Source organism: Micromonospora sp. L32 (assembly GCF_052068055.1).
Classification (GTDB): Bacteria; Actinomycetota; Actinomycetes; order Mycobacteriales; family Micromonosporaceae; genus Micromonospora; species Micromonospora purpureochromogenes.
Window position 1 is genome coordinate 395,273 of record NZ_JBQHDD010000004.1, and the last position, 56,145, is coordinate 451,417.

The following is a 56,145-nucleotide window of genomic DNA, read 5'->3' on the forward strand; positions in this document are numbered from 1 at the left end:
TCGGGCGACCGGGAGATCGTGCCCTGGTCGGTCATCGAGGAGGAGTTCCGGCTGGAGGAGGTCAACGCCTCCTCCGCCTTCTTCGACGAGAAGAAGCTGCGCGCGTTCAACGGCGAGTACATCCGCGCCCTGCCGGTCGACGAGTTCGTGGCCGCCTGCCAGCCCTGGCTGACCGGCACCGAGACGATCGCCCCGCCGCCGTGGCAGCCGGCCGAGTTCGACGCCGAGGCCTTCGCGGCGGTGGCGCCGCTGGCCCAGACCCGGATCGCGGTGCTCAGCGAGATCGTGCCGAACGTGGACTTCCTCTTCCTGGCCGACCCGCTGATCGACGAGGCCGCCTGGGCCAAGGCGATGAAGGAGGGCGCGGCCGAGCTGCTCGACGCGGCCATCGCCGCGTACGAGGCGTTGGAGTCGTGGGACGCCGAGTCGCTGAAGGCGACCCTGGAGGCGGTGGGCGCCGAGCGCGGCCTGAAGCTGGGCAAGGCGCAGGCGCCGGTCCGGGTGGCGGTCACCGGCCGCACCGTCGGGCTGCCGCTGTTCGAGTCGCTGGAGGTGCTCGGTCGGGAGCGCACCCTGGCCCGGCTGCGCGCCGCCCGGGTCCGCCTGGTCTGAGACGTACCCGAGAAGGGCCCGCCGGTTCCCCGGCGGGCCCTTCGTCGTAGCTGCGTCGGACCCGGTGACCGACCTCGGTCACGGCGTACGGCGGCGATCCCCGGCCGGAGACGCGCGGGACCGGTCAGGAGCGGGTGGCGCGGCGGTGCAGCAGAACGGCGCCGAGCCCGGCCACCACCAGCCCGGCGACGACCAGCCAGGGCCAGACGGGCGTGCCGTCGTCGTCGGATCGGGCAGCCGGGACAGCCGGCCCGGCCGTCGTCGCGGCGCCCGTCGGCGGCAACGCCGTCCCGACGGACGGCGACGGGGCCGCCGAGGACGGCGACGGCGAGGCCGGATCGGCCGGCGTGCCGGTGGTGAGGGTGAAGCGCACCTCCCCCCGCACCGGATGGCCGTCGCTGGACGAGAGCTGGTAGCCGACGATGTAGAGGCCGGCCTTTCCGGGCTTGAACGGCACGGCGACCCGGCTGCCGGCGAAGCGCGGCGCGGCGCCGGCGGCCGGCACGTTGTCCGGCCCGACCACTGTGATCTTCGTCGTGGCCGGGTCGACCCTGGACAGGAAACGCAGCTCGATCCGGGCGGGCGCCGCGGCGACCCGCGCGCCGTCCGCCGGGTCGCTGCCGGTCAGCGAGTTGTGCGCGGCCGCCGGCATCGCCGGCAGCAGCAACGACACACCGAGCGCCACGCCCGTAACCGCTAGCGAGGTACGCGCCATACGTGCGACCCTGCCCCCCATGAACCCCTCCGCAAAGGTACGATCCGCCCGCTGATCAACGGCTGACCATTAGTCGGGCCCGGATCGCAGATAGTTCCAGATAATGGTCCAGCAGCTGCAACCTAGCGCCGTTCTGCGGAGTCTTTGAGATGGGGAAACCCCGGCCTGCGGGCACGGTCACCGCCATCGACGACCAACGCGTGACCCTGCAGCACAGCCATCCATCGAACGGGGCGAGGAGGCGGCTATGGTCGGAAGGGTGAGGCGGCTGCTCGGCGTGGTGGTCGCGATGGCGGCAGCCGTGGTGCTCAGCGCCGGAATGGCCGCGCCCGCGCAGGCCACCGGCCCGCAACGCGCCGCCCCGAAGCCGCCCCCGGCCGGGGTGGACATCACCGGCGACGGGCTGACCGAGCCGCTGCGGCTGCGCGCCGACAGCCAGCCCGGCCACGTGCTCGCGGTGATCGACCAGGTCAACTGGTTCGGCCGCAGCGGCGCCGCCGCCGGTCCGAAGCGCGCCGACCTCGGTCCGAAGTACACGATCGTGGTGCTCGCCGGGGACGTGCCGAAGCAGACCTTCGACCTCTACCCGCTGGCCAAGGGCGGGCCCCGGGCCTACCGGCCGGCCAAGCAGCCGGACTCCCGCAAGACCAGCGCCGGCTGGTTCCTCGGCCGGCTCAACATGTCGGAGACGCTGCGTACCGCCGGGGTGCCGCTGGAGCGGCAGTTCGACACGGTCAGCGGCGGCGTCGGCGGCGGCGAGCGGGTCATCCCGGAGGACGCCCTCAACCCGGGCCGGGACATCGACGCCGCGATCAGCGAGTTGCAGCGCCTGCTGCTGCTCAACGCCGGGGTGATGCTGGTGATCACCTCCGGACTGGCCGGGATCGCGCTGCTGGTCCGCCGCCGTACCCGCTGAGCCGCCCGGGCGGCGCAGACCTCCAGCAGGCTCGGACTTCCAGCAGGCTCAGACCTCCAGCAGGCTCAGACCTCCAGCACCACCTTGCCGCGGACGTGCCCCGCCGCCACCAGGCGCTGCGCGTCCGCGGCCTGCGCCAGGGGGAACGTCCGTTCGACCTGCACGGTCAGCCGGCCGGCGTCGACCAGCCCGGCCAGCACGGTGAGGTCCTGGGTGGACGGTTTGACGAAGACGTAGCTGCCGCCGAGCCGGGTCACGTGCTCCGGGTCGGCGGTGGAGATCAGCCGGGCCGGGCGGGCGAGCAGCTCGGCGGAGACGTCCAGCGCCTCCCCGCCGAACAGGTCCAGCGCCACGTCGATCCCGTCGGGCGCGACCGCGCAGAGCCGGTCGGCCAGGCCGTCGCCGTAGCTGACCGGCTCGGCGCCGAGCGCGCGGACGAAGTCGTGGTTGGCCTCGCTCGCCGTGCCGATCACCCGGTCGGCGCCGAGCGCCCGGGCCACCTGCACGGCCAGGTGACCGACCCCGCCCGAGGCCCCGTGCACCAGCACGGTGTCCCCCGCGCCGGTGCGCGCCGCCTGCAACGCCTGGTACGCGGTGAGGCCGGCCAGCGGCAGGCCGGCGGCCTCCGCCCAGGACGCCTGCGCCGGCTTGTCGGCCAGGCAGCGCTCGGGGGCCGGGACGAGTTCGGCGTACGTGCCGTACTGGAGGTCGTCGCGGCGGACGTACCCGATCACCTCGTCGCCGACCGCGAACCCGGCCACCGCCGGCCCCACCGCGACCACCTCGCCGGCGGCGTCCCAGCCGGGCACCAGCGGGAAGTGACCGGGGATCGCGGCGGCCAGGTGGCCCTCGCGGACCTTCCAGTCGACCGGGTTCACGCCCGCCGCGCGCACCCGCACCAGCACGGTGTCGGGGCCTACCGGCGGGTCCGGCAGGTCTCGCAGGGCGAGTTGGTCGGCCGGGCCGTACGCGTCGATCGCGATCGCCTTCACCCTGCCCACGCTAGCGACCGGACGGCCGTCAGGTGGTCAGCACCAGCGGTGCGGGGGCCGCTCCCGGCGGTCGGGGCGGCGGCTGGGGCGGACCGGGCCGTGCCGGTGCGCGCCGGCCCAGCCGGCCAGGTCGCTGCGGCAGGCCCGGGGGGTGGTCGGGTCGGGCTCGCCCGACGCGGCCGGCTCGCCGGCCGGCGGACGCGGGCCCGGCTCGACGCCGAGCGGCCGGGACGGCACCGCCTCCGCAGGGGCCGGCTCGGCGGGACGCTGCCGGGGCACCGTCACCTCGTCATCGGCCCGCTCGGGCGCCCGGCCGGCCTGCTCGGTCGGGCAGGGCACCGCCGCGAGCCGGCGGTGGGGCCGCAGCGGCCCCTGCTGCTCGTGGTGGCCGAGCCGGCAGGGCTCGCCCTGGGCGCAGCCATGTTCGGCCTCCCCGTGCGCCATCCCGGTCTCCTCACGCTCGCGTCGCGCGCCGGGAGGTCGCCCCGGCGCCCACGTCACCGTACTGGCCGGCACCGACGCCGTGTGCAGCGCGTACCCGGGTGTCAGCGCTTCGGGCGGCGCGGGAAGATCGTCTCCCAGACCGGGAAGGCGACCAGCCAGATCACGATGACCACTGTGAGGCTGCGGATCCAGTTCACCAGCTCGCGGGTGCGCTCGGCGTCGTCGACGTAGAGGATCGCCGCACCGAGCAGGGCGCAGGCGATCGCCCAGCCGAGCAGCGCCTTGCCCCACTCCCGCCACTCGTGGCGGGTGCGGGCCCAGCCGTGCCGGGGCGGCCGGACCGGCGACGGCCCACCGGCGAAGCGGTGGGCGAAGCGCTGGTCGGCCCAGCGGACCAGCGAGTGGCCGAACGCCACCGAGAACCCGAGGTACGCCGCCGCCAGCCCGTGGGTGACGTTCGCGGTAGCGCCCCGGCGCAAGTCCAGCACCGTCGCCACCAGCAGCACCAGGTCGACCAGGGGCACGCAGACCAGCAGCGCCGCGCCCAGCCGTGGCCGGCGCAGCAGGTAGCGGGCGACCAGTCCGGCGCCGAGCACCACCCAGAACCCGACCTCGCACGCGGCGATCACCGCCAGCAGCATCCGTACCTCCCCGTCGTCGGTGTCCAGCGTCCCCGGGCCGGGACGGCGCCGCCTCGACGGCGGGAACGAGATGCGGGTCCATCCTTCGACGGACCTGGCGGGACGGCGCCGGCCGGGTACCTCCTTCGGCGGAGACGTCGGCGGGCGGGCTCCTCCCGCAGGCGGAGGGCGGGCGGCGCGGGGTGTGGTGGGATCGGGTCATGCGGACGCCGGCCTGGATCGACTCCGGCACGCCCGGGCGCGACCTGGCGCTGGCCGGGGCCTCGCTCGCCGGTGGCCTGGTCCTCTACGGCGTCGGGTTCCAGCCCCAGTTCCCCTGGCAGCCGCCGGTGCCGGAGGCGCTGTTCCTGGCGCCGCTGGCGGTGATCTGCGTGGCGGTCGGGCTGCGCCGGGCGGCTCCCCGGACCAGCCTGGCCCTCGGCACCGGCGCGGTGCTGGCCGACACGGCGCTCGGGGTGTCGCTGGGCACCGCCCTGATCTACACCCAGGTGCTCTACGACGCCTGCGTGTACGGCCCGCCCCGGCTGTGGCGGTGGCTGCTGGGGGCCGCGGTCGGGCTGAGCGTGGCCGGCGCGGCGGTCGGCGCGCTGCTGTGGGGTTGGCGCGGCGTCGCCGCCGGGGTGCCGTTCGTGCTGGCCGGCGTGCTGCCCGTGCTCACCGGGGTCAGCGTGCGCCAGTACCGCGACCAGGCGGCGGCCGAGCGGGCCCGGGCCGAGCAGACCGCCCGGCTGGCCGAACTGGACCGCCGGCAGGCGGTGCTCGCCGAGCGGACGCGGATGGCCCGGGAACTGCACGACGTGGTGGCCAACCACCTCAGCGCGGTGGCCCTGCACGCCACCGCGGTGCTCTCCGCGCCCGGGCTGGACTCCGACCGGGTGGACGCGGCGCTGCGGGTGATCCGGGAGAGCAGCGTGCAGGGCATGGCCGAGATGCGCCAGCTGATCGGCCTGCTGCGGGGCCCGGCCGGCGAGGACCCGGCCGAGGGCCCGACCCGGGTACGCCTCGACGAGCTGGACCGGCTGATCGAGCGGGTGGCGGGGGCCGGGCTGGCGGTGCGCGCCACCGTCACCGGGACACCCCGGCCGCTGCCGGTCGGGGTCGACCTGGCGGCGTACCGGATCGTGCAGGAGTCGTTGACCAACGCCCTACGGCACGGCGCGGGCGCGGCGGAGCTCAGCGTGGCGTACGAGCCGGCGGAGGTGGTGGTGACGGTGGAGAACCCGATCGGCGGCGGCGGGAACGGGCGGCTGCCGGGCGCGGGCGCCGGACTGGTCGGCATGCGGGAACGGGCGGCGCTGCTGGACGGGCGGTTCTCCGCCGGGCCGCACGACGGGCGGTGGCGGGTGGTGGCCGCCCTGCCCACCGGGGCGTCCGGGTGACCGCCGGGGTGCGGGTCGTGCTCGCCGACGACCAGGCGGCGGTGCGGGCCGGGCTGACGCTGATCCTGGCGAGCGCCCCGGAGATCGAGGTGGTCGGCGAGGCGGGGGACGGCGAGGAGGCGGTACGGCTCTGCCGCGACCTGCGCCCGGACGTGGCCGTGCTGGACGTCCGGATGCCCCGGCTGGACGGGATCTCCGCCACCCGGGAGATCGTCGCCGACGGGCTGGCCGACGTGCTGGTGCTCACCACCTTCGACCTCGACGAGTACGTCTTCGCCGCGCTGCGGGCCGGCGCGGCGGGCTTCCTGCTCAAGGACACCGACGCGGCGGGGCTGGTGGCGGCGGTGCGGACCGTCGCGCGGGGCGAGGGAATCATCGCCCCGGCGGTCACCCGGCGGCTGATCACGGCGTTCGCCCGGAGCGCTCCGGCCGCGCCGCCGGCCGCCCGGTCGGCGGTGGCGGCCCTGACCCCCCGGGAGCGCGACGTGCTCGCCTGCCTCGGTGCCGGGCTGTCCAACCAGCAGATCGCGCAGCGGCTGGCGATGGCGGAAAGCACCACCAAGACCCACGTGAGCCGGATCCTGGCGAAACTGGAGCTGCGCAGCCGGGTGCAGGCGGCCATCCTGGCCCAGGAGCTGGGGCTGACCGCGCCACAGTGACCGCCCGGCGTGGATGGCCAGGTCAGCACGTGTCAGGCTGGACCGGTGAGCGAGCCGGGCGGGATGGAGCTGTCGGCCACGCTCCGCCGGATCGAACGGGCGGCGGGGGCGTTGGCCACCGCCAGCGTGGCCCGGATGGACGAGAGCCTGCCCTGGTTCCGCGAGCTCCCGGCCGACCAGCGCTCCTGGGTCATGCTGGTGGCCCAGGCCGGGGCCCGGTCCCTGGTGCAGTGGCTGCGCTCGGGCGGCGGCAGCGCGGACAGCACCCAGGAGGTCTCCGACGAGGTCTTCGCCACCGCGCCGGAGGCCCTCGCGCGCTCGATCAGCCTCCAGCAGACGGTGGCGCTGATCAAGGTGACCATCGACGTCGTCGAGGAGCAGGTGTCGCACCTGGCCGCCCCGGGCGAGGAGCAGCAGCTGCGCGAGGCGGTGCTGCGGTTCTCCCGGGAGATCGCCTTCGCCGCCGCCCGGGTGTACGCCCGGGCCGCCGAGTCCCGCGGGTCGTGGGACGCCCGGCTCCAGGCGCTGCTGGTCGACGCGCTGCTGCGCGGCGACTCCCCCGACGTGCTGGCCAGCCGGGCGGCGGCGCTGGGCTGGTCGGACGCGCCGCCGGTGGCGGTGGCGGTGGGCCGCTCCCCCGGCGGGGAGGTGGCCGCCGTGCTGCACACCGTCTACCGGCAGGCCCGCCGGATCGGCGTGGAGGTGATCGGCGGCGTACACGGCGACCGGCTGGTCATCGTGCTCGGCGGGGCGGCGGACCCGGTGGCCGCCACCGAGAAGCTGCTGCCCGCGTTCGGCGAGGGGCCGGTGGTGGTGGGGCCGGCCGTACCCAGCCTGGACGAGGCGACGGAGTCGGCGCGGGCGGCGCTCGCCGGGTTCCGCGCCGCGCCGGCCTGGCCGACCGCGCCGCGCCCGGTGTCGGCGGCGGAGCTGCTGCCCGAGCGGGCCCTGGCCGGCGACGCCGAGGCCCGCCGGCGGCTGCGACACGACGTGTACGCGGCGCTGGTGCGCGCCGGCGGCGAGCTGCTGGAGACCCTGGACGCCTTCTTCACCGCGGGCGGGACGCTGGAGAGCGCGGCCCGGTCGCTGTTCGTGCACCCGAACACGGTCCGCTACCGGCTGCGCCGGATCGCCGAGGTGACCGGCTTCTCGCCGCTGTCGCCCCGGGACGCGTTCGCCCTCCAGGTGGCGCTGACCGTCGGGCGGCTCGACCCGGTCGTCCCGGCGGTCACTGCCGTCCCGACCCAGACAATGACCCCAGGGGTCAGGAAAACATCACAGACGGGTGATGACCGCCGTTGATTTTTGTAGGATCCCTCCAAAGGTTCTAGTGCGGTTTGGTCGGTGCCGACACAGCGCTACCCGGAGGTATCCAGGAGAGTCATAGACGTGCTCGCCGTACTCTCTCCCGGCCAGGGTTCCCAGAAACCCGGCTTCCTGACTCCCTGGCTCGACCTGCCCGGCACCGAGGCCCGCCTGCGGTGGTGGTCCGCGCTCGCCGGGGTCGACCTGGTGCACCTCGGCACCCAGGCCGACGCCGACGAGATCAAGGACACCGCCCGGACGCAGCCGCTGCTGGTCGCGGCGGCCCTGCTCGCCGCCGAGCAGCTGCCGATGTACGACGTCGCGGTCACCGCCGGCCACAGCGTCGGCGAGCTCGGCGCCGCCGCCCTCGCCGGGGTGCTCCCGGCCGAGGCGGCGATCACCCTCGCCGGGGTACGCGGCCGGGAGATGGCCGCCGCCTGCGCCCTGGAACCCACCGGGATGGCCGCCGTGCTCGGCGGCGACCCGGACGAGGTGCTCGCCGCGATCACGGCGCACGGGCTGCACCCGGCCAACCGCAACGGCGCCGGCCAGATCGTCGCCGCCGGGGCGCTCGACGCGCTGGACAAGCTCGCCGCCGAGCCGCCCGCGAAGGCCCGGATCACCCGACTCAAGGTCGCCGGCGCGTTCCACACCCCGTACATGGCGCCGGCCGAGGCAGCGCTGGCCGGCGTGGCCGCCGGGATCACCCCGGCCGAGCCGTCCCGGATCCTGCTGTCCAACCTCGACGGTTCGGCGGTCAACCACGGCCGGGAAATGGTGCAGCGGCTGGTCCGCCAGGTCACCGCCCCGGTCCGCTGGGACCTCTGCATGCGCACCCTGGCCGACCTCGGCGTCACCGGCGTGGTCGAGCTGCCCCCGGCCGGCACCCTGGCCGGGCTGATCAAGCGGGAGCTGAAGGCCACCGGCGGACCCGAGATCGTCACCCTCAACACCCCCGACGACCTGCCGGCCGCGCGCGACCTGATCGCCCGGCACAGCGGGCTGCGCGGCCACGAGCCGGTGGTCCAGTTCCGGGTGGTGGTCTCCCCCGCCGCCGGGACCTTCGAACCGACCGCCGACCTCGCCGAGGGCGCCGACCTGCGCACCGGCCAGGTGATCGGCCACATCGCGACCCGGCAGGGGCCGGTCGAGGTGACCGCGCACGACAGCGGCCTGCTCACCGAGTGGCTCGCCCACCACGACGACCCGGTCGCGCCGGGCCAACCCCTCGCCCGCATCGGAGGCCAGGTATGACCGGCAGTCGGATCCTCGCGATGGGCCACTACCAGCCCTCCCGCGTCGTCACCAACGACGACATCGCCCAGCTGGTGGACACCAACGACGAGTGGATCCGGGACCGGGTCGGCATCGTCACCCGGCGGATCGCCGACGGGGAGACGGTGGCCGACATGGCGACCGCCGCCGCCGGCAAGGCGCTGGCCAACTCCGGCCTCACCGCCGCCGACATCGACCTGGTCGTCGTGGCCACCTGCACGTCGGTCGACCGCAGCCCGAACGTGGCCTGCCGGGTCGCCGCCAAGCTGGGCATCGCCGCCCCGGGCGCGTACGACATCAACACCGCCTGCTCCGGCTTCGCGTACGCCCTCGGCACCGTGGACCACGCGATCCGGGCCGGGGCGGCGCGCAACGCGATCGTCGTCGGCGCGGAGAAGCTCTCCGACTTCACCGACTGGACCGACCGCTCCACCTGCATCATCTTCGGCGACGGCGCCGGGGCCGCGGTGGTCACCGCCGCCGCCGAGGGCGAGCCGGCCGGGGTCGGCCCGGTGGTCTGGGGCTCGGTGCCGGAGAAGAGCGACGCGGTACGCATCGAGGGCTGGCGCCCGTACATCGCGCAGGAGGGTCAGGCGGTCTTCCGCTGGGCCACCACCGCGCTGGCGCCGCTCGCCCTGCAGGCCTGCGAGCGGGCCGGGGTCGACCCGTCGGAGCTGGCCGCGTTCGTGCCGCACCAGGCCAACGCGCGGATCATCGACGGCATCGCGAAGCGGCTGAACATCCCGCAGGCGATCATCGCGAAGGACATCGTCGAGTCCGGCAACACCTCGGCGGCGAGCGTGCCGCTGGCCCTGTCCAAGCTGATCGAACGGCGCGAGGTGCCCTCGGGCGCCCCGGTGCTGCTGTTCGGCTTCGGCGGCGGCCTGACCTACGCCGGTCAGGTCGTCCGCTGCCCCTGAGACCCCCTCCGGCGCGCCAGCGCCGAGGAGCGGCGGTCGACACGTCGTCGGCCGCCGAGTAACCCCCGATGAGAGGAACCAACCGAAATGACCCGTGACGAGATCACCACCGGCCTCGCCGAGATCCTCGAAGAGGTTGCCGGGGTGAACCCGGACGACGTGGCCGAGGGGAAGTCCTTCACCGACGACCTCGACGTCGACTCGCTCTCCATGGTGGAGGTCGTGGTGGCGGCCGAGGAGAAGTTCGGCGTCAAGATCCCGGACAACGAGGTGCAGAACCTCAAGACCGTCGGCGACGCCGTCACCTACATCGCGGCGCAGTCCTGATCATGAGTCGCATCGACGTCGTCGTCACCGGGCTCGGCGCGACCACCCCGCTGGGCGGGGACGTCGCGTCGACCTGGGACGCCATGCTCGCCGGCCGCTCCGGGGTGAGTGCGCTCACCCAGGAGTGGGCCGGGCAGCTGCCGGTCCGGATCGCGGCCCAGCTGGCGGTCGACCCGGCCGCCCTGCTGGACCGGGTCAAGCTCCGCCGGCTCGACCGTTCCGAGGCGATCGCGATCATCGCGGCGCAGCAGGCCTGGGCGGACGCCGGCCTGGCCGACTCCGGGCCCGACCCGGACCGGCTGGGCGTCAGCGTCGGCTCCGGCATCGGCGGCGCGCTGACCCTGCTCGCCCAGGACGACATCCTGGAGGCGTCCGGCCCGCGCCGGGTCTCCCCGCACACCATCCCGATGCTGATGCCCAACGGCCCCGCCGCCTGGGTGGGGCTGGAGCTGGGCGCCCGGGCGGGCGTCCACTCGGTGGCCAGCGCCTGCGCGACCGGCGCGGAGGCCATCGCGCTCGGCATGGACATGATCCGTGCCGGCCGGGCCGACGTGGTGGTGGCCGGCGGCACCGAGGCGGTCATCCACCAGCTGCCGATCGCCGGCTTCAGCTCGATGCGGGCCATGTCGACGCGCAACGACGAGCCGGAGCAGGCCTCCCGCCCCTGGGACAAGGGCCGCGACGGGTTCGTGCTCGGCGAGGGCGCCGGCATCCTGGTGCTGGAGCGGGCCGAGCACGCGGCCGCCCGGGGCGCCCGGGTGTACGCGCGGCTGGCCGGTTCGGGCATCACCTCCGACGGCTACGACATCGTCCAGCCGCACCCGGACGGTGCGGGCGCGATCCGGGCCATCGCCAAGGCGATCGCCGACGCGGACGTGGCGAAGTCCGACATCGTGCACGTCAACGCGCACGCCACCTCGACCCCGGTCGGGGACATCGCCGAGATCAAGGCGCTGCACGAAGCGCTCGGCGACCACCCGGTGCTGACCGCCACCAAGTCCATGACCGGTCACCTGCTGGGTGCGGCGGGCGCGCTGGAGTCGATCGCCACCATCCTGGCGATCCGCGACGGTGTCGTACCCCCGACGATCAACCTCGATGACCCGGACGACGGCCTCACTCTGGAGGTGGCCGCCAACAAGGCGCGCCACATGGACATCCCCGCCGCGTTGAACAACTCGTTCGGCTTCGGCGGACACAACGTGGCTCTCGTCTTCACGCGGGCCTGAGACCACAGCCTTGGAGGCTCACGTGACCACCACCGCCGTTGGTGCGGACACATCCACCGTGGACTACCGGGATCCGGAGCTGCGCCTCCGGGCCCTGTTCGACGCCGGTTCGCTGCGCCTGCTGGCCCCCCGGGACACCTCCGGCGTCCTCTGGGCGCGGGGTGAGGTCGACGGCACGCCGGCGATCGCGTACGCCACGGACGCCACGAAGATGGGCGGCGCGATGGGCACCGAGGGGTGCCGGCACATCGTCGACGCGATCGACACCGCCGTCCGGGAGCGGGTGCCGGTGCTCGGCCTCTGGCACTCCGGCGGCGCCCGGCTGGCCGAGGGCGTGGTCGCGCTCGACGCCGTCGGGCAGGTCTTCGCCGCCATGGTGCGCGCCTCCGGCCGGGTGCCGCAGATCTCGGTGGTGCTCGGTCCGGCGGCCGGTGGCGCGGCGTACGGGCCGGCGCTGACCGACATCGTGGTGATGAGCGGCGCCGGGCGGATCTTCGTCACCGGGCCCGAGGTGGTCCGCAGCGTCACCGGCGAGCAGGTCGACATGGAGCGGCTCGGCGGCCCCGAGCCGCACGGCCGGCGCTCCGGCGTGGTGCACGTAACCTGCGCCGACGACGAGGCGGCGATGGTCGAGTCACGCAAGCTCGCCGCGCTGCTCGGCCGCCAGGGCCGGCTCTCCCCCGACGACGTGGCGACCGGCGTCGAGGACGGGCACGACCTGATGGCGAAGATGCCGGCCGAGACCAACCGGGCGTACGACGTCAAGCCGGTGGTCAAGGCGCTGCTGGACGCCCCCGGCGTGGAGCTGCACGCCAAGTGGGCGCCGAACGTGGTCACCACGCTCGGCCGGTTCGCCGGCCGGACGGTCGGCGTGATCGCCAACAACCCGCTGCGGCTGGGTGGCTGCCTCGACGCGTCCAGCGCCGAGAAGGCGGCCCGCTTCGTGCGGATGTGCGACTCGCTCGGGGTGCCGCTGATCGTGCTGGTCGACGTGCCCGGTTACCTGCCCGGCCTGGGCCAGGAGTGGGACGGCGTGGTCCGGCGCGGGGCGAAGCTGCTGCACGCCTTCGCCGAGGCGGTGGTGCCGCGGGTGACGCTGGTGACCCGCAAGGCGTACGGCGGGGCGTACATCGCGATGAACTCCCGCTCGCTCGGCGCGACCGCGGTCTTCGCCTGGCCGAACGCGGAGGTCGCGGTGATGGGCGCCAGCGCGGCGGTCAACATCCTGCACCGCAAGAAGCTCGCCGCCGCCCCGGCGGAGGAGCGCGAGACGCTGCGCGCGCAACTGATCGAGGAGCAGACCCGGGTCGCCGGCGGGGTGAACCGGGCGCTGGAGATCGGCGTGGTGGACGACGTGATCAAGCCGGAGGAGACCCGGCGCCGGATCGCCGAGGCGCTCGCCGGGGCCCCCGCCGCACGGGGCGCGCACGGCAACATCCCGCTGTAGCACCGGTCGTACCAGTCAGGGTCCGCGCCTTTCCGGGTGCGGGCCCTGACCGCCTTCAGTCCGGCTCGCGCCCCGGGTCCGGCTCGCACTCCCCTGCGTTGATCGACTCCGTGTCGCCGGACCGGCGGCATCGCCGCGAGCAGGACACCGCCATGTCGCCGGAACGGAGTCGATCACGTCACCGACCGGCCGGCAGCCATCCGGGCGGCTAGGGTGAGGGCCGCCGACCCCGCGAGGAGCACGCCGTGGAAGCGACGGAGATCCGCAAGCTCGCCGCGCTCGAGGACACCCACTGGTGGTACCGCGAGCGGCGTGCCCTGCTGGCCCGGTCGCTGCGCCGGCTGGCCGCCGCCGGGACACGCCCCGGGCGGGCGCTGGACGTCGGCGCGGCCGGCGGCGGCAACACCCGGGTGCTCCGGGCGCACGGGTGGCGCCCGCTGGCCCTGGAGTACAGCGCCGACGGCGCCGGGGTGGCCCGGGAGCGCGGGCTCGACGTGATCCGGGCCGACGCCCGGTGCCTGCCCGTCGGTTCGGCGAGCCTCGGCCTGGTGGTCGCCTTCGACATCCTCGAACACTTCGACGAGGACCACCTGGCCGCCGCCGAGATCCGCCGCACGCTGCGCCCCGGCGGGACGGCCCTGATCGCGGTGCCCTGCGACATGGCGCTCTGGTCGGCCCACGACGTGGCGGTCGGGCACGTCCGCCGCTACGACCGGGAGTCGCTGCGGGCGGTGGTGGAGAAAGCCGGCCTGGTGATCGACGAGCTGTGGAGCTGGAACGTGCTGCTCCGCCCGGTCGCCGCCTGGCGGCGCCGCACCTCCACCGGCAGCGACCTGGGCGACCTGCACCCGCTGGTCAACCTGGGGCTGCGCACGGTCGTCACCGCCGAGCGGTACCTGCCGGTGCGGTCGCTGCCCGGGGTCTCGCTGATGCTGCGCGCCCACCGCCCGGCCTGAGTCGGCGGCCCCCGCGAGCGCGTCCCGTCGGCTAGCATCTCCCGGCCGTCGCGTCGACGGCACGAGATCCGACGGGGGACGTGACAGATGATCCGACGGGTGGCCGTACTGGCCGCGCTCACCCTGACCGTGGCGACCGGCTGCGCCGAGGACGCGAAGGAGCCCGCCGTGGCGCCGTCGCCGTCGCCGTCGGCCACCCCGACCGCCTCGCCGATCGCGGCCGGTCCACCCTGGTACGACGAGGTCGCCCCGGCCGCCGCCGGCACCACGGTCGGCCCGGAGGGCAGCACCTGCCCGCTGCCGATCACCTTCTCGGTGCCGCCGAAGTGGAAGGTCAAGGCGGTCACCTCCGGCAAGGACTTCCGGATCGGACCGGCGGTGCCGCTCTGCGAGATCGACGCGAAGCCGGCCGGGCACATCGGCTTCCTGCGGGTCTGGCGGGTCGAGGGGGCGACGCCCCGGACGCCGCAGATCACCCTGGACAAGTTCATCGACGACTACGGCACGGCCGAGGAGCGGCAGTACCGGCGCACCAAGGCCGGCCCGCTGGACTCGTTCGAGGCGACCTGGACCGGTGACGACGGACGGAAGCGGGCGATCCTGGTCTCCAGCCTCTACGGCAAGATCCTTCTCACCCTCGGCGGGGCGGACGACGAGGAGTTCACCGCGATGCTGCCGGCGTACCAGCTGGCCAAGTCGAGCACCAACCTGCCGAAGTGACCGCCGGGCGCCCGGCCCGCCGGTGGCGGGCCGGGCGTCAACGCAGGCGGTAGACGGCCATCCGCGCGTTCTCGTGGCGCAGGTCGGCCAGCTCGGCCAGGTCCGGGGACTCCGGGCCGACCGTGCGGTCGACCACCAGCCAGCGCACGCCGTACCGGTCGCGCAGCTCGGCCAGGCCGGCGGCGGTGGGCGCGGTGAACGCGGCGTCGTTGGCGCGCAGCCGCTCGGCGTCCCAGAACGGGGCGTACGGGCCCTCGGGCCGGCCCACCATCCGGGGCGCGAACGCCCAGCCCTCCACCAGCACCGGCCGCTCGGCGTAGCCGCTGAGCCAGAACGAGCGGGCGTCGCACCAGCCGCTCACCACCACTCGGCAGTGCACGTTGGTGGCCAGCACGTCCTCCGGCGCGCTGTGCGCGCGCACCCAGCGGGCCGCCTGCACCCGGGAGGCCGGCATCCGCTCCACCGCGTACGCGCCGCCGTTGGTGAAGTACCGGGCGGCCGCCGCGTCGAGCACCAGGCCCGGCGCGCCGGCCACCAGCACGGCGGTGAGCAGCACCAGCGGTCCCCGGCCGGCCAGCCCGGGCCACCGGTCGGCCAGCCCCGGCCAGAGCAGGGCCACCAGGACGACCGCCCCCAGCAGGGCCGCCGCCCAGCAGAGCAGCGGCAGCACCGCGGCGTACGGCCGGTCGGGCGGCACGGTCGCCGGGAAGCGCAGCTGGTACGCGGTCAGCGCCAGCGCGAGGCCGGCCGCGCCCCCGCCGAGCAGCACCCGTCCCCGGGTCGTGAGCGCGGCCCGGTCCAGCAGCTCGACGAAGCCCCAGCCGGACAGCAGCACCCCGAAGGCGAAGCCGGTCCGGGTGAAGTACTGGTTGCTGCTGCCCGGGTGGGCGAGCAGCAGGTAGACCGCCGGACCGGCCAGCGCCCCGCCGAGCAGGAAGACCTGCGCCGGCTCCAGCCGCCACCGGCGCAGCCCCAGCAGCGGCACCACGCCGGCGAGGCGGAGCTGGAGGTTGAGCAGGAAGGCGACCAGGACCCCGGCCCAGAGCAGCGCGGTCACCGGGCCGGAGTGCCCCTCGCCGACGTACGGGCGCAGCCCGGAGAAGGGCTCCACGGTCACGCCGTGGCTCTCGAAGGCGAAGAGGACGGCGGTGGCGAACACCTGCGCCGCCAGGGCCAGCGCCGCCGCGACGAGCACCGGCCGGGGCGGCCGCCGCCGGGTCACCAGCATCACCGCGACGGTGAACGCCAGCGCGGCCAGCACCACCGGCACCGAGCTGGCCTTGGCCCCGGTGGAGGCGGCGAGCAGCAGGACCGCCAGCACCCAGGCGCCCCGGCCCACCGGCGGGACGGTGCTGCCCCGGGCCCGGCCGACGATCTCGGCCAGCACGGCGATCAGCGGCAGCAGCAGCACCCAGCTGTACGTCATCGACGGGCTGCCCCAGACGATGAAGGTGACCTGGCTGCCGAAGAGCTGCCGCAGCCCGTTCTCGAAGCCGAACTCCCCGACGGTGAACATCAGCCCCGCGGCGACCACCCCGGCGTACGGCCGGCCGGTGACCCGCCAGCCGACCACCGCGACCAGCACGGCGGCGAGCGCGCAGAGCGCCGGCACGGCGAGCCGGAAGAAGACGGTGGGCAGGTCGACGCCGCTGACCAGGCTGGCCGCCGCGAGGTGGGCGAAGCCGAACCAGTGGTAGTGCAGCGGCTCGCCGGCCACCTGGGGGACCTCCGGGGGCACCTGGTGGGTGGCCGCGCCGGCCAGCGAGAGCTGGAACGCCAGGTCGATGTACTGGGCCTGCCCCTCGTCGGTGGGCAGCACCGGGTTGACCCGCAGGAACGACTCGCTGAGGTAGAGGGTGAACCCGGCGACCACCCCGGCGAGCGACCAGGCCCAGCCGGTCGGCACCGGGGTCGTCGCACCGGCCCGCCAGTGCCGGCGCAGCCGGGGCACGGCAGCGTACGGCAGCAGCACCGCCACCGGCCAGAGCCGCAGCCAGCCCGGCAGGCCGGCGGCGGTGCAGGCGGCCCAGGCGGCCAGCTCCAGCACCAGCCCGAGAGCGCTGCCCATCGCCACGTCCTCGACCAGGGTGTGCGGCCGGCGGCGCAGCGTGCGCCAGAGCAGCGTGCCGGGCAGCGCCACGGCGAGCGCGGCGTAGAGCGTGTAGCGGATCAGGTCCGCCGCGGGAGTGCCGGCGGCGAGCAGGGTGACCGCGACGAAGGCGTACCCGGACAGGGCCGGCGCGAAGCGGGCCGGGGCCGGCCGGCGGTGCGGCGCGGCGGCGGCGCGGGCGGCGTCGCCGGTGGCGAGGGCGGTCACCGCAGGCTGTCGGCCAGCTCGCCCGCGCCCGCCGGGCCGGCGGCGGCGTCCACTTCGGCCGCCGGACCGCTGGCGCTGTCGGCGCTGTCGGCGCTGTCGGCGCTGTCGGCGCTGTCGGCGCTGTCGGCGGCGACGAAGTACGCCGGCCGGCCCTGCACGGCGGTGTAGATCCGGGCCACGTACTCGCCGAGCAGGCCGAGGCAGAGCAGCTGCACGGCACCGAGGAAGAGCACCGCCACGTAGAGCGAGGGCCAGCCGGAGACGGTGGACCCGGCCAGCCAGGCCAGGACGGCCACCACCACCAGCACCCCGCAGACCGCCACCCCGGCCAGCCCGAGCCAGGTGGCGAAGCGCAGCGGCGCGGCGGAGAAGCTGGTGACGCTCTCGGCGGCCAGCCCGGCCATCCGGGACAGCGGGTACTTCGTCCGCCCGGCGGCCCGCTCGTCGCGCTGGTAGCTGACCTCGCCGCTGGGGAAGCCGAGCCAGGGCACCACCAGCCGCAGCACCGGGCTGCGCTCGGGCAGCTCCCGCAGCGCCTCGACGGCGGCGCGGCTGAGCAGCCGGAAGTCGCCGGCCTGGGCGGGCACCTGCTTGCCGACCAGGCGGCGCATCAGCCGGTAGTAGCCGGCCGCGGTCCACCGCTTGAACGCGCTGTCGGTGCGGCGGTCGGCCCGGACGCCGTAGACGATGTCGAGGTCGTCGGCGCGAGCGAGGCGGAGCATCTCGACGATCGTCTCCGGCGGGTCCTGGAGGTCGGCGTCGATGCTGACCACGTACCGGCCGCGGGCCCGGAGCACCCCGGCGACCAGGGCCGCCTGGTGGCCGCTGTTGCGGCGCAGCCGCAGCACCCGCAGCTGGGGCCAGCCGGCGCGCAGCGCGGCCAGCCCGGCCCCGGTGCCGTCGGTGCTGCCGTCGTCGACGGCCACCACCTCGTACGCCTCGCCGAGGCCGTCGAGGACCGCGCGCAGCCGCCGGGCGAACAGCGGCAGGACGCTCACCTCGTCGAACATCGGCACCACCACCGAGAGGGCCGGCTCCGGTCGCGTCACGGCGCTCGCCCCTCCCGCGCGTCTTTCCCCTGGTGGACCACCGCACGCTATCAGCCGGACGGGGACCGTCCGGGCCGGTCGCGGGGGGACCTCAGGCCGCGCAGGTGGTGGCCGGCAGCCCCGGCACCCGCACCGGCGCCCGGCCACCCGGCCGCTGCCGGCCGGCGAGCACCTCGGCGAGGGCGGTCATCGAGGTACGGCTGGAGGAGTAGGTGGCCAGCAGGGTCGGCGACTTCGCCTTCTCCAGCACGTACGGGGTGTCCATGGCCACCGTCACCGCCGCGTCGGCGCTCAGGTCGTCCGCGCCGTCGCCGTAGCCGACCAGGTGCACCTTGGTGCCGCCGCTCGGCGCCACCGGCACCCCGGCCGCGGTGAGCGCCTCGGTCAGCGCGGCCCGGGTGTGGTCCCGGCCGGCGGAGGAGGTGACGGTCACCGGGCCGCGGACCGGGGCGCTGCAGGCGCCGCGCAGCACGGTCACCGCCGCCGCCGCGAGGTCCTGCGCCGCCTTGCGGTGCTCGGCGCTGTTCAGCGTGGACATCGCCGGGGCGGGCCGGTCGGCGAGCTGGAACTTCATGGTCAGCACCCGGGTGGCCGCCTCGACCAGCCGGGTCCGGGGCAGCGACCCGTCGCGCAGCGCGGCCAGCAGCCCGTCGTACGCCTGGCCGACGTGCGGCGTCATCAGGATCAGGTCGTTGCCGGCCAGCAGCGCCCGGACCGCGGCCTCGCCCGGCGCCCAGCGCTTGGCCGGCGCCATGTTCATCCCGTCGGTGATCACCACGCCCCGGAAGCCGAGCTGCCCGCGCAGCACGTCGGTGAGGAGCTTGCGGGAGAAGGTGGCCGGGGTGCCCGGGTCGACCGCCTTGACGTCGAGGTGGGCCGACATCACCGCCATCGCCCCGGCGTCGATGCCGGCGGTGAACGGCGGGAACGCGGTGGCGTCGAGTTCCTGGCGCGGCTGTCCGATCACCGGCAGGTCCTTGTGCGAGTCGGCGGCGCTGAGCCCGTGGCCCGGGAAGTGCTTGACGCTGGCCGCGACGCCGGCGCTCTGCAGGCCCTTCACCGCGCCGGCGACCTGGGCGGACGCCCGCTTCGGGTCGGCGCCGAAGGAGCGGGAGCCGATCACCGTGCTGCGGGTGGCCAGCACGTCGGCGACCGGGGCGAAGTCCAGGTTGATCCCCATCGCGGCCAGCTCGGCACCGGCGGCCCGCCAGGCGGCCTCGGTCAGCGCCGGGTCGTCGGCCGCCCCGGCGGCCAGCGCGCTGGGCAGGGTGGTCACCCCGTCGGTGATCCGGGTCACCACGCCGTACTCCTGGTCGGTGCCGATCAGGAAGGGCGCCGCCCCGGCGGGGAGCTTCGCCGCGGCGGCGCGCAGCCCGGTGGTGAGGTCGCGCACCTGGGCCGGGTTGTCGACGTTGGTGGTGGCCTGGTTGCCGGAGGTCGGGTCGTCGGCGCTGAAGCCGACCAGGATCACCCCGCCGAGGCGGTACTTCGCGACCATCTCGGCGGGGGTGTCGACCCCGGCGAGGGCGCGGTTGCCGGCCGCCGAGGCGGCGGTGACGTCGGTGGCGGAGCTGCCGTACGCGTAGGGCATCAGCACCTGGCCGACCAGGTCCTCGTCGGCGAGCGTGCCGACCAGCGCGGCGGCCCGGGCGGCCGGGTCGGCCGCCGGGGTGCCGGTCGGACCGGGGGCGGCGGAGGCCGACGGGCTCGGCGCCGGGCGCGGGCGTTCCGGCTCCGCCGAGCAGCCGGAGACGAGCAGCGCGGTCAGGGCGGCGAGGGCGACGCCGGCACGTCGCGGTGAGGTCGGCACGCGGCCCATCAAACCCGCTGCCGACTCGTGGCGGCAACCGGAGCCGGGCGGCCGGCCGGTGGGGTGTGCCGGTCCCCGACCGGGTGTCCGGCTGCGCCGCCGGCTCAGCCGACCCGGGTGAGCAGCGTCACCGGGGCACCGTCCCCGGCGTACCGGTAGGGCTCCAGCTCGGCGTCCCAGGCGGTGCCGAGCGCCTTGTCCAGGGCGTGCGCGAGCGCCTCCGGGGCGCGGGCGGTCGCCATGATGCTGCGCAGCCGGTCCTCGCCGAGCTGGATGTCGCCGGCCGCGCCGACGGTGGCGCGGAACAGGCCACGGCCGGGGACGTACATGAAGCGCTCGCCGTCGGCGCCCGGACTGGGCTCCTCGGTGACCTCGAAACGGATCATGGGCCACTGCCGGAGGGCAGCAGCCAGTTCGGCGCCCGTCCCCGGGCGACCGGTCCACCCGCACTCGGCCCGGCGGGCGCCGGGATCGACGGGCTGGCCCGTCCACTGCAGGTTGACCGGCGCGGCGAGGACGCGCGCGATCGCCCACTCGACGTGCGAGCACACGGCGAGCGGGGTCGAGTGGACGTATACGACGCCACGCGTTGGCACGGTGACCTCCCGGAGACCGAGGTGCGTCTTCCCCTACGACCTCGACAACCCGAGTGGTTCCTGCAACACATGATGACGCTGTGACGGATGGTGCGCCAGCGAATCGGAAAATTCGGCGGGGGGAAATACCCGGACCGGTGACCCGGTTGTGCTCTCCGGACAGGCACGGTGGCCGACCAGGCATCGTGTTCGTGTACAGTTCTCTGGGCGGTTCTGCGCCGTCGTACATCTTCGCGGGCCGAGGCTCATCCGGGCGTCTCCCGCATTCAGCCCCCGGACGTTTTCCGTCCTCCCGTACGTCTTGCAAGGAGTACCTCCGTGGCGAGCAACACCTCTAAGACCGCGCGCGCGTCAGTCCGGGCCGGCCAGGCTGGCCAGGGTGGCGCCCTCAGCGTGCTGGGCGAGTTCAAGTACCTCATCCCGCTCAACGGCGGCAAGCACGCCTACGTGCGGAACCTGACCAACGGCAAGACCGTGCACCTGCGCACCGACTCGGACGCCTTCGTCGAGGAGATCCGGGTGCTGGCCGCCGCCGGCCACGCCGCCAAGATCCGCGCCGAGATCAACAACCTCGCCGCCACCCACCCGGGCGACGGCTGGGACAAGACCGAGAAGCGCCTCGTCGAGGCCGGCGTCTTCGAGGGCTGAGCCCTCCCCCCAAGCGCCACCTGGAACCGCCCGTCGGGTCACCCCGGCGGGCGGTTCCGTCTGTCCCGGGTACGCCTCCGGCGCCGCCGCCGCCGCGGCCCCGGCCCCGGCCCTGGCCCCGGTTTGCGGCGTGTCGCGGTGTCCCGCCGCCGGGATACCGCGACCCGCCGCATTTCGCGTGGATCTTGCCGGGACCGAGGCCGGGATCGGGGCCGGGACCGAGGCCGGGATCGGGGCCGGGACCGAGGCCGGGACCGGGGCCGGGACCGGGGCCGGGACCGGGGCCGGGGCCGGGGCCGGGACCGGGGCCGGGACCGGGGCCGGGATCGGGGCCGGCGTCGGCGGGCCGGTCAGCGGTCGAGGAGGGTGACCTCGCCGGTGGCCAGGTCGTAGACCGCGCCGACCACGTCCACCCGGCCCTCGGCGACCGGCCCGGTGAGCAGGTCGTCGGCGCGCAGGGTGGCCACCGTGCGCAGCACGTGCCGGCGTACCGCCATCGGGTGTGCCCGCGGGTCGTCCGCCCCCACCTCGGTCACCGCCGGGGCGATCTGGTCCACCAGGTACGCCAGCGAGCCGCCCGGCCGCTCCCCGGTGCGCAGGGTGTCCACCGCCGAGGCGACCGCCCCGCACCGCTCGTGGCCGAGCACCATCACCAGCGGCACCCCGAGCTGGCCCACCACGTACTCGATGGAGCCGCAGACCGCCCGGTCCAGCACGTGCGCGCCGGTGCGGATCACGCAGATCGACCCGAAGGTCTGGTCGAAGATCGCCTCCAGCGGCACCCGCGAGTCGATGCAGCCGAGCAGCACCGCGTACGGCTGCTGGTCGCCGGAGGCGACGGCCGCGGCGGCGGTGACGTCGTGGCCGTGCACCGGCTGCCCGCTGACGAAGCGGCGGTTGCCGGTCAGCAGCTCGGCCAGCGCGGCCCGGGGCGTCCGCGCCGCTCCCGCGCTCGAACCGGTCATGTCCCCCAGCCTGCTCACGGATCCGGCCTCGCGGGGCGGGATGCGAATCTTCTCACCACCACGGTTGGCGTGGTGTCATGACGGGTAGCCGGTGTTACCGCCGGGTTAACCCGGTGCGAGAGGACCGGACGGCCCGGGGGAGGTCACGATGCCGGAGCAGCAGCAGGTACGGCTTCCCGACGACGTGCGCCTGCACGTGGAGGTGACCGGGCCGGCGGACGCCGAGGTCACCGTGATCATGCTGCACGGCTGGACGCTGGACGGGCGGGCCTGGCACCGGCAGGTCGCCGACCTGACGGCCCGCTTCGGCCGGCGGGTCCGGGTGGTGACCTACGACGCCCGCGGGCACGGCCGGTCCAGCTGCATGGCCCTGCGCACGGCGACCCTGGCCCAGCTCGGCGACGACCTCGCCGCGGTGGTCGACGCGGTGGCCCCGACCGGCAGGGTCGTGCTGGTCGGCCACTCGATGGGCGGGATGACGGTGATGGAGTACGCCCACCGCCACCCCGAGCACTTCGCCGCCCGGACCGCCGGGCTGGTCTTCGTCTCGACCACCGCCGAGGGGCACACGCACACGGTCTACGGGCTGTCGCCGCGCATCGCCCGGCTGATCCGGATCGCCGAGACCACCGGCGCCGGGGTGCTGGCCCGCTGCGGTTCCTGGCGCCCGCCACGGGCGCTGCTGCGCGCGCTGCGGCCGAGCATCCGCTGGATGCTCTTCGGCGACCGCTGCGACCCGTCCGACATCCGCCTGGTCACCTCGGCGGTGGCCCGCGCCTCGCTGCGCTCGATCGGCGGGTTCCGCGCCTCGATCGGCGCCCAGCACCGGCTGGAGACGCTGGCCGAGCTGGCCCACCTGCCGGCGGCGGCGCTGGTCGGCGACCGGGACCGGCTCACCCCGCCGCCCTGCGCGGAGTCGATCGCCGCCGCGCTGCCGGTGACCGAGCTGACCGTGTGCCCCGGCGCCGGGCACATGCTGATGATGGAGCGGCCGGACGAGGTGAACGCCGCGCTGGCCGGGGTGCTGGACCGGGTGCTGGCCGAGGCGCCGGAGATCGACGCGATCGAGATCGGCGCCACGGAGATCGGCCGGACCGGGCCGACGACGACGGGCGCGACGGAGCCGATTCCGGCCGGCTGAGCGGCCCGTGGAGGGTGGCGGAGGTCGCGGGACGCGGCATGGCCCCGAAGGGGGGTGGCAGGCTGCCCGTACCCTCATTCCGCCTGGCGTGCGCCCGCGCCCGGCCGCCGCCGTCGCACAGGAGCCGTCACGTTGACCGACCAGACCACCCTGGAACAGGAGATCGCCGCCGAGCAGCGGCATCTCGACCGGGTGTACGCCCGCCTGGCCGAACTGCGCCGCTCGGCGGCGCAGGCCGAGAAGGAGGGCTACCGGCTGGCCCGGGTGGGCAACTTCGGCGCGCTGGTCGAGCGGGACGCGATGGTGTTCCACGCCGCGCAGCGACGGTACGTGCTGGACGCCGAGCACGAGGGGCTGGTCTTCGGCCGGCTCGACCTGCGGACCGGCCAGGTGCTGCACGTGGGGCGGCTCGGCGTGCGGGGCGAGAACGCCGAGACGCTGGTCGTGGACTGGCGTGCCCCGGCCGCCGCCGCGTTCTACCAGGCGACCCCGGCCGAGCCGCTGGGCGTGGTGCGGCGGCGCACCATCCAGTCGTCGGCCGAGAAGGTCACCCGGATCGAGGACGACCTGCTCGACCCGGAGTCGGCGCCGGCCGAGATGACGGTGGTCGGCGACGGGGCCCTGCTGGCGACCCTGTCCCGGGCGACCGGCCGGGGGATGCGCGACATCGTGGCGACCATCCAGCGGGAGCAGGACGAGGCGATCCGCTCCCCCGGCTCCGGGGTCACCATCGTCTCCGGCGGCCCGGGCACCGGCAAGACGGCGGTCGCGCTGCACCGGGCCGCGTACCTGCTCTATTCCGACCGCAGCCGGTACGCCGGCGGCGGCATCCTGGTGGTCGGCCCGTCCTCGGTCTTCGTGGAGTACATCGCCTCGGTGCTGCCCTCGCTCGGCGAGGAGACCGCCACGCTGCACTCGCTGGGCTCGCTCTTCCCGGGCATGTCGGCGACCAGGACCGACCCGCCGGAGGTGGCGGCGGTGAAGGGCTCGCTGCGGATCCGCAAGGTGCTGGAGCGCGCGGTGCGCGACGCGGTGCCGGGCGGGCCGGACGAGCTGCGCCTGCTCTACCGGGGCGAGCTGCTCCGGCTGGAGCGCCGCGAGCTGGACGGCGTCCGGGACCGGGCGCTGTCCCGGGGCGGGCGGCGCAACGAGGTCCGGCGGGTCGCCTTCGATGCGGTCCTCGCGGCGCTGTACGCCCAGGCCCGCCGGCTGGCCGTCACCCGGCTGCCGGAGCAGCGCGCCTTCGAGGACGAGATCATCGACCGGCCGGAGTTCCGCGAGTTCCTCAAGGCGTGGTGGCCCCGGCTGCACCCGCGGCACGTGCTGGGCTGGCTGGCCCGGCCGGAGCGGCTGCGCCGCTACGCCGGCGGCATCCTGTCCCGGGCGGAGACCGCGCTGCTGGTCGAGGCGTACCGGGCGCTGGACGCGCAGGGGCTGACGGTGGCCGACATCGCCCTGCTCGACGAGCTGGACGCGCTGCTGGGCAAGCCGGTGCGGCCGGCCCGGGCCAAGCGCGACCCGTACCAGCTGGCCGGCGGCGTCCGCGAGCTGAGCACGTTCGCCGACCGGCAGCGGGCCGCCCGGGCGGCGGCCCGGGAACGTCCGGAGGACTACCGCGACTACGCGCACGTGGTGGTGGACGAGTCGCAGGACGTCTCGCCGATGCAGTGGCGGATGATCGGGCGGCGCGGCCGGCTCGCCTCCTGGACGGTGGTGGGCGACCCGGCGCAGACCGCCTGGACGGGTGACCCGCAGGAGCTGGACCGGGCGCGGGACCAGGCGCTCGGCCGGCGCCGGCGGCACCGCTTCGCGCTGACCACGAACTACCGCAACTCGGCGGAGATCTTCGCGGTGGCGGCGGCGGAGATCCGCCGGCTCTACCCCGACCTGAAGCTGCCGACGGCGGTCCGCTCCACCGGCGTGGAGCCGGTCGCGCTGACCGTCGCCGCCGACCGGCTGCCGGCGGCGACCGTGCAGGCCGTGGACGCGCTGCTCACCGAGGTGGAGGGCACCGTCGGCGTGATCACGCCGGTGCCGCGCCGCGACGAGGTGGCCGGCTGGCTGGGCGGCCGCGGCGGCTCCCGGCTCCAGGTGGTGACCAGCCTCCAGGCCAAGGGCATGGAGTACGACGGCGTCGTGCTCATCGCCCCGAGCGAGATCCGGGCCGACCCCGGCTCGGGCGTGCGCACCCTCTACGTCGCCCTCTCCCGCGCCACCCAACGCCTCACCACCATCGACCCCACCCCCTGACCCCGCCCCAGGGGTCGGGCACGTTCCGAGAATGAGTGGCTGTACCGGGCGCGGCGGCCACTCGTTCTTTGAAGGTGGGGGAAGGCGTGCGGGGTTAGTTGCATACATAGCGATGTGAGCATAGATTGGGTTCGGGCCGCCGGGGCGACGGAAGGTGTGGGCGTGGGCGCAGGTCATGACCACCACGGGTCGGTCACGAACGCGGCGCACCGCCACCGGGGGCGACTCTGGGCGGCCTTCGCGCTGCTCGCCACGCTGATGGTGGTCGAGGCCGTCGCCGCGTTCGGCACCGGCTCGCTGGCCCTGCTCTCCGACGCCGGGCACATGTTCACCGACGTGCTCGGCATCGGCATGGCGCTGGCCGCCATCACCGCCACCCGGCACGGCGACCGGGACCCGCAGCGCACCTTCGGGCTCTACCGGCTCGAGGTGCTGGCCGCGCTCGCCAACGCCGTCCTGCTCAGCGGGGTGGCCATCTACGTGCTGATCGAGGCGGTCCGCCGGTTCGGCGACCCGCCGGAGGTGCGGACCGGGCCGATGCTGGCGGTGGCGGTGCTCGGCCTGCTGGCCAACCTCGTCGCGTTCGCGCTGCTGCGTCCCGGGGCGCAGGAGAGCATCAACCTGCGCGGGGCGTACCTGGAGGTGCTCGGCGATCTGCTCGGCTCGCTGGGCGTGATCGGGGCCGCGCTGCTCATCGCCGGCACCGGCTGGTGGTGGGCCGACCCGGCGGTGGCGGTCGCGATCGGCCTGTTCATCCTCCCCCGCACCTGGCGACTCGGCCGCGCCGCGGTGCGCATCCTGGTCCAGGCCGCCCCGGAGCACCTGCAGGTGACCGCCGTGCACGACCGGCTGACCGCCGTCCCCGGCGTCGCCGAGGTGCACGACCTGCACGTCTGGACGCTCACCTCCGGCATGGAGGTCGCCTCCGCCCACCTCACCATGGTCCCCGGCGCCGAGGTCGGCACGGTGCTGGCCGCCGCCCGCACCGCCCTGCACGAGGACTTCCACATCGAGCACGCCACCCTCCAGATCGAGCCGGGGGCCGCCCCCGGCGCCTGCGGGCAGGTCGAGTGGTGACGAAATCGGACACCTATTGTCCCATTGTGTCACCTACACCAGGATTCACTCCAGTACCCTCAGTCACGAAACGGGCGGGTGTCACACCCGTACCGGTAGGCTCGGTCCCGGCCTCCGCCAGGCGGCACCCTCCGGTGCCGGCGGTGGCCGCCGCCTAATCGCCTGCCAGGGCGAGCCGGGGAACCATGTTCGTGGGGTGCATCCGCGTCAGCGGTAGGGATCTTCCGTCCCGAACCCGTCAGCTAACCCGGTCGGCGGCTGACGGAAGGACATGTGCATGCACGTACGACGTACCACCGCACGGCTGGCGGCCGCGGTCGTCGCGACGCTCGCCCTCGGGGTGTCGTCCGCGCCGGTCCCGGCGACCGCCGCTCCCCCCGCCACCCGGCTCGCCGCCCCCGGCGACCCCGAGGGCGGCACCCCCGCGCTGCGCGCCCAGCTCGACGCGGCCAGCAAGGGCTGGATCGACGCCAAGGCCGCGCTGGAACGCTCCACCAAGCGGCAGCAGGAGCTCGGCAACCAGCTCAAGACCATCGAGTCGGAGCTGACCGTCCGGCAGGGCAAGGTCGGCGAGATCGCCGGCGTGGCGTACCGGACCGGGCGGCTCGGGCCGGTGTCGGCGCTGCTGAGCAGCTCCAGCCCCGAAGGCTTCCTGGACCGGGCGGCGGCGCTGGAGACCGTCGCCTCCAACGAGGACCGGGAGCTGCGCAACCTGCTCCGGACCCGCGACGACGCCACCCGCACCCGGGCCGCGCTCGACAAGGAGATCGTCGAGGAGCGCAAGCAGGTCGCGGTGATGGCCAAGCGCAAGCAACAGGCCGAGCGGGCGCTCGCGGTGGCCGCCGCGGACAAGCCCGCCGCCAGCACCGGGGGCGGCTCCAACGCCGGCACCTCCACCGCCAACGCCCGGCCGGCGCCGCGCAACCCCGACGGGTCGTGGCCCTCGGAGTCGTGCAGCGTCAACGACCCGACCCCGGCCAACGGCTGCATCACCCCGCGCATGCTCAACGCGCTCAAGCAGAGCCAGGCGGCCGGCTTCACCCGGTACGTCTCCTGCTACCGCCCCAGCGGCTCGGGCGAGCACCCCAAGGGCCGGGCCTGCGACTTCGCCGCGCAGAAGAGCGGCTTCGGCGGCGACGCGACCGGCGGCGACCGGACGTACGGCAACAACCTGGCCGCGTACCACGTCCGCAACGCCGACCGGCTCGGGGTGCTGTACGTGATCTGGTACCGGCAGATCTGGCTGCCCAGCAGCGGGTGGAAGTCGTACAGCGGGGCCGGCGGGGACCCGTCCAGCGACCACACCAACCACGTGCACCTGTCGGTCTACTGACCGACCGGCGGCGGGGCCCGTCCGAGGCGGACGGGCCCCGCCGTACGCGCGCCGACGTACCCGGGATGTCGTCGCCCGGCCCACGACGCAGCGCAACGGCCGGGCGAGCATCGAGGCATGACCCGACTCTCCCCCGACGGCCGCAAGACCCTGCTCACCCTGCACCTGGTGACCGCGCTGGGCTGGCTCGGCGCGGACCTCGTGCTGCTCACCCTCGGCATCGCCGGGCTGCGCGGCGCCGACCCGGGCGTGGTCTACCCGGCGGCGGCGCTGGTGGCGACCTGGCTCTTCGCGCCGCTGAGCGTGCTGGTCTGGGTGGTCGGCGTGACCAGCGCGCTGCTGACCCCCTGGGGGCTGCTGCGCTGGCGCTGGGTGGTGGTCAAGCTGGTGCTCACCACGGTGATGATCGGCCTGGTGCTGTTCGCGCTGACGCCGAACCTGCGCGCCGCCGCCGGACCGGACGCCACCGCACACCAGCGCATCGACGTGGTGGTCGCCCCGGCCGTCTCCACCGGCCTGCTGGTCACCATGACCGTGATCTCCACCTGGAAGCCGTGGGGCCGCAACCGCCGGGCCGTCCGGCCGCCCCGCCGGACGGCGGCGACACCCGTCGGCCGCCGCTGAGTTGACGGGGGCGTCAGTTCGGGACCGGGCCGCCGTCGGCCTCCCGGTCCAGCACCGCGCCGAGGCGGCTGGCCAGGCCCAGGTGCGCGGCGCGGGCCTGCCGGAACGCGTACCCGAACAGCGGCGCCGGCGCGGAGAGGGTGATCTCCACGTCGATCCGCAGCACGTCGCCCTCCTCCTGGAGCCGGGTGTGGTTGCGCACCGTCGTGCCGGGCTGCTGCCGGGCCACCGTGACGATCTCGTCGTCGGTGACCACCAGCACGTCGGCCTGGTAGGTGACCGGGAACCGCAGCGGCCCCAGCTCCAGCCGGTCGGTGATGGCGTAGCTGGCCCGCGCGCCCGGACGGGTCGGCAGCTGGCGCACCCGGACGATCAGCGGATGCAGCTCCCCCTGCCGGGCCGGATCGCTCAACAGCGCCACCGCGTCCGCCCGTGAGCAGCGCGCCTGCACCGTGTAGCTGAACGACTCCCGCCGGACCACTCCGCCCTCCACCCCTCGTCGGTCGCCCGATCGTCCCGTACGACGGCCGGGCTGGCAATCGCAGGCGGCATGCGAGGCCACCGCCGTCAGCGGCGGCGCCGCGGTCTCCGCCGCCGCCCGGGTACGTGACGCGCAGCGCCACTGGGACACCGCTCGGGTACGTGACGCGGAGCGGCACTGGGACACCGCCGCGCGGGTGGCGCTGGACCTGCTGCCCCGGCTGACCGCCGGGCCGGTGGAGAGCGTGCTCAACGTCAACGCCCCGGACCTGCCGCACGGGCGGCTGCGCGGCGTGCGCCGAGGCACCCTGGCCGGCTTCGGCCAGGTGCAGATGACGGTGGCCGACCGCCGGTCCGGCGACGTGGCGCGGTCCGCGGGCGCGGGTCACCGCCACATCGGCGACATGGAGTGGATCACCAGGCCGGCGTCAGGCGCCGGGGAGGACCTCGGGGGTCGGGGCCGCGGCGCCGGCGAAGTAGGGCTCCGGCGCGCCGAAGAGGCCGAGCAGACCGGTGACCCAGAGCTGCCGGTGGACGAACCGGCTGGGCTCGGTGACCACCAGCTTGACGCCGCTGACCTCGGCCGTCTGGAACCCGGCGACCATCGCGCTGATACCGACGGAGTCGATGAAGGTGACGAGTCGCATGTTCAGCTCGATCCGGGACGGACGGCCTTTCGCGAGCACCTCGGCGATCGCCTCACGCACCTCGTACGCGGTGTCGACGTCGATCTCCCCTCGCGGAGCGATCTCCATGACACCACCAGGCAGAACCGACTTCACGATCGACAGGCTCACGCGAGCACCTCCACTCGCCCGTCCACGGGCGCCTCATCAGTACGCGGGCCGCGACCGAGAGTATTCCTCCGACGGCCTCGGTCGCCACCCCCCGGGATGAGCAATTCGCGGATCCGGAGGGACCGGACCCTTCTTCCCGAGTTTTTTCCTGGTCCCGTTCATCCCAACGAGCGACCGGGTTCGGCCGCTCCAACCGACCCAGGGTAGCGAGCCCGGTCCAGTCATTTCCGTACCCGGCCCGCCCGGCGAGCCCCGGTGCGCGCGCCGATCCCCCCGAGGTTGCCCCACCCGCCTAGGGTCGGCGGGCGAGGGTTCCACCACGACGGAAGGAACGATCGATGCTCAAGAGACTGCTCGGCCTGGCCGGTGTCGGTGCGCTGCTCGCTCTCGTACTGGCCTGCGGCTTCGGCGGCGGCGGGGACGACGACGATGACGACGACGACGATTTCGCCCGCGGCGTCGCGGTGGTCATGGTCCGCTGAGGGTCCGAACCGGGTTTGCGGCGCGTCCCGGATGGGCACTGGCGGGACAGGCGACCGTGACGCGCCGCAGACGTCGACGTCCGAAGTGGCCGCAGACTTCGGCACCCCGAGGAGGTACCCATGTTCGGCAGCAACCTGCTGGAGCGCCGCAGCAAGCCGGAGCGGATCACCGACCAGGCCTGGCAGCAGCTGGTCTCGGCGGTCGGTTCCGCCGGTGACAGCGTGCGGGACACGGCGCGGTCGGTCCGCGGCGGCACCCACCTTTCCGACGCCGGTGACCTGGTGGGCTCGGCGGCGGACGAGGCCCGGCGTCGGGCCACGCTCGCCTTCGACGCGCTCGCCGGGCGCCGTCCGGCCCTGCCGTGGACGCTGCTGATCAGCGCGGCGCTGGTCGGGGCCGCCATCGGTTGGGCCGCCGGGACCGCCGCGCGGGCCGCCGGCAGCCGGGACGGTCGGGCCGTCGACGACATCGAGTTCGTCGATGTGGACCGGCCGAACTCGCCGGTCGGCCTCGACGGCTGAGGCGACGGCACGCCGGGGACTGCCCGGCTGGATCAGAACGACGTGGCGGTGTCCGGGACTCCGGACACCGCCACGTCGCACTGCACGGTCGCTCGCGCCGGCCGGTCAGCGGCTGGTGCAGGTGACCGCGGGTACGCCGGTGCTGCCGCTCGAGCTGCCGAGGAAGCCGACGCTGGCGGCTCTGTGGAAGCGCTCCCAGTCAGCTCGCCCGGTCGAGGTGGTAGACCACCGCGTCGCCGACCCGCTCGCGGTGGATCCCCAGCCCCTCGACCGGACGGGCCGCCGCGCCCTGCCACGGCGTGCTGGTCGCGTACCGGGGCAGCAGCACCACCGTGCGCACCCCGGCCGCCCGCAGGTACGCCACCGACCCGGCGTCCGGGAAACCCTCGCCGGCCGCCCGGATCCGCTGCTGACTGTCCGGAGTGAACGAGGCCAGCCCGTTCACCGTGGACGGGAAGCCGTCGGTCGACCAGAGCATCACGTGGTAGTCGCGGATGCCGCCCAGCGGCAGCACCAGCACCGGGCCCGCGACGCCGCGCAACGCCACCGGCTGCGCCGGCACCGGCACGTGCGGGGTCCGGTTCACCCCCTCGGCCAGCACCAGCAGCGCCGGGAGCGCCAGCGCCACCCGACGCCAGTCCCCGCGACCGGCCCCGGCCGGCGGCCGCTCCCGGACCGTCAGCGCCCCGGCGGCCAGCACGCCCAGCAGCAGCGTCGTCCAGAGCACCAGCCGGCCCGGGGTGCGCAGGGCGTCCCAGCCCGGCAGGTGCCGCATCAGGGTGAGGTAGCCCGGGTCGCCGTCGCCGCCGAAGCTGGTCCCCGCCGCGAGGGCGAGGCTGACCAGCACCCCGGCGGCCAGCGCGACCCGCTGCCACACCCGCCAGGCCGAGAAGGCCAGCCCGGCCACCGCCAGCGCGATCAGCACCACGCCGGGCAGCAGGGTCATCTCCCCCGGGAAGCCGAGCGTCGCCCGCGCCGCGCCGTGCCGCTCGCCCCACAGCCACGACTCCGGCGGCGCGGTCAGGAAACCACGGGCCGGCGGGGAGAACATCGCCACCTGCGCGGCCGTCCGCCGGCCGGCCGGGTGGCGGGCCACCACCTCGAGGTACGGCGCCGCCATCAGCAGGCTCACCCCGGCGAACCCGGTGACCCCGGCCAGGTCGGCCAGGAACAGGCCGCGCGAAACGATCGGCCGGGACCGGCGCCGCCACCAGGTGACGCCGTACGCCCCGGCGACGGCGAGGCCGAGCAGACCCAGGACGTACGCGAACGGCAGGCCGATGCCGAAGCCCAGGGTGACCTGCCAGGCGGCGACCGCCCAGCCGGCTCCCGCCCAGCCGGGACGGACCCGGTCGGGCCGGTACCCGTGACGCAGCGACCAGCCGTGGCCCCGGGCCAGCATGGCCAGCGCGAGGGCCACCCCGCCGATGCTGAGCACGTGCAGGTGCCCGGCCTGGGCCAGCTTCCACGGCGCGTACGCGAACGACGCCCCGGCCACCGCCGCCCCCGCCCGCCCGGCACCCAACTGCCGCGACAGCGCGTACGCCCCGACGAAGGCGAGCGCGTGCACCAGCACGTAGAGCAGGTTGTAGCGGACGACGGCGGCCACCGGTCCCTCGCCGACCAGGGCGAACGGGGCGAAGCCCAGCAGGGTGTCGGAGTAGGCGTAGGTGTACGGCTCGGGGAAGAACGTGTTCGAGTGCCAGAGGCGGGCCGGGTCGGTGCGCAGCGCGTGCCCGCCCCAGGCGACCTGCCACGCCTGCAGGGTCGGATCGCCGGTGTCCTGCGGGAGGGTGCCGGCCGGGTCGCGCAGCGTCGGCCAGGTCAGCGCGGCGGCCAGCGGCAGTGACGCGAGCACCACGAGGGTCCACTCGTGCCGGGCCACCCGCCACAGCGCCCGCCCCGCCCGGCGCACCCCGTCCATCGCCCCGCCCCTCGCCGACCGCCAGATCGTGCCCGAGCCCACCCCGGGTTGTCGATGCCCGGGCGGGCAGCCGGTCACCCGGTGCGGGTGAGGGGGACTCATCCGGTGTGCGGGCAGGATCGCGGTTCGGCGGGCTCTGCGCCCGCCCCGTGTCCCGATCCCCGGGAGGAGTGAGCGCATGGCCAGCGCGACCATCGTCACGCGTACCGACCAGGACATCCAGACCGACGTGCTCGACGAGCTGACCTGGGAGCCCCGGGTGAGCCCGGCCGAGGTGGGGGTCACCGTCGCCGAGGGGGTGGTGACGCTGACCGGACGGGTGGACAGCTACGCCGCGAAGTGGGCCGCCGAGCGGGCCGCGCACCGGGTGGCCCGGGTCCGGGCCGTCGCCAACGACCTGGCCGTGCGGATCACCCCGTCGGCCGAGCGCACCGACACGGAGATCGCCGGGGCGGCCGAGCGGGCCCTGGAGTGGGACGCCTTCGTGCCGGTGGAGGACCTGGAGGTGACCGTCGCCGGCGCGTGGGTGACGCTGCGCGGCCGGGTGGAGTGGGAGTACCAGCGCCGGGCCGCCGAGCGGGTGGTCGGCCGGCTCACCGGCGTACGCGGGGTCAGCAACGGCATCACCGTCCGGCCGTCCACCCCGCCGACCGGCGACGAGCTGCCCGACCGGATCGTCGACGCGCTCGCCCGCAGCGGCGCCACCGAGCCGGACCGGATCAGCGTCCGGGTGTACGGCGACACCGTGGTCATCGACGGCCTGGTGCACTCCGTGCCCGAGCGCGACGAGGTGGAGCGGATCGTCTGGTCCGCCCCCGGCATCCGGGAGGTCCACAACCACGTCACGGTGGGCCGCTGAGACCACCCGGCCCGGGTGAACCGACTTCACCCGGCCGGCGGGCAACGTGGGAGTCATGACTGATTCCGACGGGCTGATCACACCCGGGAGCCCGGCGCCCGACTTCACCCTGCCGGCCACCCCGGACGGGCGGCGTACGGGCCCCGGGCAGTTCCGCGGCCGGCCGGTGGTCCTCGCCTTCTACCCCGCCGACTGGACCCCGGTCTGCGGTGACCAGATGGTGCTGTACCAGGCCGCGATGCCGGAGTTCGAGCGGTACGACGCGGTGCTGCTCGGCCTCTCCGTCGACAGCATCTGGTCGCACCAGGCCTTCGCCGAGGCCAGGGGGATCACGTTCCCGTTGCTGGCCGACTTCGAGCCCAAGGGCGAGGTGTCCCGCCGGTACGGCGCGTACACCCCGCACGGGGAGTCCGCGCGGGCGCTGGTGGTGCTCGACCCGGATCAGACGGTGGCCTGGAGCCACCTGTCGCCGCCGGAGGTGAATCCGGGCGCCGACGGCATCCTCGACGCGCTGGAGCAACTCGTCTCCGATCGGCGGGTGGTGACCCGATGACGACGCCGCTCCAGGTCACCGCCCGGCTGCGCACGCCGGTGGACGGGACCGACCACGTCCGGGGGCCGGTGGACGCACCGGTCACGATCGTCGAGTACGGGGACTTCCAGTGCCGCTTCTGCGGCGCGGCGTACCCGAACCTCGCCGAGGTGCTGCGCCAGCGCACCGCCACCGTCCGGCTGGTCTACCGGCACTTCCCGATCGCCAACGTCCACCCGTACGCGGAGAGCGCGGCGGAGGTCGCCGAGGCGGCCGCCCGGCGCGGCAGGTTCTGGGAGATGCACGACTGGCTCTACGAGCACCAGGACCAGTTGGACCCGGTGCACCTGTCCCTCGGCGTCGAACAGCTCGGACTGCCACCCGAGGAGGTGGGCGCCGAGGTCGAGCGGCAGGCGTATTCCGACCGGGTACGCCGGGACTTCGTCGGCGGGATCCGCAGCGGGGTCAACGGCACCCCCACCCTGTTCGTCAACGAGGTCCGGCACGAGGGCGGGCACGACCTGCCGGATCTGCTCGCCGCCGTGGACGCGGCGGCCGGCAGCTGACCACGCCGCGCCGACCACCGCCGGGATCGCACCGCCCGGCGGCGATCGGCCCCGCGCCTCGTCAGATCAGCCGCAGCTCGCGGGCCCGCCGCACGGCCTCCCGTCGGCGGGTCGCGTCGAGCTTGCGGTAGATGTTGCGCACGTGCGTCTTGACGGTGTTGACCGACACCGACAGTTCGCTGGCGATCTCCACGTTGGACAGGATGCTCTGCAGGTAGCGCAGGATGGTCAGCTCCCGCTCGGTCAGCGGCTCGTCCAGTGCCCGCTCCGCGCCGGCGGGTCCCCGGTCGGCGGGCTCGTCGGCGCCCCGGACCAGGTCGCTCACCGTCGGCCAGTGCGCCGTGCCGGAGTCGAGGTGGGCGGCGAGCAGGTCGCGCACCGCCGGCTCCGCCCTGGTGAACACCCGCCGGTAGCCCTCCGGGCCGGCCAGGTCGAGCACCCGTTCCAGCAGCCGACCGGCGCGCCGGTCGTCGCCGCCCCGGCGGGCGAGCACCGCCTCCAGCACGCCCGAGGCGAGGCGTACCGGCAGCGGCCAGTCCCCGGCGGCCGGGGCGTCCCAGTCCGGCAGCGCGTAACCGGCCGCCCGCACGTCACCGGCGCGCAGCTCCACCCGGGCCAGGGCCAGGGCCAGCACCGGCGCCGGTTCGGGTGCCCGCGCCCGGTCGGCGAGCAGCCCGCGCGCGGTGTCCACGTCGCCCTGCTCGCTGCGCAGGTCCGCCTCCTCGGCGAGCAGCCGGTCGGCGAGATCACCGGCGGCGGACCGGGACGCCAGCTCCTCCCGGGCCCGGGCGACCAACTGGGTCGCCGCCGCCGGCTCCGCCGCGTCGTGCAGCAACGCGCCCCGGCACAGCGCCGCCGCGGCGGCGACCGTCGCGTCCCCGCCGGCCGCGCCGGTGAGCGCCAGGTGCGCGGTGGCCTCCTCGGGCTGGTCGCGGTGCAGCGCCACCAGGGCCAGCGCCAGGTGGGCGTGGGCGCACTCGGCCCGGCTCGACCATCCCTGGCAGGACGGCATCTCCAGCGCCGCCCGGGCGGTCCGCTCCGCCGCCCGCAGCTCCCCGGCCAGTGCGTGCAGCAGCGCGCACCGCGTCGCGCAGACCAGCTCGGTGCGCGGCCGGCCGGCCCGTCGGGCGGCGTCGAGCGCCGCGCCGAAGGTCGCCGAGGCCGCCCGCAGGTCACCCTCGGCGAGGTCGACCAGGCCGAGCGCGGTGCCGGCCACCGCCCGCAGGTCGGCGTCCTCGCCGGTCCGCGGGTCGTCGGTGTCCGGGCTCTCCACCTGCGCCGGGTCGCGGGTGGCGAGCAGCCGGGCGGCGGCGTCGCGTACCTCCCGGTGGTCGCCGGCGAGCCGGGCCAGGGTGAGTTCCAGCGCGGTGGCCAGCCGGCGGAACCGGTCCCGGCGCGGCGCGGGCAGTGACCGGGCCGCCGCCACGGCCTCGCGCAGCCGGGCGGCGGCGGTCGCGTTGTCCCCCGCGTACGCCCGTTCGGCCGCGCCGGCCAGGGCCAGCTCCGGGTCCCGGCGCACCGCCTCGGCCGGCGGCGCCGGTGGCGGCGGGCCGGCGGCGGCCTCCCGGTCGTACGGGACCAGCTCCGGCCAGCCGCTGAGCAGCAGCTCACTGGCCCGCTCCCACTCCTTTGCGGCCAGCGCGTGCCGCAGCGCCTCGGCGGGCCGGTCGTGGCCGGCGTACCAGCCCGCGGCCCGCAGGTGCAGGTCACGCCGCTCGTCGTCGCCCAGCCCGTCAAGTTCCTCGCGGAGCAGGTCGGCCAGCAGCGGGTGAGCCCGGTACCAGGGCGGGTCGCTGTCGTCGCGGTGCAGGAAGCCGCCGTCGCGGGCCAGCCCGGCCAGCACCTGCCCACCGTCGCCCCGGCCGGTCAGTGCGTCGGCGAGGTCGGCGCGGACCGCCGGCGCGACCGCCGCCCGCAGCAGCAGGTCCCGCGCCGCCGGCGTCAGCCCGGACAGCACCTCCGCCCGCAGGTACGCGGCGACGTCCGGCTGGTCGCCGCCGAATCGCTCGGCCCACCGTTGCGGGTCGGGACGGTCCCGGGCCGCCAGCGCGGCGAACCGCAGTCCGGCCGGCCAGCCGCCGGTCCGCTCCCGGAGCCGGGCGACCGCCGTCGCGGGCAGCGGCGCGCCGTGCGCGACCAGCAGGTCGGCGACCTCGTCGTCGGTGAAGGCGAGTTCCTCGGGGCCGAGCTCGGTCAGCTCGCCGGCCAGCCGCAGCCGGTGCAGGGCCAGCGGCAGCTCGGTGCGGGCCCCGGCGACCAGGCGCAGCCGTCCGTCGGTGTGCCGCAGCAGGAACTCCAACCCGGTCAGCGCGGCCGGGTCGGTGACCCGGTGCAGGTCGTCCAGGACCAGCAGCAGCGGCCGGTCCCGGGCGGCCAGGGCGGCGGCGAGCAGCTCCAACTGGTCGGGGCGGGGCGGGGCCACCGGTACGGCCGGTTCCTCCTCCGCCTCCCCCACCCCGCGCAGCGCCGCCGCCAGGTACGCCCAGAGCCGCTCCCCGGTGTCCCCCTCCTCCACCTGGACCCACGCCGGCCCGGGCTCGGGCGCGCCGCGCGCCCAGGTGGCGAGCAGGGTGGTCTTGCCCCAGCCGGCCGGGGCGCGGACCAGGGTGACCGGTCCGGCGGTGCCGGCGTCCAGCCGTGCGGTCAGCCGGGGCCGCAGCAGCAGCGGCTCGGGCAGCGCGGGCGGGGTCAGCCGGGAGGCGAGCAGCGGCGGCGGGCCGGCGGACGCCTCGGCGATCCCGTTGCTGCTGACCTGCGGCTTCGGCATGCACCCACCCCCGTCGACGCGTTCCTCCCCCGGTCGGCGGCGCTTACCCGGCCGGGACGGGTTCACCCCTTCGGGGGGAGCACAGCTCACCCGGGCCGGACCGACCATCGGCGTACGCGGGCGACCGGCCGCGCGTGACCGGTCGCCCGTACCGCAACCGGCCCGGAGACCGGAGGGACAGGTGGTACGGATGGGACGGCGGGTCCTCGGCGGGCTCACCCTCGCGGCGGTCGCCGGCGGGGTGGCACTTCGTGCGCTGGTCGTACCCCGGCGGGGGCGCTGGCCCCGCGCGGCCGGGGCCGACCCGCGACCCGGCCGCTGGCAGGTGGTGACGGTGGACCGCCCGCCCGCGTCGGTGCTGCCCGGCGGACGGTGGCCGGAGCCGCTGCGCCCGCTGGACGGCGCGGTGGAGCTGCGCGTGCGCCCGGCCCCCGGCGGGCGCGGCAGCGAGCTGGCCGCCCGGCCGCTCGGCGGGGTGGCGACCCTGCCCGGAATGGCGGCGCACCTGGTCGGTGACGACCCGGGCCTGTTCCTGCGGGACGTGCTGCGCCGGGTCAAGCAGCTCACCGAGACCGGCGAGGTGCTGCGCGGGGACCGCTCGGCGGTGGACCGGCCGGCGGTGCCGGGGTGAGGGCGCTCTGCTGGGAGGGCGTCGACTCGCTGGCGGTACGCCAGGTGCCCGACCCGGAGCTGCGCAACGCGCACGACATGATCGTCCGGGTCCGGCGCAGCGCCACCTGCGGGGCGGACCTGCCGCTGCTCGGCGGCCGGCTGCCCTTCGTCGCCGCCGGGGACGTGCTGGGGCACGAGTTCGTCGGCGAGGTGGCCGAGGTCGGCCCGGAGGTGCGCCGGCACCGGGTCGGCGACCGGGTGGTGGTCAGCGCGGCGGTGGCCTGCGGCAGCTGCTGGTACTGCCGGCAGGGGCTGCACTCCTGCTGCGACAACTCAGGCACCGCCCCGGCCGTCACCGAGTCGGCGTGGGGTCAGCCCACCGCCGGCTGCTACGGCCAGCCCGGGGCGCTGGGCGGCTTCGCCGGCAGCCACGCCGAGTACGTCCGGGTGCCGTACGCCGACGTCGGCGCGTTCACCGTGCCCGACCCGGTCAGCGACGACCGGGCCGTCTTCGCCTCGGACGCGGCCCCGGCCGGCTGGATGGGTGCGGAGCTGGGCGAGGTGGGCCCCGGGGACGTCGTCGCGGTGTGGGGCGCGGGCGCGGTGGGCCAGTTGACCGCGCAGGCGGCGACGCTGCTCGGCGCGGACCGGGTGATCGTGATCGACCGGCATCCGGAGCGGCTGCAGATGGCCGAGCGGCACACCGGCGCGGAGACGCTCAACTACGACCTGACCGACGTCCCCGCGGAGCTGCGCGAACTCAGCGGCGGGCGCGGCCCGGACGTCTGCGTGGAGGCGGTCGGCGCGGCCGACGGCGGCGGGACGCCCGGGTCGCTGGCCGCCCGGCTCACCGGCCACCGGGGCGACGGTGAGGACCCGCTCGCGGTACGGGAGGCGGTACACGCCTGCCGCAAGGGCGGCACCGTCTTCGTCTCGGGCACCTTCACCGGCTTCGTCCACACCTTCCCGCTCGGCGCGGTGATGAACAAGGGGCTCACCCTGCGCAGCGCCCGCCAGCACGGGCAGCGGTGGATTCCCATGCTGCTGGACCGGATGGCCCGCGACGAGCTGCGCACGGAACACCTGGCCACCCACCGGTTCCCGCTCGAGCAGGGCCCGGCCGGGTACGCGCTGTTCCGGGACCGGGCCGACGGCTGCGTCCGGACCGTGTTCACACCGCAGGGGTGAAAAAGCCGTCCCGGATGGCAGACTCGGCGGATGCGTGACGACCGCCCGTACGACCTCGTCCTGTTCGGTGCGACCGGCTTCACCGGTGGCCTGACCGCCGAGTACCTGGCCCGGCACGCCCCCGCCGGGCTGCGCTGGGCCCTCGCCGGCCGCAACCCGGCCAAGCTGGCGGCGGTCCGCGACCGGCTGGCCGACATCGACGCGGCGCTGGCGGAGCTGCCGCTGCTCACCGCCGACGTCACCGACGCCGCCTCGCTGCGGGCGGTCGCCGAGAGCGCCCGGGTGGTGGCCAGCACCGTCGGCCCGTTCGTCCACCACGGGGAGCCATTGGTGGCCGCGTGCGCCGCCGCCGGCACCGACTACCTGGACATCACCGGCGAGCCGGAGTTCGTCGACCGGATGTACGTGCGGCACCACGCCGAGGCGGTGCGCACCGGGGCGCGGCTGGTGCACGCCTGCGGCTTCGACTCGATCCCGCACGACCTGGGCGCCTGGTACACGGTGAAGCAGCTCCCGTCGGACGCGCCGATCACGGTGGACGGCTTCGTCCGGGCGGGCGCGCGGTTCTCCGCCGGCACGTACCACTCGGCGCTGACCGCGTTCTCCCGCACCGGCGAGACGAACCGGGCGGCGAAGGAGCGCAAGGCCGTCGAGCCCCGGCCCGAGGGTCGGCGGGTCCGCGCGGTGCCGGGCCGGGTGGGCCGGTCGAAGGAGATCGGCATGTGGGCGGTGCCGCTGCCCACCATCGACCCGCAGGTGGTCCGCCGGTCCGCGGCGGCCCGCCCGGAGTACGGCCCGGACTTCCGGTACCGGCACTTCGCCGCGGTGAAGCGCCTGCCCACGGTGCTGGTCAGTGGGGTCGGGTTCGCCGGCCTGATCGGGCTGGTGAAGCTGCCGCCGACCCGGCGTTGGCTGCTCGGCCGGCTCGCCTCCGGCCAGGGGCCGACCGCCGAGCAGCGGGCGAAGTCCTGGTTCCGGGTGCGCTTCCTCGGCTCCGGCGGGGGCCGGCGGGTGCTGACCGAGGTCTCCGGCGGCGACCCCGGCTACGACGAGACGGCGAAGATGCTCGCCGAGTCGGCGCTCTGCCTGGCCTGCGACGACCTGCCGGCCACCGCCGGGCAGGTCACCCCGGTGACCGCGATGGGCGACGCGCTGCTGGACCGGCTGGTCAAGGCCGGCATCACCTTCCGGGTGCTGGACGCGCCGCGGTGAGCGCCGGCCGCCCCGCCGCTTGACCCTCGACCTGGTTGAGGCGACAGGATCTCCGTCGTGGAGAACGAGCTGCGCAGCATCGGCGAGCTGGCCCGGGCCAGCGGCCTGACGGTCAGCGCCCTGCGGTTCTACGACCGCTGCGGGGTGCTGGCCCCGGCGCGGGTGGACCCGGTGACCGGCTACCGGTGGTACACCGACGAACAGGTGGCCCCGGCCCGGCTGGTCGCCGGCCTGCGCCGGGTCGGCATGCCGGTGGCGGGCATCGCCGAGGCGCTGCGCCACCGGGCCGAGCCGGCGGTGGTCGGGCAACTGCTCGACGCGCACCTGCGCCGGCTGGAGGACGGCCTCGCCGACGCCCGCAGGGAACTCTCCCGGATCCGCGTCCTGCTCGATCCCGAGGAGACCCCGATGACCACCCGTATCGTGCTGTCCCGCGTCGACCTGGCCGCCGCCGTCGACGCCGTCCGCTTCGCCGTCGGCGCCGACCCGGAGCTGCCGGTGCTCTCCGGCGTGCTGCTCGACGTGGAGGCCGACGGCGTACGGCTGGTCGCCACCGACCGGCACCGCCTGGCGCTGGCGCGTACCCCGGGCAGGGTGGACGGCCCCGCGGTGCGCGCCCTGCTCCCGGTCGACGCGGTGGACGAGGTCCGCGCCCTGCTGGACACCGGCGCCGGGATGACCCCCGAGGCGCACCTGACCCTGGCCGGCCCCGACGTGACGGTCTCCGTGGCGGGTCGCGCGGTCACCGCGACCGCCCTGCCGTACGACTTTCCCGACTACCGCCGGCTGCTGCACCGGGCGGCCGGCGACGCCCCCGCCCGGCGGATCCCGGTGGACGTGCCCGCCCTGCGCGCGGCGCTGCGCGACGGCGACGCGCCCACCGTCACCCGCGACCACGACGGCGTGCCGCTGGCGGTGACCGTGCTCGGCCTCGACGAGTCCGACGGGCTGCGCCTGCTCGGCCCGGACGACCTCACCGCGGACTCCGGGGAGCTGCGGGTCGGCGTGAACGGCGACTACCTGCTCGACGCGCTGGACGCCGCGGGCGGTCCACAGCTGGTGCTGGAGCTGGACGGCCCGATCGCCCCGCTGGCCATCCGGCGCCTCGACGACGAGGACGCCTTCTCGATCCTGATGCCGATCCGCCTCTGACCGGACCCCGGCCGCACCACCGTCGGCGCGGTAGCGCCCGCCAGCACCGCGACCGCTGCTGCGACCCGGCACTCACGCACGGTAGCCGCCTCCCCGACCCCCACCCACCCTGCTCGCACGCTTTGCTCTGCTGCCCCGACGGCGACAGTCACGCGTCGTCGCTGTCGCCTCGGCGGCAGCAGAGCAAAGCATCCGAAGGGGGTGCCCGGCCGGACGACCGGCGTGGCGGATCAGCGCTGGTCAGGCAGGTGCGGGCGGATCCCGGGGCGGCGGTGCGGGCGCAGCGCCTCGGCGGGCATCACCGACAGTGACGCCAGCGCCCTCGTCGGTCGCCGTGACGATGAGTGAGGAGGCGCCCGGCCACCGTGCGGGGCGAGACGGGGCGGGGTGGAGACCGCGCCGTAAGGAACGACGCCGGACCGGACCCGGCAGCGGCGGCTCGTCGGGCCGTACCGGGGGCGGGAAGGCGCGACGGTAGCATCTGGGGGTCTCACCTGACATCCCGGACGGAGGCGTACGGAGCAGCATGCTCGACATGGAGTTGATCCGGAAGGATCGCGAGGCGGTGGCGACCGCGCTGGCGAAGCGACTGGATCCCGCCGAGGTCAACCGGGTCCTGGACGAGATCCAGCGGCTCGACCAGGAACGCCGCGCGCTGATCAGCGAGATCGACGCCGACCGGCAGCGCCGCAAGGCGGAGGCGCGGGCGTACGCGGCGGCGAAGCGTGCCGGCGCCGAGCCGGAGGTCTCCGCGCCGGAGTCCGGGCGCAAGCAGCTCGCGGAGCTGGAGTCCGAGCTGGACGAGGTGCAGGCCCGGCTGCGCGGCACGATGAGCGAGCTGCCCAACCTGCCCGCCGACGACGTGCTGCCCGGCGGCAAGGAAGCCAACCGGGTGGTGAAGACCTACGGCGCGCCGCCGGCCATCGAGAAGGTCCGCGACCACATCGAGCTGAGCCGGATGCTGGGCCTGGTCGACCACGAGCGTGGGGTCAAGCTCGGCGGTTCCGGCTTCTGGATGTACACCGGCATCGGCGCCCGGCTGGAGTGGGCGCTGATCAGCTGGTTCATTGACGAGCACGTCAAGGCCGGCTACGAGTTCCTGCTCCCGCCGCACCTGCTGCTGGACACCGCCGGCTTCGCCGCCGGCCAGTTCCCCAAGTTCTACGACGACGTCTACCACCTGGACCGGGAGTCGGCCCCGCGCGGGCAGTTCCTGCTGCCCACCTCGGAGACGGCGATCCTCGGGGCGTACCAGGACGAGATCCTGGACACCGGGAAGCTGCCGTTGAAGGCCTTCGCCTACACCCCGTGCTACCGGCGCGAGGCCGCCGGCTCGCACTCCGACGAGCGCGGCACCGTGCGGGGCCACCAGTTCAACAAGGTGGAGATCTTCCAGTTCTGCCTGCCGGAGCAGGCCGATACGGCGCTGGAGGAGATGCTCACCCACGCCGAGAGCCTGGTCGAGAAGCTGGGCCTGCACTACCAGCGCAGCCTGCTCTCGGCCGGTGACGCCAGCGCGGCGATGAAGAAGACCCTCGACATCGAGGTCTGGATGCCGAGCACCGGCAAGTACAAGGAGGTGTCGTCGGTCTCCTGGGCCGGCGACTACCAGGCCCGCCGGGCGGCCATCCGCTACCGCGAGCCGGGCGGCAAGCAGACCCGCTTCGTGCACACCCTCAACGGGTCGGCGCTGGCCACCAGCCGGCTCTTCCCGGCCATCCTGGAGCAGTTCCAGCAGCCCGACGGCTCGGTGCTGCTGCCCGAGGTGCTCCGCGACCGGCTCGGCACCGACCGGCTCACGCCGGTCCGCTGACCCCCTGAGCGTCGGCGGGGATCGGGTCTCCCGGTCCCCGCCGTCCGTTTTCCGCGACCGGCGCGGCGGCGGGCACCGACGACGCCACCCCGGGGCGGGCGCGGCGGCGGGACAGCACCGCCGCCGCCAGCAGGCCCACCAGCAGCGCCGCGAGCACCGCCGGGCCGACCGCGTCCAGCGCGCTGACCAGCGCCCGCTGGACCCGCGCCGCGCCCACCACCACCGGATCACCGAACGCGTCGCGCCGGCCCTGCGCCAGCCGGACCTCGTACCAGCCGTACCAGGCGACGTAGCTCCCGGCGAGGAGCAGCACCACCCCGCTGAGCCGGGGCACCCAGGCGCCGGCGGCGCGCAGCCGGGCCACCACCGCGCCGCGCAGCAGCGCCACGCCGAGCGCGGCCACCGTGGCCACCAGCCCCATCCCGACCGCGTACGCGACGAAGAGCGCCAGCCCGTGCAGCGTGGAGCCGGCCTGGAGGCTGGTCACCACGATCGCCAGGAACGGGGCGATGGTGCAGGTCAGCGAGGCCAGCGCGTACGCCATCCCGAACAGCGCCATGGACGCCCAGGAGCGGGTGAGCCGGGGTGCCCGGCCGACGCCCGCGCCCGGGGCGGGCAGCCGGCGGCCGGCGAGCAGCCAGCAGCCGAGGGCCAGCAGGCCCAGCCCGAGCGTCACCGTGAGCCAGGGCAGCCGGGGGCGCAGCCAACCGGCCAGCGGCGCCACGGCCAGCCCGAAGGCGCCGAACACCACGACGTACCCGCAGGTCAGGCCGGTGGCGGCGGTGAGCGCCCGGCGGACCGGACCGCGCCCGTCGCCCGCGCCGGCGACCAGCAGCGACAGGTACGCCGGCAGCATCGCGAAGCCGCACGGGTTGACCGCCCCGAGCATGCCGGCGGTCAGCGCGAGCAGCAGCGGCGTCTCCATCAGCCGGCCAGCGCGGCGACCCGGCGGGTCAGGTCCTCACCGTCCAGGAAGCCCTGGTGCACGACCTTCCCGTCCCGGTCGATCACCAGGAAGGTGCTCTGCTCGACCACCTCGAAGCGGCGCCACAGCGCCCCGGCCCGGTCATCGAGCTGCGGCGTGCCGGCCAGGTCGAACTCGCTGACGAAGTCCTTCATCGCCCGCTGCTCGCCCAGGCCGGCCACCCCGACGATCGGCACGGTGTCCCGGTACTTCGGGGCGATCTCGGCCACCGTCCACGCCTGGCTGGCGCAGGTGGCGCACCAGGGCGCCCAGAACCAGAGCACCACCGGCCGGCCGGCCAGCTCGGCCGCCGAGAACGCCGTACCGTCGAGGGTCTTCGCGGTGAAACGCAGCGTGTCCGGCACCCGGGCCGGGGCCGACGGACTCGCCGGGCCGGAGGCCACGGGCAGCGGCGACGCGGTGGCCGCCGGCACGGCGACCTCGGCGGGCGGTCCGGCCGGGTCCGGGCCGACCGCGCAGCCGCCGGCGGCGAGCAGCGCGCCGACCAGCACGACGCCGGCGGCGGCGAGCCGGCCCGCGGCGGGCGGTCGTCCACCCGGCCCGCTCCTGGGGTACGACCGCATGGCGCGTCTCCTCTCGGTGGTGCTGCTATTCGGCCCTGGCGAGGCGCAGCGCGAGCTCGGGGCAGACCTTGACCGCCTTCAGGGCGCCCTCCCGGAGCCAGGTCGGCACGGGGGTGGACGGGAAGGCGGGGTATCCGTTGGCGTCCAGCCGGATGAAGTCGGGCACGACGTGCGCGCAGAGCCCGTGCCCGTCGCAGCGGGACCAGTCGAGGGTCAGCTTCTGCGGGCTGGCGTCGGGCGCGCCGGGCAGCCCCATCACGCCCTTGACCCGCCGGCCGCAGCCGTCCCCGGTGGTGTGCAGGCGCAGATCCTCGGCGAAGACCTCCATCGCCGTGAGCGCGAACCGGGCCGTACCGTCGGGGTGGCTGCACGCCCCGCGGCCCTTGACGTCGCCGGCGGCGGCCCGGACGACCTCCACCGGCGCGCTGCCGGAGACCGCCAGGTCGACGGCGCGGGCCAGGTCGGGCAGCCCCATCTTGCAGGGTCCGCACTGGCCGGCGGACTCGCCGGCGAGGTAGCGGACCACCTGGGCGGCCTCGCCGAGCGGGCAGGTGTCGCTGCCCAGCGGCACGACGATGCCGGCGCCGAGGGTGCCGCCGACCTTGGTGAGCCCCCTGCGGGACACCTCCGCCCGGTCCGCGGCCTCCTGGGTGATCCACTTGCCGTGGTAGCCGCCCATCAGGATGCCCGGTGAGTCCGGCACCTCGCACAGGTCGAGGATCTCCCGCAGCGGGGTGCCGGCGGCGCACTCGACCACGGCCGGGCGCTTCGCCGCGCCGGTCACGGTGAGCAGCACCGTGCCCGGCTCGTCGTCGGTGCCGAGCGCCGCGTACTCGTACGGGCCGAGCCGGGCGGCGACCGCGAGCTGCGCGTACGTCTCGGCGTTGGAGAGCAGGGTGGGCAGGTTGTTCACCCCGGAGTCGCTGGAGCGCTTCTTGGTGCCGGGCGGGATGTGCGGCAGCCCGTTGATCCCGTTGACCAGCGCACCGCCCTCGCCCGAGATGAACCGGTGCGGCACGGTGACGATGCTGGTCGGCACCGGCATCCGGCGCTCCTGGAGGGCCTGGGTGATCGAGTCCCGACCCACCCCGTCGTCGGCCACCCCGAGCACGATCTCCTCGGCGTCCAGCGCGTACGCGGCCAGCGCGGCCCCGTCGAGGATCAGGTGCGGCGCCCGGGTGAGCAGGACCTTGTCCTTCCAGCTCGCCGGCTCGCCCTCGCTGGCGTTGACCACCACCACGGCGGGCAGGTCCTGCCGCTCGCAGGACTCCAGCACCGCCGTGAGCTTGCGGGCGAACGGGAAACCCGCGCCCCCCTTGCCCTTGAGCTGCATGCTCTCGGCCAGCCGGAGCAGGTTCGCCGGTTCCATCGGGCCGATCGGGCCGTGCACCTGCTCGTGCGCGACCAGGTCGAGCCGGCCGAACTCGGCGAACCCGGCGGTGAGCCGGGGCTCGCCGACGCACGCCACCGGCGGCACCTTGGTCCGCATCACTTCGCCTCACCCCGCAGCCCGGCCCAGTACGCCCCGTCCACCGCGTCCGCGTCGGCCCGCCGGCGGCGCCGGCGGCTGTCGCCGGTGGCCTTCAGGGCGCGCCGGGAGGCCAGGTCGACCAGCGTGGGGGTGTCGTCGACGGGCACCTCGTCCGCGACGTACCGGGCCGGCGGCCGCCAGTAGTCCGGCTCCTCCGGCACGTCGTCGTCGACGCTGTGCCGGCCGGCGCCGCTGCGCGGCATGGCGGAGATGGGCTCGGCCGACACCGGCAGCGAGTTCTCCCAGCGGCGCGGGCTGTCCCACGGCTCCTCGGGCTGCTCGCGGCGCCGGGGCGGAGCGGAGTAGCTCGCGGCCAGGTCCTCGTCGTCGCGGCGGGCCCGCCGGCCGGTGGAGACCGGCGCGACGTCCTCGGCGTCGAGCCGGGCCCGCCGCCCGGTGGAGACCGGGGCGACGTCCTCGTCCCGCCGGGCCCGCCGGCCGCCGGAGACCGGCGCGACGTCCTCGTCGGAGCGGGCGCGGCGACCGCCCGAGACCGGGGCGGTCTCCTCGTCGTACCGGGCCCGGCGGCCGCCGGAGACCGGGGCGACGTCCTCGTCGCGGCGGCGCGGGCGGTCGGCGTCCCGGCGGCGCTCGACGGGCGCGGAGTCCCGGCGGCGGGCCGCCGGCTCCAGGTCACGCTCCCGGCGCGGGGTCGGCACGTCCTCGACGTCGCGGCGGGACCGGCCGCCCCGAACGGGCTCGCGCAGCGTGCCGGGCTCGGGCACCACCGGCACGGTGAACCGGTCGGGGTCGCGACGCCGGGCGGTGCCGGTGGGCGTGGTCCACGACGCGGCGACGGTGGTCTCGGCCCAGCCGCCCCGGACGTCCTTCTCCTCGGCCTCGGCCCTGCGGCGGCCGAGCCCGGCGAGCAGGCTCCGGCCCTTGCCCTCGTCGGTCGCCCTGCCGGCCATCGCCTTGTTGATCGCGGCGGCCTGGTGCTGCTCCCGGCTGCGCTTGCCGAGGTGGACGGAGAGGCGCACCATCAGCGCCGCCACCACCAGCAGCACGCAGGCGAGGTAGCTCAGCGTCACCCAGGACGCCGCCGCCCGGCCGGCGTTGAGGCCGTGCAGCAGCGCGAACGGCCAGGCGACGTACGCCATGGAGTGCAGCGCGCGCCAGAACCACTTCGGACCGACGCCGGCGAAGCGGACCCGGATGATGCCGGTCCAGAGCACGCTCACCATCAGGAACGCGGCGACCGTGCCGAGCCCGACGTAGAGGCCCCGCCCGCCCACGAACGGCACCACGGCGTCGGTCGGCCCGGCCCGGCCGATGGCGACCTTGGTGATGACGTGGAAGACCAGCCCGGCCACGCCGAGCACGCCGGTGGCCCGGTGTGCGGACTGCAGCAACACCCGGTGCGGGATCTTCAGCACCAGCCGGTCCGTGGCGAGCAGCCCCAGCATCACGGTGAGGCTCAGCGCGACCAGGGCGACCACCCCGGCGAAGAACTCGGTGAAGAAGAAGCCGTACGAGTACATCGACCCGCCGGCGCCGCTGAGCTCCACACCGGCCCACATCAGGGCGAGCGCGGATCCGATCAGCAGTGCCATCGCGGGCTTCGACGTGGTCCGGACACCACGGCTGCTGGTGGTGGTCCGGACGGTCGTCACCTTCTGGTTCTGCTTTGCCCGGGCCATCTGCTCCTCGATCGCGACTCACGGCGGCACCACCACCGGCCGACCTGCTCCGTCATCCAGTACGGACGTCCGGCCCGTACGGATCAGTGCGGGTGGGGAATTTCTCGGGCGATCCGTCGAACCGTCCCGGCCCGCGGCGCGTGTAGCGCCCAGCGCAACGGCGCATCTCCATCCATTGACAGTTGTTGCAACACGCTTGTAACCTTTCCGAAAATTTTCAGCCTGGCTGCAAGAAGCCGTCAGGCGAACTCCTCCCCCGCGTCGCCACCACCCCCGACCCCCAGGGAGTACCGATGCATCGACGTCGATGCCGCTCGGCGATCCTCGCCCTCGGCGTGCTCGCCAGCCTGCTCGTCCCCACCACCGTGGCGGCTCCCCCGGCCGCCGCGGCGCCCTCCGGCGCCAGGAACGTCATCGTCCAACTCTTCGAGTGGAACTGGCCGTCGGTGGCCAGCGAGTGCACGAACGTGCTGGGCCCCAAGGGCTACGGCTACGTCCAGGTCTCGCCGCCCCAGGAACACGTCCGCGGCAACCAGTGGTGGCTGGCGTACCAGCCGGTCAGCTACCGGATCGAGTCGCGCAAGGGCACCCGGGCGCAGTTCCAGTCGATGGTGAACACCTGCCACGCCGCCGGCGTGAAGGTCATCGTCGACGCGGTGATCAATCACATGTCCGGCCAGGACACCCCCGGCACCGGCTGGGCCGGCTCGTCCTACAGCCACTACGACTACCCGGGCATCTACCAGACGCAGGACTTCCACCACTGCGGCCGCAACGGCGGCGACGACATCGCCAACTACAACGACCGGTACGAGGTGCAGAACTGCGAGTTGGTCAACCTCTCCGACCTGAAGACCGAGTCCGACTACGTCCGGTCGAAGATCGCGGCGTACCTGAACGACCTGCTCGCCCTCGGGGTGGACGGCTTCCGGCTGGACGCCAGCAAGCACATGCCGGCCGGCGACATCGCCGCCATCAAGGGCAAGCTGTCCCGCTCGGCGTACCTTGTGCAGGAGGTCATCTACGGCGCCGGTGAGCCGATCGGCCCGGGCGAGTACACCGGCAACGGCGACGTGCACGAGTTCCGGTACGGCAAGGACCTGGCCCGGATGTTCAACAACGAGCGGCTGGCGTACCTGCGCAACTTCGGCGAGGCGTGGGGCTACCTGCCCAGCGGCTCGGCGGAGGTGTTCGTCGACAACCACGACACCCAGCGCGACGGCAACGTGCTGACCTACCGCAACGGCGCCGCCTACGCCCTGGCCAACGCGTTCATGCTGGCCTGGCCGTACGGGGCACCGACCGTGATGTCCAGCTACACCTTCAGCTCCCGCGACCAGGGTCCACCCTCGGACGCCAACAACAAGACCTTGAACACCACCTGCTACTCCGGCTGGGAGTGCGAGCACCGCTGGCGGGTCGTCGCCAACATGGTCGGCTTCCACAACGCCACCCAGGGCGCGGCGGTCGCCAACTGGTACGACAACGGCTACCAGCACATCGCCTTCAGCCGCGCCGGCAAGGGCTACCTGACCATCAACGACGAGGGCTCGGCGATCACCGGCCGGTCCTACTACGCCGGGCTGCCCGCCGGCCGGTACTGCGACGTGATCCACGGTGACCACGCCAACGGCTCCTGCTCCGGGCCGGTGATCACGGTGGACGCCAACGGCTGGTTCGCGGCGAACATCCCGGCCCACGACGCGGTCGCCATCCACGTCGGCGCCAAGCTGTCCTGACCCGTTCCGGCAGGGCTCCCGTCCGGCGCAGTTCCGCCGGGCGGGAGCCTGCCGGCTTTATGTCCCTTAGAGTAGTTCTGTGTTCTTTGAGCGATTGACGTCCCGCTTCGGCATCGCGTGGCTGACCGCCGCGTTCGGCGTACCGGCGGTGCTCGCACTCGCGCTGCTGGTCAACTCCGCGCTGCGGCACGACCAGACGTCCGCGCCGCCGGCCCGGGTCGCACCGGCCGCCCCGACCGCCGAGCCGACCGCCGAGCCGACGGTCGAGCCGACCCCCGAGGAGTCCGTGCCAGCGGCGGCGCCCGCCCCGGCCGGTCTGCCGGTGGTCGACTACGACCCGGCGCCCACCGGCTTCCCCTCCGACCCGCGCCCGCAGGACACCACCCCACTGACCGAGGGGCTGACGCCGACCCGGCGGATCGCCGCGTACGACGCCCCGGGCGGACGCCCGCTGGCCCTGCTCGCCCCGACCATCAGCGGCGTGGAGGTGACGATGCCGGTGGTGGAGCACCGCACGGGCTGGACGGCGGTGCTGCTGCCGTCGGCGAACCGGCGGATCGCCTGGCTGCCGGCGGGCGGCTGGAGCACCGTCGCGCTGCGCGACCAGCTCGTGGTGGAGCGCCGGTCGCACCGGCTGACCTGGTACCGGGACGGCCGGGCCACCCACTCCTGGCCGGTCAGTCTCGGGATGCCGGGCCAGTCCACCCCGCTCGGACGGACCTTCGTCCTCGGCCGCACCCCGCCCCCCGAGGCGGTCTACGGCGGCGTCGACATCTTCGCCCTCGGCGCGATACCCGACGACCCGGACGCGGTGCCGACCGGGCTGCGGGGCGCGCACATCGGCCTGCACAGCTGGTACAACGACGACACGCTCGGCAAGAACGTCACCAACGGCTGCATCCGGCTGACCCGCAGCGCCCAGCGGCAACTGCTCGCCGAGGTGCGTCCCGGGACACCGCTGGTGGTGGTCGAGCGACTCGCCACCCCACCCCCCACCGCCTGACCCCGTCCCGGGCGACGGAACCACCGCCCGACGGCCCGCGTCCGACCCGCACGGACCTGCCAGAAGTCCCGCCGCCCCTCGACGGCCGGGACCAACGTCGCGACCCGGGCAGGACAAATGTCGGCCCCCGCCGGTTCCGGTGCCGTCCGGTGGGTATGCCGCCAGGTCCGCGCACACCGGGGAGGTACGCCAATGGGCACCGCGCCGACCGGACGGGTCGACACGATCGTGCTGATCCACGGCCTGTGGATGACGCCACGCAGTTGGGAGCACTGGGCGCGGCGCTACCGGGCCTTCGGCTTCCAGGTGCTCACCCCCGCCTGGCCGGGGATGGACGCGGAGGTCCAGGCGCTGCGCGACGATCCCGCCCCGATCGCCGGGCTGACCCTGGGGCAGGTCATCGACCACTACGCGGCGCTCGTCCGGGAGCTGCCGAACCCACCGCTGATCATGGGGCACTCCTTCGGCGGGCTGGTCGCCCAGGTGCTGCTCGACAAGGGGCTCGGCGCGGCCACCGTGGCTATCGCCCCGGCGGCGCCCAGGGGCGTGGTCCGGCTGCCGGTGAGCACCCTCCGGTCGGCGTACCCGGTGCTGCGCAGCCCCGGCAACCGGCACCGGGCCGTACCGATCACGCCCGACGAGTTCCGGTACGCCTTCGGCAACACCCTCACCCGCGAGGAGTCCGACCGGGCCTGGCAGCGATACGCCGTGCCGGCGGCCGGGCACGTGCTCTTCGAGGGGGCGTTCGCCAACCTGGACGCCCGCTCGGCGGCGACGGTGGACAACGGGCGCGACGACCGGGCGCCGCTGCTGCTGGTCGCCGGCGGCGCGGACCACGTGTCGCCGCCGGCCCTGGTCAAGTCGAACGCCAACCTGTACCGCAGGTCCCGGGCGGTCACCGACTACCAGGAGTTCCCTGGGCGGTCGCACTTCACGGTGGGCGAGCGGGGCTGGGAGAAGGTGGCCGACCGCGCGCTGGACTGGGCGGTGGAGATGGCCACCACCCGTTCACCGGCGATCGTCGGCGAGGCGCCCCGGTGGTGACGCCCGCCCCTGGCATGGGACGGCGTCGGCCGGGTATGACCCGGGCATGAGGGCGAGTTTCCGGCTTGGCCGGATCGCGGGGGTACCCGTCGGGGTCAACTGGAGCGTCCTGGTCATCTTCCTGCTGATCGCCTGGGGGCTGTCGGCCAACCAGTTCCCCGAGGCGTATCCGGGCCGCTCCACGGCCGCGTACGTGCTGGCCGGACTGGCCGCCGCGGTGGTCTTCTTCCTCGGCCTGCTCGCCCACGAGGTCTCCCACGCGGTCGTCGCCAAACGCAACGGCCTGCACGTCGAGGGGATCACGCTGTGGCTCTTCGGCGGCGTGGCGGAGCTGCGCGGCGAGGCGAAGGGCCCGGGCGCGGAGCTGCGCATCGCCGGGGTGGGGCCGCTGGTGAGCCTGCTGATCGGGCTCTTCTTCGGCGCCATCGCCGTGGTGCTCGCGCTGGCCGGGCAGACCGGCCTGCTGCTGGGCTCGCTGGCCTGGCTGGCCGGCATCAACGTGCTGCTGGCGATCTTCAACGTGCTGCCGGCCGCGCCGCTGGACGGTGGCCGGCTGCTGCGCGCCGCCGTCTGGAAGGCCACCGGCGACCGGACGAAGGCCTCCGTGGTGGCCGCCCGGGCCGGCTGGGTCCTCGGCGCGCTGCTGATCGGTCTGGGGCTGGTGCAGTTCCTGACCGGCTTCGGCGTGGGCGGGCTCTGGCTGGCGCTGATCGGCTGGTTCCTGATCGGCGCGGCCGGCGTGGAGGAACGCCAGGCCCGGATGGGCAGCGCGCTGCACGGGGTACGGGTCGGCGACGTGATGACCCCGCAGCCGCAGACCGCGTCGGCGGAGATGACGGTGGCCGACTTCGTCGACCACTACCTGTTCGCCTACCGGCACACGGCGCTGCCGCTGACCGAGGAGGGCCGGCCGGTCGGCCTGGTCACCCTCGACCGGGTACGCGGCATCCCGGCCGACCGCCGGGGCACCACCACCCTGGCCGAAGTCTCCTGCCGGGCCGAGGACCTGGTGCTCGCTCGGCCGGAGGAGCAGCTCAACGACCTGCTCCCCCGGCTCAGCGAATGCGCCGACGGGCGGGCGCTGGTGGTCACCGACCAGCGGCTCGTCGGCATCGTCTCGCCCAGCGACATCAGCCGCGCTGTGCAGCGCGGCAGCGTGCGCAACCAGTTGGCCGGCAGCCGGCACTAGGCCGTTGAGTCCCCGCCGTGAGTCGGGCGGGTCGGGGTGACCCCGTACACCCGCAGGACGCTCGCCCGCAGCGCGGCCTCGGCGTCGACGGCGGACATCCGGCCGGCGGCGACCTCGTTCCCAGCGGTGTGCCCGAGGGCGACGGTGGCCGCGATCAGCCAGGCCGGCGTGACGCCCGGGTCGAACTCTCCGGCGCGCTGCCCGCGCCGGATCAGCCGTTCCAGCCGCTCGAACACCGGCACGTGCAACTCTGCCGCGTCGGCCTCCGGGACGGTGATCAGCAGCGGAAAATGCGCGAAGGTACGCCAGTTGACGTCCAGCAGCCGCAGCAGCGCCTCGGCGGCCGGGCCCTGGTCGAGCTGAGCGGCGTCCAGCGCCGCCACGGCCTGCGCGGTGAGCCGGCGTGCCACGGCGCCGAGCAGCGCGTCGCGGGACGGGAAATGGGCGTAGACGGTCTGCCGGGAGACCCCGGCCCCGCTCGCCACCTCGTCCATGCTGGCCTGCGGCCGTTCGCCGAGGATGCGCACCGCCGCGTCGAGGATCGCGGCGACGCTGCGCCGCCCTTCGGCACGCATCCGTCGCGACCGCTCACCGGCATTCACCTCTGACACGCTTGTCAACGCTACACGCGACCCTTAGCCTTTACGGCATCGTCAAGGCTAAGGGGGCGACATGACAGCGCTGCCCGGCAGCGACCTCGCCGGCTACCTCCGGTCCTATGTGCAGGAGATGGCCTTCGGTCAGGAAGAGCCCGGAGTCGTACTGGACCGCTACCACACCCCGGAGGTCGTCTGGCTCAACGACGGTCTGCACCTCGACCGGCAACGGCTGATCGACCACGCCCGGCCGGCCCGCCGCACCGTGAGTGAGTGCCGGCTCGACATCCACGACACGCTGATCTGCGGTGACCGGGTCGCGGCCCGCTACACCCTGCACGCCGTCGCGCGCGGTCGTCCGGTGGTGAGCGACATCCACCTCTTCGGCCGACTCGCGCCCGACGGCCGGCTGTATCGCGTCGACCAGCTCACCCCGACCCTCCCGCCCGGGCAGACGTCGTGAACGACCACCCACGGCTGATTCCCACCGTACGCACGCTCTCGCTGCTCTTCACCGGCCTGCTCGCCGGGGCCTTCGGCTACGGCGCGGTCAACGTCGCGCAGACCTTCAAGGCCGTACCGCTGGACGTCCGGCTCACCTTCCACACCGCGCTGATGAAGATGAACGGCCCGGTCATGCAGACCACCATGGGCCTGGCGATGGTCAGCTCGCTGGCACTGGCCGTACTGCTGTGCGGCGCCGCCCGACGACTGGCCGCCGTCGCGTCCGCGCTGGTGGCGACCTCGTTCCTGGTCACCCGGTTCGGCAACGTGCCGATCAACGGCCGGATCAAGGTGTGGGCGGTCACCGCGGCCCCGCCCGACCACGCGGCGATCCTGCGCCGCTGGGAGCTGTTCAACGACGTGCGGACCGTCGCCGCCCTGGTGGCGTTCCTGCTGCTGCTCACCCTGGTGACCCCGCTGGTGCGGCCGTCACGGTGAGAACCCACCGCGCTGCCGGCCACGCCGGCAGCGCGGTGCGGGTGCACCCGTCCGACTACGACGCCGTGGTCGCCACGGCCCGCTCCACCGGGATCCACAGCTCGGCGTCCACCTGCGTGCCGTCCGCCGAGATCCGGTTCCGGGAGATCTCCGGCCCGGGCCGGCTGCGGTAGGCGTTGGACGGGAACCACTGGGTGAACACGTCCCGCCACAACTCCTGCACCGCGGCCGGGAACTCGCCGGAGGTCTCGAAGACCGCCCACGTCCCCGCCGGCACGGTCGTCGAATCCAGGTCGGCCGGGGCGTCCGCGCCGGTGACCACCCCGTGCCAGTAGTCCAGCTCGCTGCCCTCGGCCCGGTCGTCGGCCACCTTGTCGCTGACGTTGACGATCCCGGCCGGCTCCTGGTCGGACAGGGCGGCGATCCGGGCGACGGTCTCCTTCGGGATGCCCCGGATGAACTCCACGATCGCCGGGTTCATCCCCTGGTGCACCAGGGGCACCCGGGCCCGCCGGCCCACCAGCCGGAACTCCGGCTTCTCCACCACGCGGTAGCGCATGCTGCCACTCCCTTCGACGACGAGGCGGAAGGACAACCGCTGCTGGGAGCGGAGCGCCGCGCCGGTCCGCCGGGCCTCGCCGGGCCCGACCCCGTGCAGCGCGCGGAACGCCCGGGTGAACGCCTCGGTCGAGCCGTACCCGTGCCGGACCGCGATGTCGAGCAGCGTCCGCTCGCCGGCCGTGACCTCGGCCGCGGCCACCGTGAGCCGGCGGCGGCGGACGTACTCGGACAGCGGCATCCCGGCCAGCGCGGAGAACATCCGCCGGAAGTGGTACTCCGACGTGAGGGCGATCCGCGCCAGCTCGGCGACCTCGATCCGCTGGTCGAGGTGCCGCTCGATGTGGGCCATGGCCTCGTTCAGCCGCTCCAGCACCTGGTCTCCTTCCCGTTGCCCGACGCTAGGCGGCCGGCGGGCGCCGGCACCCGACATCCGGTGCCCGCTCCGGTCGGGTCCGCTCGACCTCGACCGGGCGTCCCGGCCCGGCAGCGGCACCCCCGCACCGGGTCGACGCCGGTCGCCCCGCCGGCCCGTCAGCGCGGGAAGTAGCGGTCGAGCAGGTCGGTGCGGAACTTTCCGGTCGGGTCCAGCTCGGCCAGCAGGGCGGCGAAGTCGGCGTACCGGCCGAAGGCGGCGGCCACCGAGGACCGGTCCAGCGTGAAGACCTTGCCCCAGTGTGGGCGGGGCGCGAAGGGGGCCAGCCGCTGTTCCACCTCGGCCAGCACCGGCAGCACCGCGGCCGCGTCGTCGACCCAGGTGAAGTGGATCGCCAGGCTGTCGCGCCCCTGGTTGGGGCTGAGCCAGAGGTCGTCGGCGGCGATCGTGCGCAGTTCGGAGATCTGGAGCACGGCGGCGATCCGGTCCCGCATCCCGTCCAGCGCGGCCAGCGCGCCGGCCGCCGCCGCGCGGGGCAGGTGGTACTCGGACTGGAGTTCGTCGCCGCTGCTCGGGGTGAAGCCGAGCCGGAAGTGCGGCAGCCGCTCGTGCCACGGGCCGGGCTCGCCGAGCTGGGCGGTGCAGTGCACCGGGTCCAGGCCGGGCACCGGGTGCAGCGGGGCCTCGGCGGCGGTGGTGCCGAGCCAGTCCGCCGGGGGCGGCGGC

53 protein-coding genes, 1 pseudogene and 1 riboswitch (2 of these 55 only partly in view) are annotated in these 56,145 nt (G+C 75.2%); of the genes and pseudogenes, 34 read left to right on the forward strand and 20 right to left on the reverse strand.

Annotated features, from left to right (window positions below):
- On the forward strand, nt 1-612 hold the end of the coding sequence (gene gltX, locus ACTMTB_RS13740) for a glutamate--tRNA ligase (protein ID WP_441145575.1). The gene continues 798 nt to the left of window position 1, outside the view; only the last 612 of its 1,410 coding nucleotides appear in the window; its start codon lies off the left edge, out of view; the stop codon is at nt 610-612.
- 124 nt (nt 613-736) lie between these two features.
- Here the strand turns inward: gltX and ACTMTB_RS13745 are convergent, their stop codons facing one another.
- Complete coding sequence (locus ACTMTB_RS13745; protein ID WP_441145577.1) at nt 737-1,297, reverse strand: copper resistance CopC family protein; 561 nt, start codon at nt 1,295-1,297, stop codon at nt 737-739.
- A gap of 277 nt (nt 1,298-1,574) precedes the next feature.
- Between ACTMTB_RS13745 and ACTMTB_RS13750 the strand changes: the two genes are divergently transcribed.
- On the forward strand, nt 1,575-2,243 hold the full coding sequence (locus ACTMTB_RS13750; protein WP_441145579.1) for a hypothetical protein: 669 nt from the start codon (nt 1,575-1,577) through the stop codon (nt 2,241-2,243).
- Nucleotides 2,244-2,308: 65 nt separating this feature from the next.
- Here ACTMTB_RS13750 and ACTMTB_RS13755 read toward each other — a convergent pair whose 3' ends face one another.
- The 3 genes from ACTMTB_RS13755 to ACTMTB_RS13765 all read right to left on the reverse strand — a co-directional run bounded on the left by ACTMTB_RS13755 (nt 2,309) and on the right by ACTMTB_RS13765 (nt 4,320).
- A complete protein-coding gene (locus ACTMTB_RS13755; protein ID WP_441145581.1) occupies nt 2,309-3,235 on the reverse strand; it encodes an NADP-dependent oxidoreductase in 927 nt (308 codons plus the stop codon).
- A gap of 36 nt (nt 3,236-3,271) precedes the next feature.
- Nucleotides 3,272-3,679 (reverse strand): hypothetical protein, encoded by a 408-nt coding sequence (locus ACTMTB_RS13760; protein ID WP_441145583.1) that lies wholly within the window; start codon nt 3,677-3,679, stop codon nt 3,272-3,274.
- 101 nt (nt 3,680-3,780) lie between these two features.
- Entirely contained in the window at nt 3,781-4,320 is a 540-nt protein-coding gene (locus tag ACTMTB_RS13765; RefSeq protein WP_441145585.1) for a hypothetical protein, read from the reverse strand.
- A 200-nt stretch (nt 4,321-4,520) separates the two neighbouring features.
- On the opposite strand from ACTMTB_RS13765, the gene ACTMTB_RS13770 reads away from it, so the two are divergent.
- The 10 genes from ACTMTB_RS13770 to ACTMTB_RS13815 all read left to right on the forward strand — a co-directional run bounded on the left by ACTMTB_RS13770 (nt 4,521) and on the right by ACTMTB_RS13815 (nt 14,537).
- Entirely contained in the window at nt 4,521-5,699 is a 1,179-nt protein-coding gene (locus tag ACTMTB_RS13770; RefSeq protein ID WP_441145587.1) for a sensor histidine kinase, read from the forward strand.
- The gene (locus ACTMTB_RS13775) at nt 5,696-6,358 is read left to right on the forward strand and encodes a response regulator (protein ID WP_441145589.1); all 663 of its coding nucleotides are present in this window, start codon (nt 5,696-5,698) and stop codon (nt 6,356-6,358) included. Before ACTMTB_RS13770 ends, ACTMTB_RS13775 begins: the two co-directional genes overlap by 4 nt.
- A 63-nt stretch (nt 6,359-6,421) precedes the next feature.
- Nucleotides 6,422-7,660 (forward strand): PucR family transcriptional regulator, encoded by a 1,239-nt coding sequence (locus ACTMTB_RS13780; RefSeq protein ID WP_246158556.1) that lies wholly within the window; start codon nt 6,422-6,424, stop codon nt 7,658-7,660.
- An 87-nt stretch (nt 7,661-7,747) separates the two neighbouring features.
- Nucleotides 7,748-8,917, forward strand: coding sequence for an acyltransferase domain-containing protein (locus ACTMTB_RS13785; protein WP_441145591.1), 1,170 nt, complete (start codon nt 7,748-7,750; stop codon nt 8,915-8,917).
- Nucleotides 8,914-9,858 carry a beta-ketoacyl-ACP synthase III gene (locus tag ACTMTB_RS13790; protein WP_179801228.1) on the forward strand — a complete coding sequence of 315 codons (945 nt, stop codon included), beginning with the start codon at nt 8,914-8,916 and terminating at the stop codon, nt 9,856-9,858. The genes ACTMTB_RS13785 and ACTMTB_RS13790 overlap by 4 nt, the downstream gene beginning before the upstream one ends.
- A gap of 87 nt (nt 9,859-9,945) precedes the next feature.
- Nucleotides 9,946-10,185 (forward strand): acyl carrier protein, encoded by a 240-nt coding sequence (locus ACTMTB_RS13795; RefSeq protein WP_074313380.1) that lies wholly within the window; start codon nt 9,946-9,948, stop codon nt 10,183-10,185.
- A gap of 2 nt (nt 10,186-10,187) precedes the next feature.
- Nucleotides 10,188-11,414, forward strand: coding sequence for a beta-ketoacyl-ACP synthase II (gene fabF, locus ACTMTB_RS13800; RefSeq protein ID WP_441145594.1), 1,227 nt, complete (start codon nt 10,188-10,190; stop codon nt 11,412-11,414).
- A 22-nt stretch (nt 11,415-11,436) separates the two neighbouring features.
- The gene (locus tag ACTMTB_RS13805; protein ID WP_441145596.1) at nt 11,437-12,861 is read left to right on the forward strand and encodes an acyl-CoA carboxylase subunit beta; all 1,425 of its coding nucleotides are present in this window, start codon (nt 11,437-11,439) and stop codon (nt 12,859-12,861) included.
- A gap of 245 nt (nt 12,862-13,106) precedes the next feature.
- Nucleotides 13,107-13,817: a class I SAM-dependent methyltransferase gene (locus ACTMTB_RS13810; RefSeq protein ID WP_441145598.1), complete on the forward strand. Its 711-nt coding sequence runs from the start codon at nt 13,107-13,109 to the stop codon at nt 13,815-13,817.
- An 87-nt stretch (nt 13,818-13,904) separates the two neighbouring features.
- Complete coding sequence (locus tag ACTMTB_RS13815) at nt 13,905-14,537, forward strand: lipoprotein (protein ID WP_441145600.1); 633 nt, start codon at nt 13,905-13,907, stop codon at nt 14,535-14,537.
- 37 nt (nt 14,538-14,574) lie between these two features.
- Here the strand turns inward: ACTMTB_RS13815 and ACTMTB_RS13820 are convergent, their stop codons facing one another.
- The 4 genes from ACTMTB_RS13820 to ACTMTB_RS13835 form a co-directional block, all read right to left on the reverse strand.
- Nucleotides 14,575-16,854, reverse strand: a complete 2,280-nt coding sequence (locus tag ACTMTB_RS13820) for a hypothetical protein (RefSeq protein WP_441145602.1) — start codon at nt 16,852-16,854, stop codon at nt 14,575-14,577.
- A complete protein-coding gene (locus ACTMTB_RS13825; RefSeq protein ID WP_441145604.1) occupies nt 16,851-17,903 on the reverse strand; it encodes a glycosyltransferase family 2 protein in 1,053 nt (350 codons plus the stop codon). The genes ACTMTB_RS13820 and ACTMTB_RS13825 overlap by 4 nt, the downstream gene beginning before the upstream one ends.
- A 91-nt stretch (nt 17,904-17,994) precedes the next feature.
- Complete coding sequence (locus ACTMTB_RS13830; protein WP_441145606.1) at nt 17,995-19,722, reverse strand: glycoside hydrolase family 3 protein; 1,728 nt, start codon at nt 19,720-19,722, stop codon at nt 17,995-17,997.
- Nucleotides 19,723-19,817: 95 nt separating this feature from the next.
- Nucleotides 19,818-20,309, reverse strand: a complete 492-nt coding sequence (locus tag ACTMTB_RS13835) for a DUF3145 domain-containing protein (RefSeq protein ID WP_088960915.1) — start codon at nt 20,307-20,309, stop codon at nt 19,818-19,820.
- A gap of 318 nt (nt 20,310-20,627) precedes the next feature.
- On the opposite strand from ACTMTB_RS13835, the gene ACTMTB_RS13840 reads away from it, so the two are divergent.
- Entirely contained in the window at nt 20,628-20,957 is a 330-nt protein-coding gene (locus tag ACTMTB_RS13840; RefSeq protein ID WP_441145609.1) for a hypothetical protein, read from the forward strand.
- A 350-nt stretch (nt 20,958-21,307) separates the two neighbouring features.
- Here ACTMTB_RS13840 and ACTMTB_RS13845 read toward each other — a convergent pair whose 3' ends face one another.
- On the reverse strand, nt 21,308-21,922 hold the full coding sequence (locus ACTMTB_RS13845) for a carbonic anhydrase (RefSeq protein WP_357608601.1): 615 nt from the start codon (nt 21,920-21,922) through the stop codon (nt 21,308-21,310).
- 148 nt (nt 21,923-22,070) lie between these two features.
- On the opposite strand from ACTMTB_RS13845, the gene ACTMTB_RS13850 reads away from it, so the two are divergent.
- From ACTMTB_RS13850 to ACTMTB_RS13870, 5 genes are all read left to right on the forward strand, one after another.
- Nucleotides 22,071-23,063 (forward strand): alpha/beta fold hydrolase, encoded by a 993-nt coding sequence (locus ACTMTB_RS13850; protein WP_441145611.1) that lies wholly within the window; start codon nt 22,071-22,073, stop codon nt 23,061-23,063.
- Nucleotides 23,064-23,195: 132 nt separating this feature from the next.
- Entirely contained in the window at nt 23,196-25,313 is a 2,118-nt protein-coding gene (locus tag ACTMTB_RS13855) for a HelD family protein (protein ID WP_441145613.1), read from the forward strand.
- A 162-nt stretch (nt 25,314-25,475) separates the two neighbouring features.
- On the forward strand, nt 25,476-26,390 hold the full coding sequence (locus ACTMTB_RS13860) for a cation diffusion facilitator family transporter (RefSeq protein WP_441145615.1): 915 nt from the start codon (nt 25,476-25,478) through the stop codon (nt 26,388-26,390).
- A 141-nt stretch (nt 26,391-26,531) separates the two neighbouring features.
- Nucleotides 26,532-26,663: riboswitch (cyclic di-AMP (ydaO/yuaA leader) on the forward strand.
- A gap of 4 nt (nt 26,664-26,667) precedes the next feature.
- Entirely contained in the window at nt 26,668-27,723 is a 1,056-nt protein-coding gene (locus ACTMTB_RS13865; RefSeq protein WP_441145617.1) for a coiled-coil domain-containing protein, read from the forward strand.
- Between the two features lie 117 nt (nt 27,724-27,840).
- On the forward strand, nt 27,841-28,347 hold the full coding sequence (locus tag ACTMTB_RS13870; RefSeq protein WP_441145619.1) for a hypothetical protein: 507 nt from the start codon (nt 27,841-27,843) through the stop codon (nt 28,345-28,347).
- Between the two features lie 13 nt (nt 28,348-28,360).
- On the opposite strand, the gene ACTMTB_RS13875 is transcribed toward ACTMTB_RS13870, so the two are convergent.
- On the reverse strand, nt 28,361-28,828 hold the full coding sequence (locus ACTMTB_RS13875) for an SRPBCC family protein (RefSeq protein WP_441145621.1): 468 nt from the start codon (nt 28,826-28,828) through the stop codon (nt 28,361-28,363).
- Between the two features lie 427 nt (nt 28,829-29,255).
- Complete coding sequence (locus ACTMTB_RS13880) at nt 29,256-29,624, reverse strand: STAS domain-containing protein (RefSeq protein WP_154942627.1); 369 nt, start codon at nt 29,622-29,624, stop codon at nt 29,256-29,258.
- A 338-nt stretch (nt 29,625-29,962) separates the two neighbouring features.
- On the opposite strand from ACTMTB_RS13880, the gene ACTMTB_RS13885 reads away from it, so the two are divergent.
- Together ACTMTB_RS13885 and ACTMTB_RS13890 are read left to right on the forward strand one after the other, a co-directional pair.
- On the forward strand, nt 29,963-30,106 hold the full coding sequence (locus ACTMTB_RS13885) for a hypothetical protein (RefSeq protein ID WP_280837992.1): 144 nt from the start codon (nt 29,963-29,965) through the stop codon (nt 30,104-30,106).
- A 120-nt stretch (nt 30,107-30,226) separates the two neighbouring features.
- The gene (locus ACTMTB_RS13890; protein WP_441145623.1) at nt 30,227-30,628 is read left to right on the forward strand and encodes a hypothetical protein; all 402 of its coding nucleotides are present in this window, start codon (nt 30,227-30,229) and stop codon (nt 30,626-30,628) included.
- 199 nt (nt 30,629-30,827) lie between these two features.
- On the opposite strand, the gene ACTMTB_RS13895 is transcribed toward ACTMTB_RS13890, so the two are convergent.
- Nucleotides 30,828-32,552, reverse strand: a complete 1,725-nt coding sequence (locus ACTMTB_RS13895) for a hypothetical protein (RefSeq protein WP_441145625.1) — start codon at nt 32,550-32,552, stop codon at nt 30,828-30,830.
- A 178-nt stretch (nt 32,553-32,730) separates the two neighbouring features.
- On the opposite strand from ACTMTB_RS13895, the gene ACTMTB_RS13900 reads away from it, so the two are divergent.
- The 3 genes from ACTMTB_RS13900 to ACTMTB_RS13910 are packed head-to-tail and all read left to right on the forward strand — an operon-like array spanning nt 32,731 to nt 34,509.
- On the forward strand, nt 32,731-33,411 hold the full coding sequence (locus ACTMTB_RS13900) for a BON domain-containing protein (protein WP_280837995.1): 681 nt from the start codon (nt 32,731-32,733) through the stop codon (nt 33,409-33,411).
- 55 nt (nt 33,412-33,466) lie between these two features.
- Complete coding sequence (locus tag ACTMTB_RS13905; protein WP_441145628.1) at nt 33,467-33,964, forward strand: redoxin domain-containing protein; 498 nt, start codon at nt 33,467-33,469, stop codon at nt 33,962-33,964.
- Entirely contained in the window at nt 33,961-34,509 is a 549-nt protein-coding gene (locus ACTMTB_RS13910) for a DsbA family protein (RefSeq protein WP_441145630.1), read from the forward strand. The genes ACTMTB_RS13905 and ACTMTB_RS13910 overlap by 4 nt, the downstream gene beginning before the upstream one ends.
- Before the next feature lie 61 nt (nt 34,510-34,570).
- Here ACTMTB_RS13910 and ACTMTB_RS13915 read toward each other — a convergent pair whose 3' ends face one another.
- Complete coding sequence (locus ACTMTB_RS13915) at nt 34,571-37,342, reverse strand: LuxR C-terminal-related transcriptional regulator (protein ID WP_441145924.1); 2,772 nt, start codon at nt 37,340-37,342, stop codon at nt 34,571-34,573.
- Between the two features lie 124 nt (nt 37,343-37,466).
- Between ACTMTB_RS13915 and ACTMTB_RS13920 the strand changes: the two genes are divergently transcribed.
- From ACTMTB_RS13920 to serS, 5 genes are all read left to right on the forward strand, one after another.
- Nucleotides 37,467-37,907 (forward strand): hypothetical protein, encoded by a 441-nt coding sequence (locus ACTMTB_RS13920; RefSeq protein ID WP_441145632.1) that lies wholly within the window; start codon nt 37,467-37,469, stop codon nt 37,905-37,907.
- On the forward strand, nt 37,904-39,076 hold the full coding sequence (locus ACTMTB_RS13925) for a zinc-dependent alcohol dehydrogenase (protein WP_441145634.1): 1,173 nt from the start codon (nt 37,904-37,906) through the stop codon (nt 39,074-39,076). The genes ACTMTB_RS13920 and ACTMTB_RS13925 overlap by 4 nt, the downstream gene beginning before the upstream one ends.
- Nucleotides 39,077-39,106: 30 nt before the next feature.
- The gene (locus ACTMTB_RS13930) at nt 39,107-40,288 is read left to right on the forward strand and encodes a saccharopine dehydrogenase family protein (RefSeq protein WP_280838001.1); all 1,182 of its coding nucleotides are present in this window, start codon (nt 39,107-39,109) and stop codon (nt 40,286-40,288) included.
- A 69-nt stretch (nt 40,289-40,357) separates the two neighbouring features.
- A complete protein-coding gene (locus tag ACTMTB_RS13935) occupies nt 40,358-41,440 on the forward strand; it encodes a MerR family transcriptional regulator (protein ID WP_441145926.1) in 1,083 nt (360 codons plus the stop codon).
- Nucleotides 41,441-41,966: 526 nt separating this feature from the next.
- Nucleotides 41,967-43,253, forward strand: a complete 1,287-nt coding sequence (gene serS / locus ACTMTB_RS13940) for a serine--tRNA ligase (protein ID WP_441145636.1) — start codon at nt 41,967-41,969, stop codon at nt 43,251-43,253.
- Here serS and ACTMTB_RS13945 read toward each other — a convergent pair.
- The 4 genes from ACTMTB_RS13945 to ACTMTB_RS13960 are packed head-to-tail and all read right to left on the reverse strand — an operon-like array spanning nt 43,237 to nt 47,972.
- Nucleotides 43,237-44,178 carry a cytochrome c biogenesis CcdA family protein gene (locus tag ACTMTB_RS13945; RefSeq protein WP_441145638.1) on the reverse strand — a complete coding sequence of 314 codons (942 nt, stop codon included), beginning with the start codon at nt 44,176-44,178 and terminating at the stop codon, nt 43,237-43,239. The genes serS and ACTMTB_RS13945 overlap by 17 nt on opposite strands.
- Nucleotides 44,178-44,801, reverse strand: a complete 624-nt coding sequence (locus ACTMTB_RS13950) for a redoxin domain-containing protein (RefSeq protein ID WP_441145640.1) — start codon at nt 44,799-44,801, stop codon at nt 44,178-44,180. Before ACTMTB_RS13950 ends, ACTMTB_RS13945 begins: the two co-directional genes overlap by 1 nt.
- Before the next feature lie 25 nt (nt 44,802-44,826).
- A complete protein-coding gene (locus tag ACTMTB_RS13955; protein WP_441145642.1) occupies nt 44,827-46,293 on the reverse strand; it encodes an NADH-ubiquinone oxidoreductase-F iron-sulfur binding region domain-containing protein in 1,467 nt (488 codons plus the stop codon).
- Nucleotides 46,290-47,972 carry a hypothetical protein gene (locus ACTMTB_RS13960; RefSeq protein WP_441145644.1) on the reverse strand — a complete coding sequence of 561 codons (1,683 nt, stop codon included), beginning with the start codon at nt 47,970-47,972 and terminating at the stop codon, nt 46,290-46,292. Before ACTMTB_RS13960 ends, ACTMTB_RS13955 begins: the two co-directional genes overlap by 4 nt.
- A gap of 293 nt (nt 47,973-48,265) precedes the next feature.
- On the opposite strand from ACTMTB_RS13960, the gene ACTMTB_RS13965 reads away from it, so the two are divergent.
- The 4 genes from ACTMTB_RS13965 (at nt 48,266) to ACTMTB_RS13980 (ending at nt 52,947) form a co-directional block, all read left to right on the forward strand.
- A complete protein-coding gene (locus ACTMTB_RS13965; RefSeq protein WP_441145646.1) occupies nt 48,266-49,711 on the forward strand; it encodes an alpha-amylase in 1,446 nt (481 codons plus the stop codon).
- A gap of 79 nt (nt 49,712-49,790) precedes the next feature.
- Nucleotides 49,791-50,714 (forward strand): L,D-transpeptidase, encoded by a 924-nt coding sequence (locus tag ACTMTB_RS13970; protein WP_441145648.1) that lies wholly within the window; start codon nt 49,791-49,793, stop codon nt 50,712-50,714.
- A 192-nt stretch (nt 50,715-50,906) separates the two neighbouring features.
- Entirely contained in the window at nt 50,907-51,758 is an 852-nt protein-coding gene (locus ACTMTB_RS13975; RefSeq protein ID WP_441145650.1) for an alpha/beta hydrolase, read from the forward strand.
- Between the two features lie 46 nt (nt 51,759-51,804).
- Nucleotides 51,805-52,947, forward strand: coding sequence for a site-2 protease family protein (locus tag ACTMTB_RS13980; RefSeq protein WP_441145652.1), 1,143 nt, complete (start codon nt 51,805-51,807; stop codon nt 52,945-52,947).
- Here the strand turns inward: ACTMTB_RS13980 and ACTMTB_RS13985 are convergent.
- A complete protein-coding gene (locus tag ACTMTB_RS13985; protein WP_218895955.1) occupies nt 52,944-53,558 on the reverse strand; it encodes a TetR/AcrR family transcriptional regulator in 615 nt (204 codons plus the stop codon). The two genes, ACTMTB_RS13980 and ACTMTB_RS13985, sit on opposite strands and share 4 nt — an antisense overlap.
- Before the next feature lie 61 nt (nt 53,559-53,619).
- On the opposite strand from ACTMTB_RS13985, the gene ACTMTB_RS13990 reads away from it, so the two are divergent.
- Nucleotides 53,620-54,006 (forward strand): nuclear transport factor 2 family protein, encoded by a 387-nt coding sequence (locus ACTMTB_RS13990; protein ID WP_441145654.1) that lies wholly within the window; start codon nt 53,620-53,622, stop codon nt 54,004-54,006.
- The gene (locus ACTMTB_RS13995) at nt 54,003-54,485 is read left to right on the forward strand and encodes an anthrone oxygenase family protein (RefSeq protein WP_441145656.1); all 483 of its coding nucleotides are present in this window, start codon (nt 54,003-54,005) and stop codon (nt 54,483-54,485) included. The genes ACTMTB_RS13990 and ACTMTB_RS13995 overlap by 4 nt, the downstream gene beginning before the upstream one ends.
- A gap of 55 nt (nt 54,486-54,540) precedes the next feature.
- Here the strand turns inward: ACTMTB_RS13995 and ACTMTB_RS14000 are convergent, their stop codons facing one another.
- On the reverse strand, nt 54,541-55,419 hold the full coding sequence (locus ACTMTB_RS14000) for an AraC family transcriptional regulator (protein WP_441145658.1): 879 nt from the start codon (nt 55,417-55,419) through the stop codon (nt 54,541-54,543).
- Between the two features lie 158 nt (nt 55,420-55,577).
- Nucleotides 55,578-56,145: pseudogene (locus tag ACTMTB_RS14005) on the reverse strand (FAD-binding protein) (it continues 679 nt past the right edge of the window).

What these genes read in the sequence shown, in the direction of transcription:
- ACTMTB_RS13750 (WP_441145579.1), top strand. Translation starts at nt 1,575, where the DNA reads ATGGTCGGAAGGGTGAGGCGGCTGCTCGGCGTGGTGGTCGCGATGGCG.
- ACTMTB_RS13760 (WP_441145583.1), bottom strand. Translation starts at nt 3,679, where the DNA reads ATGGCGCACGGGGAGGCCGAACATGGCTGCGCCCAGGGCGAGCCCTGC.
- ACTMTB_RS13765 (WP_441145585.1), bottom strand. Translation starts at nt 4,320, where the DNA reads ATGCTGCTGGCGGTGATCGCCGCGTGCGAGGTCGGGTTCTGGGTGGTG.
- ACTMTB_RS13770 (WP_441145587.1), top strand. Translation starts at nt 4,521, where the DNA reads ATGCGGACGCCGGCCTGGATCGACTCCGGCACGCCCGGGCGCGACCTG.
- ACTMTB_RS13780 (WP_246158556.1), top strand. Translation starts at nt 6,422, where the DNA reads ATGGAGCTGTCGGCCACGCTCCGCCGGATCGAACGGGCGGCGGGGGCG.
- ACTMTB_RS13790 (WP_179801228.1), top strand. Translation starts at nt 8,914, where the DNA reads ATGACCGGCAGTCGGATCCTCGCGATGGGCCACTACCAGCCCTCCCGC.
- ACTMTB_RS13795 (WP_074313380.1), top strand. Translation starts at nt 9,946, where the DNA reads ATGACCCGTGACGAGATCACCACCGGCCTCGCCGAGATCCTCGAAGAG.
- fabF (WP_441145594.1), top strand. Translation starts at nt 10,188, where the DNA reads ATGAGTCGCATCGACGTCGTCGTCACCGGGCTCGGCGCGACCACCCCG.
- ACTMTB_RS13815 (WP_441145600.1), top strand. Translation starts at nt 13,905, where the DNA reads ATGATCCGACGGGTGGCCGTACTGGCCGCGCTCACCCTGACCGTGGCG.
- ACTMTB_RS13830 (WP_441145606.1), bottom strand. Translation starts at nt 19,722, where the DNA reads ATGGGCCGCGTGCCGACCTCACCGCGACGTGCCGGCGTCGCCCTCGCC.
- ACTMTB_RS13845 (WP_357608601.1), bottom strand. Translation starts at nt 21,922, where the DNA reads ATGACCGGTTCGAGCGCGGGAGCGGCGCGGACGCCCCGGGCCGCGCTG.
- ACTMTB_RS13850 (WP_441145611.1), top strand. Translation starts at nt 22,071, where the DNA reads ATGCCGGAGCAGCAGCAGGTACGGCTTCCCGACGACGTGCGCCTGCAC.
- ACTMTB_RS13865 (WP_441145617.1), top strand. Translation starts at nt 26,668, where the DNA reads ATGCACGTACGACGTACCACCGCACGGCTGGCGGCCGCGGTCGTCGCG.
- ACTMTB_RS13870 (WP_441145619.1), top strand. Translation starts at nt 27,841, where the DNA reads ATGACCCGACTCTCCCCCGACGGCCGCAAGACCCTGCTCACCCTGCAC.
- ACTMTB_RS13885 (WP_280837992.1), top strand. Translation starts at nt 29,963, where the DNA reads ATGCTCAAGAGACTGCTCGGCCTGGCCGGTGTCGGTGCGCTGCTCGCT.
- ACTMTB_RS13890 (WP_441145623.1), top strand. Translation starts at nt 30,227, where the DNA reads ATGTTCGGCAGCAACCTGCTGGAGCGCCGCAGCAAGCCGGAGCGGATC.
- ACTMTB_RS13895 (WP_441145625.1), bottom strand. Translation starts at nt 32,552, where the DNA reads ATGGACGGGGTGCGCCGGGCGGGGCGGGCGCTGTGGCGGGTGGCCCGG.
- ACTMTB_RS13900 (WP_280837995.1), top strand. Translation starts at nt 32,731, where the DNA reads ATGGCCAGCGCGACCATCGTCACGCGTACCGACCAGGACATCCAGACC.
- ACTMTB_RS13905 (WP_441145628.1), top strand. Translation starts at nt 33,467, where the DNA reads ATGACTGATTCCGACGGGCTGATCACACCCGGGAGCCCGGCGCCCGAC.
- ACTMTB_RS13910 (WP_441145630.1), top strand. Translation starts at nt 33,961, where the DNA reads ATGACGACGCCGCTCCAGGTCACCGCCCGGCTGCGCACGCCGGTGGAC.
- ACTMTB_RS13920 (WP_441145632.1), top strand. Translation starts at nt 37,467, where the DNA reads ATGGGACGGCGGGTCCTCGGCGGGCTCACCCTCGCGGCGGTCGCCGGC.
- ACTMTB_RS13930 (WP_280838001.1), top strand. Translation starts at nt 39,107, where the DNA reads ATGCGTGACGACCGCCCGTACGACCTCGTCCTGTTCGGTGCGACCGGC.
- serS (WP_441145636.1), top strand. Translation starts at nt 41,967, where the DNA reads ATGCTCGACATGGAGTTGATCCGGAAGGATCGCGAGGCGGTGGCGACC.
- ACTMTB_RS13945 (WP_441145638.1), bottom strand. Translation starts at nt 44,178, where the DNA reads ATGGAGACGCCGCTGCTGCTCGCGCTGACCGCCGGCATGCTCGGGGCG.
- ACTMTB_RS13950 (WP_441145640.1), bottom strand. Translation starts at nt 44,801, where the DNA reads ATGCGGTCGTACCCCAGGAGCGGGCCGGGTGGACGACCGCCCGCCGCG.
- ACTMTB_RS13960 (WP_441145644.1), bottom strand. Translation starts at nt 47,972, where the DNA reads ATGGCCCGGGCAAAGCAGAACCAGAAGGTGACGACCGTCCGGACCACC.
- ACTMTB_RS13965 (WP_441145646.1), top strand. Translation starts at nt 48,266, where the DNA reads ATGCATCGACGTCGATGCCGCTCGGCGATCCTCGCCCTCGGCGTGCTC.
- ACTMTB_RS13975 (WP_441145650.1), top strand. Translation starts at nt 50,907, where the DNA reads ATGGGCACCGCGCCGACCGGACGGGTCGACACGATCGTGCTGATCCAC.
- ACTMTB_RS13980 (WP_441145652.1), top strand. Translation starts at nt 51,805, where the DNA reads ATGAGGGCGAGTTTCCGGCTTGGCCGGATCGCGGGGGTACCCGTCGGG.
- ACTMTB_RS13990 (WP_441145654.1), top strand. Translation starts at nt 53,620, where the DNA reads ATGACAGCGCTGCCCGGCAGCGACCTCGCCGGCTACCTCCGGTCCTAT.